We start from the raw sequence: 52,010 nt of genomic DNA, 5'->3' as shown, positions 1-52,010 counted from the left end.
CAATTACAAATGAAGTTCCTGAGGCATTATCAAGTGCACCAGGGTAGATTCTTCCGTCACTATCATATCCAACATGGTCAAGATGTGAGGATATAATAAGTGGAGAAAGTGCGCTATTACGCCCCTTAATCATTCCTATAACATTGTTACCAGTAACTGTTTTGTTATCAGTATTAGTTGTTATTTCAAAGGTAGCTCCTGCCTTGCTAAGGGTTTCAATTTCATTAGAAACATCCTTGTTTACCATAATCTTATTAATGCCACCCTTATAGGTTTTCTGTAGTTTATATGGTGTTCTAAAGTCAAACTGGGATTCGGTGGTGTATATTACAGCCTTAATAGAATGGCCTATTAATACATCATCTAATTTATAAATGTCATCTATTTCAGTTACCATTTCTTCTTTAAACATATAAATAGGTGCCTTGGTTGAGATTTTTGAGGAGATTTGACCTTTTACAGTACCGCTTGTACATTTTCCAAATCCAATTTCCTTATAATCGATTCCATATTTATAGCTTTTAAGTAGGTTGCCCCTAGCATCGTATGCTTTAAATGAGCATGCTCCATTTAGTTGAACGTTATTTAGCTTAAATTTTTGTATGTAGGTTTTGTTATCTCCCATAGGAGTAAGACCAATATTTTTAAATTCACTTTCTATATATTTAGCAGCTTTTTCTGCACCGGTATCCCCTGTAAGTCTTCCCTTATATTCAGGAGATGATAGTGTTTTTATATTATTCATAAATGAAATTGTATTAAAGTATGGATGCAAATAAACTATAGCTAAATATGTAAAAGTTAATACTGTGGGAAGAATTATTTTAAACATAAAATGCTTTTTCATGAAATCACCTCACTTATATATATTAGGAATAAAAGTCATTTATTCACAGAGTTACCCACAGAAAGTGTGGATAAGTCTGTGAATAACCCTGTTGAAGAAAAGTTAATAACTTTTTATGCTTATTATTTTGGGGATAAGAGTAAAAACTCTCATAATATTATTCCTTTTAAATATAATTTAGTATGTAGGGAAAAGAGGTGATAAAATGTCTAACGATAATCATGACTTAGATAATGAAATAAATAAGCTCCTAAATGATATAGCAAAAGCCTCTAAAAAATTAGATAGTGAAGAAGGAGATGTAGGTGACTCCTTTCAGGAGTTTGTTGCAGATGGGTGTAATAATACTATAAAAGGTGGACATTTTGTTAATGACCCATGTGATAGCTGCTCCCGAAAAAAGGTTATAACTAAGACTTGGAACTGGATTAGAAATTTAGATTATACTCCTCCCTATATTGATGTAGATGTAAGGGACTTTCAATTAGCCCTAATACTTGAGAAAATTGAACCTAAAATTGTAGAGAAGGTATTTAAATTTCTAATGTATAGGGTTAGTATATATGAAATTATAGGATGTATTGATGATCCTGAGTGGAAGATGCAGGCAGAGAATATATTAATGGCAAATGGTTATTATAATTTTATAAGGCAGAATTTCGGTGAATTTACTAAGGAAGAGATAAGCCAATTGTTATTTGATATTAATTTTTGCCTATTTGACTTTCAAAATAAAAGAACACTTGATTCATCAGAATGTGTAACTATGATTAAGTATTATATTGTGTATAGTCTTCGTAATATGATGAAGACTAATATTGTTAAAATAGTAGAAAGTATAGAACTTGACCTTGAGTATCATATTGCTGTTATTCAGGGAGAAATCCAATATATTATTAAATGTTTATTAGAACAGCTTCTTATAACACCATTTTCACCTTCAAGTAATTATACAATTACAAGTTTTAATAAGGTAGGAGCTCTTTCAGATTTACTTGAGATATTCAATGGGATTAATCAAGGAAGACATGACCAAAGAGATGATTTTAAACATATTAGGGATACAATTCATAGGTATGAGAAGGTTCTTAGAACCTCATTTGATTTTTTGAATAGAAAGATTAAGGAACTTGAATGCCTAATGAACCAAAGAAGATATATTGTAGGTATTACAGGTCTATGTGGAAGACCAACATTTGAAGAAGAATATCCTGAGGTTGTTGCCCCTGCAAAACCTGTTATTATCCTTAATCCTTATGAAGTTGGAGGAAACCCATCTACCCCATCTAAGTAGCACATTTATAATAAATGTTGTATTATTATATGTTTTAAAGTAAACTAATTGGTGTAGATAAATTATTAGAGAGGTGTTTTTAATGGAAGAAGGGCCTAGTTTAAGGAATATAACTGAATAGGTCTTGTCTTAGGCTAATTCCTAGTCTGAGGTAAGGCTAGGAAGGGAGCGATTAGGTTGTTACAAATTTACAAAACAACAGAAAATGGAACACACGAAATCGATACTATAGAGCATGGAAGCTGGATTAACCTTAAGAACCCAAGTGAGGAAGAATTAGTTCTTGTTTCAGAGAAAACAGGATTATATGTAGAATTTCTTAAGGCTGCCCTTGATGAGGAGGAAACTTCAAGACTTGATTTTGAAGAAGATCAGCATCTTGTTATTGTAGACATTCCTTTTATGGATGTTGAAAATAACTCAGTTCAGTATCACACAATACCACTTGGAATAATTCTTAATGATAGTTATATAGTTACAGTATGCCTTAGAGATAGTAGAATTATAGAGGACTTTATGCATAAGAAGGTTAAGAACTTCTACACATATAAGAAGTCTCGTTTTATACTTCAAATACTTCTAAGAATAGCAACTTACTACTTAAGCTATCTTAGACAAATAGACAAAACAAGTAATGTTATAGAATCAAGACTTCACAAGTCAATGAAGAATAAGGAGCTTATTCAGCTTTTATCACTTGAAAAGTCACTGGTATACTTCTCAACATCACTTCGCCAAAATGAAGTTACACTTGAGAAGATGCTAAAGCTTAGCATTATGCAAAAATACCCTGAGGACCAGGATGTTCTTGAGGATGTTATAGTAGAAAACAAACAGGCCATTGAGATGGCTAGTATATATAGTAATATTCTATCAGGTACTATGGATGCATTTGCATCTATAATATCAAACAACCTTAATATAGTTATGAAGTTCTTAGCTTCAATAACTATTATTATGACTATACCGACTATTATAGCAAGTATATATGGTATGAACTTTACGTGGATGCCACTACTTGATAATCCATATGGATTCTTTATAATAATGGGTTCAATGGCAGTATGTTGTGGTATAGTTTACTGGATATTAGCGAAGAAAGATATGTTTTAATATAATTTTTACAGGTAGCTATGCAGGCTACCTTTAGTTTTGCCCATATAAATACGAAAACTTACTAAAGAAGATTGAATAATTAGACTAATAAGTTTGGAGGGGTTAATTTGTCTATAGCGGCTTTAGTGAGTTTGTTAATTGGAATGGGTTCGCTGATTGTTGGATTCTTACTTGAAGGTGGACATCTAACAGCATTATTTGAATATACAGCGGCTGTTATTGTTGTTGGGGGAACTATAGGGGCAGTTGCACTTTCTTTCCCGTTTAGCATACTAAAAAAGGTACCTGCTATTTTAAAGATTGCATTTGGCAAGGAGCAGACCAAAAACATGTCAGAACTTATACTATATTTTAAGGATATATCTATAAGAACAAGAAAAGATGGATTACTAAGTATAGAAGAAACTATTAGTTCAGATGAAGCTCTTGATCCATTTATAAAAAAGGGACTTCAGCTAGTAGTAGATGGGGTAGAACCACAAACTGTTAAAACAGTACTAGAGTCTGAAGCATATATGATATCAGAAAGACATAAGGCAGGAATTGCAATATTCGAGTCAGCAGGTGGATATGCACCTACGCTTGGAATTATGGGGACAGTTATGGGACTTGTTCACGTACTTGGAAACCTTGAAAATCCAGACACTTTAGGCCCTCAAATTGCAGTTGCATTTATAGCAACACTTTATGGGGTAGCAACAGCTAATATTATATATCTACCAATAGGTGGAAGACTAAAGGCTATTAATAATATTGAAGAACAACAAAATGAAATGATAATAGAGGCTATTATATCTATTCAAGAAGGACTAAACCCTAATACTCTAGTAGAAAAGCTTAAGAGTTTCCTTGATAAGGATGAACTTAACGCAATTAAGGAGAATAAGGAGGATTAATTATGCCTAGAAAGAAAAAGGAAGAGAGTCATGTTAATCATGAACGATGGCTAATTACCTACGCTGACCTTATAACTCTACTAATGGTATTTTTTATTATTATGTATTCTATGGGAAGAATGGATATACAGAAATATCAACAGCTTGCAACTTCTCTAAATGTAGCATTTACAGGGGGAGGGAAGAGTCCTATAGGAACTGAAAAACCTCCAATAAGTGAAGGTGGAATAGTAGTAATACCAGAAGCAAAGCAAATGGAAAATGCGAAGAAAGAGGTTGATGAATACCTTAAAGGTGAAGGATTATCTAATAAGGTTGAAACTAATATAGATGAAAGAGGACTTGTTATAAGTCTTCAGGATACAGTAATATTTGATTCAGGTAGTGCGGCTGTGAGGCCACCTCAGGCTGAAACATTAGTTAAAATAGGTAACATATTAAAAAAGATGCCTAACTATATTAGGGTTGAGGGACATACTGATAACGTTCCGATAAAGAACACTAGATTCTCATCTAACTGGCAGTTATCATCTGTAAGAGCCAGTAATATGGTAGAAATATTAGTAGCCAATTCTTCAATTGCACCAAGTAAAATTTCAGCAATGGGATATGGTGAATATAGGCCGGTTTCAGACAATTCTACTATACAAGGACGAAGCAAAAATAGAAGAGTTGATATAGTAATACTTAACAGTAAGTACAATGAAACAGAAAAGAATTCAGGGCCTAAGGTAGACCCTGTTATAAAGAAATAAAAAGGGAAAACATAGCTTTTTATCGAATTTTAGATATTAGGTTATGTTTTCTTTTTTATGGATTTTAATTTATAGTAAGATTACATAGAACATTAGTTAAAATTAGGACGAGTTGTTCTAACTAGGAGGATATATGAATATTATAGAGATTTTATCTGCAGAACTTAAAGTATCAAAGAATCAGCTTGAAAGCACTATTAAGCTAATTGATGAGGGAAATACTATTCCTTTCATTGCAAGATATAGAAAAGAGGTTACAGGGGGACTTGATGATACAGTTCTAAGACTTCTAAACGATAGACTTTTATACCTTAGAAATCTTAGGGACAAGAAGGAAGAAGTTGAAAGACTTATTTCAGAGGGTGGTAACCTTACAGAGGAAATATCACTTGCACTTTCAAAGGCTAAAACAATAACAGAGGTTGATGATATATATAGACCATTTAGGCCGAAAAAGAGAACTAGAGCAACTATTGCTAAGGAGAAGGGGTTAGAGCCTTTAGCTGATATAATACTTGCTCAGGACTTTAATTACAGCCTAAGTGAGAAGGCAGCAGAATTTATATCAGAGGATAATGGTGTTAACACAGTTGAGGATGCATATAATTATGCTTCAGACATTATAGCAGAGAGAATCTCAGATAATGCTGATTATAGAAAAAGAATTAGAAACCTTACATTCATAAATGGTAAAATACAAACAAAAAACAGTGAAGAGAATCCTGTTTACAAAATGTATTATGATCATATGGAAGACATAAGTAGAATACCAGGTCATAGGGTTCTTGCTATAAATAGAGGAGAAAAGGAAGGGGTACTTTCAGTTAAAATACTAGCACCTGAAGATAAGATAATATCTGTAATTGAAAGGGACCTTATAAAAAGAGATGGTGAGGAAACAGCTATACTTAAGAATGTAGTTAAGGATAGTTATAATAGATTAATTTCACCTTCTATAGAGCGTGAAATTAGGGGAGAGCTTAAGGAAATGGCTGAGGAGGGTGCTATTAAGGTATTCGCTAAAAACCTTAAGTCACTACTTATGCAATCACCTGTTAAGGGAAAGGTTGTACTTGGGTTTGACCCTGGGTTTAGAACAGGATGTAAGCTTGCAGTTGTTGATGAAACAGGTAAGGTTATAGACAGTGGCGTTGCATATGTTAATGATGGAGCATCACAGGGAAAAAGAGCAGATAGTAAAAATGTTCTTAAGAAGATGATACTTGAGAATAGCGTTGAAATAATATCACTTGGAAATGGAACAGCTTCACGTGAGTCAGAAATGGTTATATGTGAACTTATTAAGGAAATTGAAAAAGAAGAGGGATTAAAACTATGTTATGTTGTAGTATCAGAGGCAGGTGCTTCTATTTACTCAGCATCTGAACTTGCAGCTAAGGAATTCCCTAACTTTGATGTTTCTATTAGAGGAGCAATATCGATAGGTAGAAGACTTCAAGACCCCCTTGCAGAGCTTGTTAAGATTGACCCTAAATCAATAGGGGTTGGTCAATACCAACATGATGTTACTCAAAAAAGACTTGACGAGGCATTATCAGGGGTTGTAGAGGACTGTGTTAATAGTGTAGGAATAGACCTAAATACAGCATCAGCTGAGCTATTAACACATATAGCAGGAGTTAACGCTTCAATTGCTAAGAACATAGTTGAATATAGAGAAGAAAACGGTAAATTTAAAACAAGAAAAGAAATTCTTAAGGTTAAAAGACTTGGAGATAAGGCATTTAAGCAGTGTGCAGGTTTCTTAAGAATAAGTGAAGGCAAAGAATTCCTTGATAATACAGCTGTTCACCCAGAGTCATATGAGGCTTCAAAAAATATGATTAGTATCTTAGGATATAGTAAGGAGGATACTAAAAATTGTAATTTTTCAGATATTGAAGAAAGAGCAAATGAATACGGACTTAATAAATTATCAGAGGAAATAGAAATTGGATTAATTACGCTTCAGGATATAATTAAAGAAATTCAAAAGCCAGGAAGAGATATTAGAGAGTCACTTGAGGGACCTGTATTTATGTCAGATGTCCTTGAAATGAAGGACTTAAAGCCAGGTATGGTACTTAAGGGTACGGTTAGAAATGTTGCGGATTTTGGAGCATTTGTAGATATCGGAGTTCACCAGGATGGGTTAGTTCATATAAGTCAAATGTCAACTAAGAAGGTTAATCACCCACTTGATATTGTTAAGGTTTCAGACGTTATTGAGGTTAAGGTACTTGAAGTTGACCTTGAAAGACAAAGAATATCTCTAACTATGAAAGGGATATAATGGGAGGAATTTAAGTGAAAGATAGTAGTCTTCTAATAAAAAACGGAAATATATACACCATAACAGGAGGCATTCTAAAGGAACATGACATGCTAATTGAAAAGGGTAAAATAGTTGATATTAGAAATAATATATTAGGAGAGTATCCTACTATTGATGCTAGGGGACTAAATGTACTTCCAGGGTTTATAGAAGCACATTGTCATATTGGAATAGAGGAGCCTAGTGGAGTGAATTCAGGTAATCTTAACGAGACATCATCTCCTATAACTCCTTATATTAGAGGAATAGATGGTGTTAATTTTAGTGATCCTAGCTTTAAGAGGGCACTAGAAAATGGAGTAACAACAGTATCAACAGGACCAGGTAGCGGTAATGTTATAGGAGGAACTAGTTGTATACTTAAGACCTATGGGAAGACTCCATATGATATTATAGTTAGGGAGAAACACTCTATGAAGGCTGCACTTGGGGAAAACCCTAAGAGAATACATGGATTAAAGGGAAGATGTCCCATTACTAAAATGGGTATAGCACATCTACTACGTGATTCTCTTAGAAAAACTAAAATATATTCCCTAAAAAAAGCAGTCAATTCTAAGGGAAAAGAATATAATGAAATTGACATAACACTTGAGGAGTTAGTTCCTGTTGTTGAAGGAGATATGCCATTATCTATTCATGTTCACAGAGTAGATGATATATTTACTGCTCTTAGAATAGGTGAGGAATTTAATCTAAGGGTTAATCTTTTACATGTTACAGAGGGAATAGAACTTAGTGACAAGATTAAGCAGCAGGGATATAGTGCTGTTATAGGTCCTATTATGAGTTTTTCTAAAAAACAAGAAACCCATAATAAATCTAATTATACAGTTAAGGAATTTATAGATAAGGGAATATTAACGTCTATTACAACAGACCATCCAGTTACCCCTATTGAATATTTAGGGATTTCTGCAGGGCTTTGTGTACGTTACGGGCTTTCATATATTGATGCTTTAAAGTCTATAACAATTAATCCAGCGAAGATACTTGGAATAGATAAAAAAGTAGGAAGTCTTGAAATAGGAAAGGATGCTGACATTCAAATTATAGATGGTACTCCACTTGAAGTTATGAGTAGGGTTTTATATGTAGTAGGTAACGGAAAAATAGTTTATGAAGCATTAAGTTAAAAAGGGAGTAATTAAAGTGGAAAGTAGAAAACTTCTTATTAAAGGCGGGAAAATAATTACTGTTACAGGTAAGATATACGAAAAGGGAGATATCCTTATTAAAAATGGAAAGATAGCAGATATTGCAGAATGTATTGTAACTACAAATGTAGATGAAATTATTGATGCTACGGGATATACTATAACCCCAGGGCTTATAGATTGCCACTGTCATGTAGGGATATTTGAAGATTCAATAGGTGAATCTGGAAGTGACGGTAATGAAACAACAGACCCATTAACACCACATCTGAGGGCACTGGATGGGATTAACCCTATGGATAGGGGATTTAGAGATGCTCTAGAGGGTGGTGTTACAGCTGTTTGTACAGGACCTGGAAGTAGCAATGTACTTGCAGGAAGCTTTACAACAATGAAAACATATGGCTATAGAATAGATAATATGGCACTTAAGAAGGTAGCTGCTATTAAGGCTTCATTTGGTGAAAATCCAAAGACCAACTATGGTAGTAATGGAACAGCACCTAAAACAAGAATGTCTATAGCTGCAATGCTACGTGAAATATTAACTGAGGCTAAGATGTATAGCGAAAGAAAAGAATTTGCAAAGGATATATATGACATGGAATTTAATATGAAGCTTGAGAGCCTTCTTCCTCTAATCAATAGGGAAATACCTCTTAAGATTCATGTTCATAGAGCAGATGATATATTTACTGCAATTAGAATAGTTAGGGAGTTTAACCTAAGGGCAACACTAGACCATTGTACTGATGGACACCTAATTGCAAATGACCTTAAGGAAGAGGGCTTTGATGTTATAGTAGGCCCGGCACTTACAGATAGGTCTAAGGATGAGGTTAAAAACCTTACATTTGCCACTGCTAAAGCACTTAATGATGTAGGACTCACTGTTGGGGTTATAACAGATCACCCTGAGGTTCCTATTAATAGATTAAGTGTATGTGCAGCACTTTGCGTAAAGGAAGGGGTATCTAATGAGGATGCCCTAAAGATGATAACTATTAACCCAGCTAAGATACTTGGTATAGACAAAAGGGTTGGTAGCATTGAAATAGGTAAAGATGGAGATATTGTTATTTTCGATGGAGACCCATTAGATGCTAGAACAAACGTAAAGTATACAATTGTTGATGGAAAAATAGCTTATACATCTTGTAATGTATAGAATAATTTGATATTATATACATGTAATCTTCAGGGCAGGGTGTAATTCCCTACCGGCGGTAAAGCCCGCGAGCCGTAAGGCATGATTCGGTTAGATTCCGAAGCCGACAGTATAGTCTGGATGAAAGAAGAACAGCATAGGTATTTTTGTGCTCCTGATTATTTCGGGAGCATTTTTTTATGCTATCCCTTGGCCCTGTATAACTAGGAGGGGTATTATGAACACAGAAAAAGAGCCAAGCTACTCAAAGGAGTGTTGCTCTTCATCTAAGATGAAGGCAGACACACTTATCAAAATCTCAATTTTATCAGCTATAGCATTTATTATTATGATGCTAGATTTTCCGCTGCCAATTTTCCCAGCTTTCCTTCAAATTGACCTAAGTGATATACCAGCTATTATTGGTGGATTTGCTATAGGACCACTTGCAGGAGTTGCTATAGAACTTATCAAAAATTTAATTCACTTACTAACTTCAAGTACAGCAGGTATTGGAGAGATGGCGAACTTTATAGTTGGTGCTGTTTTTGTATATGTTGCATCAGTTATTTACAGAAAGTCAAAGAGCATAAAGTCAGCTACAATAGGGGTAGCGGCAGGAACAATAGTAATGAGCTTAGTTGCTTGTATATTTAATTACTATGTGTTAATTCCGTTATATGAATCAGCACTTGGTATTCCAATAAGTGGAGTAATAGAGATGGCATCACAGGTTACATCACTTGTAACAAATCTTGAAACAGTAATCTTATATAGCATACTACCATTTAACCTATTAAAGGGGATAGTAGTATCAGCTGTAGTATTATTAATATACAAGAAGGTAGAGCCTATAGTTGCTCCAAAATGCAGATAATAAATAGGTTTACTGATAATTTAAGCCTTGATAAAGGTTAATAAAGATCCGAATTTTACTTAAGAATATTGATTAGATCATAATTTAAACATAAAAAAGTGGCTATCTTGCATGCAAGATAGCCTAATTTAATGTGGGGAAAACTTGACTAGTAACTTAAGTCAAGATTCTGTCTATTTTTAAGTTAGTTTTCTTAATAAGATTTACAGTAATAGGAAGAATCTCTATACCTTTACTGTCCTTAGTTATTCTTAAAACTGGTCTATCAGGGAAACCTTGATTTTGGGAAATTACAGTTCCACTTTGACCATTAGTTAGAGTAACCTTTGTATTATTTGGGTACATAACAAAATGTTTTCTAAATATATCTACAATATCTGGATCAAAATACTTACCTGAACTTGCTAATATAAATTCATATGTTTCAGGATAGGAATATCCACTATGATAGCTTGTCTTAGTGGTTAGTGAACAGAAAATGTCTGCAATAGCAATAATTCTTGAGTATAATGGGATGTTTTTTCCTTTAAGTCTAAAAGGATATCCTGTTCCATCAAATTTTTCATGATGGTGAAGTATTGCCTTCTTTATTGAGTCTGTTAAAGTTTTTGCAGATTCAGCTGTTTCATATCCATAAATAGTATGTTTTTTTACGATAGCCACATCTTCATCGGTTAGGCTTCCTTCCCTTTCAAGTACATCAGCTGGAAGTTTATACATTCCAACATCATGTAATAGGGCAGAAGATGCTAGTTCTGATAATTGGGTATCTGATAAGTCTAGTTTTATACCTAGAAATATTGATAATGCGGCTGTGTTAAGTGCATGTGTATAGTGACAGAAATACGGATTAACAGTATATAGAATATCAAGTGTTTCATCTTCAATTTTTGAAAGCACTGCTGATATTATACTAGTAGTTGATTCGAATAACTTTTCTGTATCAAGGGTATTTTCCTTGGCTACCTCTGAAAATATTTGACGATAATTTTGAAGGGTTATTTCCCGTGCCTTAGGCATGTCTACCTTAGGACGACTACCTTCCTTATAATCAAGTTCATCCTCAACATATACTTCTTTTATTCCAAAGGAATGAAGTTTTTTTATATAATCCTTACTTAATACTGTTCCTTTTGAAAGTACAACACAACCATCATTAGTAGAAATATCTAAAGCTAAAACATCTTTGTCGGTTAAGTTACTGATTTTTGTAGCTTTCATATTAACACCTCTCCACTTATTATCCAATATAGTGAAAAATTTAGTGGACACTATAAAAAATATTAAAAAATAATCACTATTTTATATATCGTGGAATATATTCAAAAGAATAGGGTCTTTTCTAAAAAAGATAAAATAAGGAATAAGTTTTTATAATAGTTTGTTGACTTGGTTAACAGACTGGGAACAAAGTTTTGTTCCCAGTTTAATCATCAAAACACTCCTTAAAAATAGATAGGGCTTTTTTACAAACCTTGCCCTCATTAGCCATTTTATCGATTATTGCAAAGGTATCCTGCTTAGTAAAGTTTTTCTTATATGGCCGAGTACTTGTTAGTGCATCGTATATATCACAAATTGCCATCATACGTGAATCAAATGATAGATCCTTAGCTGTTAGTCCAAGTGGATAACCTGTGCCATCAAGCTTTTCATGATGGTTAGAGGAAATATCAACTATGTCTTCAAGTCCATTAATTTTTGAAAGTATTACTCTTGTATAATATGCATGGGACTTAACAATTGAGAATTCTAAATCATTAAGTGTAGCATTTTTTGTAAGTATAGTCTCAGGAACTGCAAGCTTTCCTATATCATGTAGTAGTGCTGCAATCTCAAGACGGGTTTTCTTTTCGTAATCATAATTTAAAAAGTCACAAAGCTTAATCACAAGATCTGCAAGATTATATGAATGCTGATAGGTAAAGCTACTTTTATTATCTATAATATCAGCAAATACATATGCAATATCACGAAGTTCGTCTATTGTTATTGGAAGGCTCTTAACCTTTAAGTGAACATCGAAGTTAGCAGAGGTAAATCCTAGCATTTCATAATCCCACCAAAAACAATCATTTGACTGAACATCTAGAAAAGCCTTAACTATTTTACTAGAAAAAATAATATTCTCATTGGATATAACCCACTTAGTTATTTTATCCCTTTGAAGATAATTAGCTTCATCTGAGTTGTATAATATTTCAAATACATCTGCTAGTCTTATAATCTGTGCTTTAATGGGAAGTGAAGCACCAGAAATTCCATATGGACCTGTTCCGTTATAGTTTTCATGGTGGTATTTAACTGCTTCACTAACTTCACTATTAAATGGAAGTTTAGATACTAGCATATAACCTTTTTCTGTATGGGTTTTTATAAAGTCAGGAGTTGTGTGTGATTCTACTAGATTACAGCAAACACCTATGTCATGTAGCATAGAGGAGATGTAAACATCTTCTAAAAACCTATCATTATATGAAATTTTTTCTGCAATCTTAAGTGCTACAAAGCATGTACGCTTTGAATGGTTAAAAAATTTGTGGTTAGCAAGGCTTGGTGAACTATAGAAGTTCTCCCTGTGAAATTCTTTTTCCTTCGATATAGTAGATTCTGCTATGTCAATTGACATAGAAATAGCATCTATTAGCTCGAAAAGGTTAAACTTTTGCATAAGATTCTCCTAACTGTAAATATTTATACTATATACTATTATCGGAAATAAATAATTATATGAACAATAAAAGTGATAAGTTTATAAAAATTTAAAAAAACTTTTATGAAAGTCATAAGTATTTTGTATAAAAGTGACGATAATTTATTAAAGATTATTGATAATATGGAATAATTTATTTATCATAATATATATTAGTATGAAATAACAAAAAAGGTGGGGATTAAATGAAAGCACTAGTTGTTGGAACTTGGCTTAAAACTATCCAGAGAATGTATGATAGTGAAATAGTAGCCAAATCGCTAGAAAGTGCAGGTATGCCTAGAGATAAAGTGTTTACACCATTTGAAGATATAGATGATGCTAAGGTGCAAACTATTATGAAAACTGTATCTTCATCTAAGGGAATAGATATTAAGTCATTATGGAATAAGATTGGGGAGGAAAATGTTGAATCGTTTTTAAGAGACTATCCAGCTTTTTTCAAGCATGATAATTTATATAACTTCTTAAGATCTATGTATGATGTACATGTGGTTGTTGTTAAGAAAATTCCAGGGGCTAGACCTCCTATACTTAACATAGAGCCTATATCAGATTATGAAGCTGAGTTTACATATTCATCCAATAGGGGGATGTTTGACTATTTTCAAGGCTTACTTAGTGGTGCATCTAAACACTTTAATGAGAATCTTAAGGTTGAAGAGGTTGAAAGAAGAAGTGATTATCTAAAGCTTAGACTTACATTTACTAATAAGATTTACTACAAGAAGACATTTAAGGTTAATAAGATAATGTCACTTGGATTTATAAAAAGCATTGGCATTAAGGTTTCACTACTATCAACACTTATATTCCTAGCTCTTTATGGATTAAGTGCACTTGTCTTAAGTGGATGGGCTATGGGAGTAGCTTCAGTTGTTAGTGCATTTATTGCACCTGCAGTATCATTTAGTTTACTTGCAAAATCACCTTTAAAGTTTATTGGTGAGCAATTAGAAGAACTTGAGGGAAACTGTTACTCAGAAGATATAGATATGAGGACAAATGATGATTTTGAGGAGCTTTATGGAGTACTTAGAGAGTATAAGGCTAAGGTTCGTGCTGATTTTGTTGGATTTAAGGGCATGACTGATGAGATGAATACATTTAGCAAGGGTCTTAGTGATATAGCTTCAAGAATGGACATGGCATCAAATGAAATATCAGGTGTAGTAGAACAGCTTGCAGATGCTTCTATGCTTCAAGCAGAAGAGACTGAGGGTTCCGTTGCACTACTTAATACAAGTATTGAGGAAATTAAACATATTGTAGATATTGAAAGACAAAATAAAAACGACCTTGAGGATGGAGCGAAAACTATTGAAGCTAGCTTTAATAGTGTTATGGATACGGCAAATAAACTTCAAAATATTCTAAGTAGCTTTGAGGGAGTTAAGAATAATAGTGTAGAACTTAAGAATAAGGCAGAGGGTATTACAAGTATAGTTGCCCTTGTTGATAGTATAGCATCACAAACTAATCTATTAGCACTTAATGCTTCAATAGAGGCAGCAAGAGCAGGAGAACAGGGCAGAGGGTTTGCAGTAGTTGCAGATGAGGTTAGAAAGCTTGCAGAACAGTCAAGTGATGCTGTAAGTAGAATAAACTCAAACCTAAATCAGTTTGTAGGAGATATTGAATCACTTGTTGAAGATGTTGAAAAGCAGTTTGTAATACTTAGTGAGGAAAATAGAATACTTTCATCTGCAGTAGATGAAAGTAGTACAGCTAATAGTAATATTCAAAGGGTTACTGAGAATATAGTTGAAACAGCTGAAAGATTAAGTTTACAAATAGATGCAACTTCAAATATATACGATAAGATAGAATCACTTGCTGCAATTGCAGAGGAGAACTCAGCTTCTTCAGAGGAAGTAAGTGCAAGTGTTACAACATATACACATGAAATTAAGAACCTAACTGAAAGTGTTAACCACTTCCAAAAGTTAACTGAGGAGTTCTCAGGAGAAATAGATATCTATAAGATATAATAGTGTCTTAATTAGATTATAAAAAAGGTTTTTAAATAGGGATTTAGTTTACTAAGTCCCTATTATTATAGGTAAAGTGGGGTGAATAAGTGGGGGTATTCATAGTAGGAATAGTTGTTTTCTTAGTAGGGGTTTTGCTTTTTATAAGACTTGGAGGAGTAGGAGTTAAACCCTTTAGTCCAGTGGAGAACACATTTATACATAAGGAAGATAGGGTAGATGAAAGAATAGTTATACTTGATAATATTCATAATATGAGGGATATTGGTAAGATACAATCAAGATGTGGTAAGAAGGTTTCAAGTGGACTTATTTATAGAACCGATAGACTTTCCTTTGCAGGTGAAGATGATTTAGAGAAAATAAAAAAACTAGGAATTAAAACTTCAGTAGACCTTAGGGAAAATAGAGCATTTGAAACCAGACCTAATAAGCTACCTAGTAATGTTAAATATATTCATATACCTATATTTGAAAAGGTTTCAAATAAGGTTAAGTGGGCAATGCTATTTAGTAGGAACTCATTAGATAGAATATTTTCAGATGACTATATATATCAGGTAGAACATTGTGCAAAGTCCTATGGAAGGGCATTAGAGGTTATTTCAGATTATAATAACCTGCCTCTTATGTATAACTGCACTTCGGGTAAGGATAGGACAGGAATACTTACAGCATTAATACTTATGATAATTGGAATAGACGAGGATGCTATTGTTAGAGATTATTCCCTATCCAATTATAATTATGATAATATATATAAAGCATTCGAAAAAAACTACGGAAAAAGAATAAATAAGCTTTGTAATAGCGTAGGGGAATTAGGTCTTGTTGTAGGGGTGAACCCAAAGTGGATGATAAGAACAATAGATTATATTAAGGATAACTATGGTACTATTGACTACTATTTATTAAGTAAAGCTAAACTTTCAAGTGAATCAATTGATAAAATAAGGTATAATCTACTTGAAAGAGATGAAAGTTTTTAGAATTTATGATACAATTCATAGAGATTTTAAGTAAAGAAAAGGATGAGTGAATTTGATAACTGTAACTAATGTAAGTTTAAGATACGGCGGAAGAAAGCTGTTTGAAGACGTTAACCTAAAGTTTACTCCTGGTAACTGCTACGGCGTTATCGGAGCTAACGGAGCTGGAAAGAGTACTTTCCTAAAAATATTATCAGGTGAAATTGAAGCCAATACTGGTGAAGTTTCAATACCTAAGGATGTTCGTGTATCTGTTCTTAAGCAGGACCACCATGCATACGATGAGTATAGCGTTATGGATACTGTTATTATGGGTAACAAGCGTCTATACCAAATCATGAAGGAAAAGGATGAGTTATACGCAAAGCCTGACTTTAATGATGAAGATGGAATTAAGGCATCAGAACTTGAGTGTGAGTTTGCTGATATGAATGGATGGGAAGCAGAATCAGAGGCTTCAATGCTTCTACAAGGACTTGGTATCCCAGTAGATATGCATGATAAGATAATGGGAGACTTAACAGGATCTGAGAAGATTAAGGTTCTTCTTGCACAAACTCTATTTGGTAACCCAGGAGTTCTTATTCTTGACGAGCCTACTAACAACCTTGACATTAAGTCAATTGCTTGGCTTGAGAACTTCCTAGTAGACTTTGAGGGAACTGTTATTGTTGTATCACACGATAGACACTTCCTAAACAAGGTTTGTACGCAAATTGCTGACGTTGACTTTGGTAAGATTAAGATCTACGTAGGTAACTACGATTTCTGGTACCAATCAAGCCAATTAGCTCTTCAAATGATGAAGGACGAGAACAAGAAGAAGGAAGATAAGGTTAAGGAACTTCAAGACTTTATCGCACGTTTCAGTGCTAATGCTTCTAAGTCAAAGCAGGCAACATCAAGAAAGAAACTTCTTGAGAAGATAACTATTGATGACATTCAGCCATCAAGCAGAAAGTATCCATACATTGGACTAAAGCCTGAGAGAGAAGTTGGTAACGACATTCTTGTTGTTGAAAACCTTTCAAAGACAATAGACGGTGTTAAGATTCTTAACGATGTAAGTTTTAGAGTTTCAAAGGGAGATAAGATTGCCTTTGAAGGAAGTAATGAAATTGCTAATACAACTCTTTTCAAAATACTAGCTGGTGAAATGGAGCCAGATTCAGGAAGCTTTAAGTGGGGAATTACGATTACTTCTTCATACTTCCCAAATGACAACTCAGCATTCTTTAATGATAGTGACCTAAGCCTAGTTGATTGGCTACGTCAATACTCAGAAGAAAAGGCTGAGAGCTATATAAGAGGATTCCTTGGAAGAATGTTATTCTCAGGGGAAGAAGCTCTTAAGCAAGCTAAGGTTCTATCAGGAGGAGAAAAGGTTCGTTGTATGTTATCAAGAATGATGCTAAGTGGAGCTAACGTTCTTATGCTAGACCAACCTACTAACCACCTTGACCTTGAAACTATTACAGCACTTAACGATGGACTTAAGGCATACAACAGTGTAATACTATTTACATCACATGACCATGAGTTTGTTGAAACAATTGCAAATAGAATTATTGAGTTTACAGCTGATGGACTAATTGACAAGGAAATGACTTACAACGAGTACCTAGAGCTTAAATTTAATAGCTAATTAGTATATTAGGCCATATCAAATTTATTTGATATGGCTTTTTTGTCTGCAGGCTTTTTAGGTGTATAATTATTATAGGGATTAGTAGTAGTTAGTTTTTTATTAGGGGGAGATAATTATGGAATTAAACAATGTACACTGCGTTTATTTTAGTCCAACAGGTAATACTAAAAAATCGGTTATATCAGTTACTTCAGCTATTAGTAATAGATATGTAGAGAAGGATTTAACTAAAAGCGAGAATAGAGGTAAGACTCTAGAATTTAATAGTAATGATATTGTGGTTGTAGGGGTACCTGTTTATGGAGGAAGAATTCCACTTATTAAGGGTGGGCTACTTAGCTTAAAAGGTAATAACACGCCTGTAATTGCTGTGGTTAATTATGGAAATAGGGAGTATGAGGATTCATTACTTGAGTTATCAACTTACTTACATGAAAATGGGTTTAAGGTTATAGCAGCAGCTGCATTTTTAGGAGAGCATTCTTACACTAGGAAGGTAGGGGAAAATAGACCAGATAGTAATGATATTAAAGATATGAACGAATTTGGAGAACGTATTAAAAAGCGTATTTTAGATAATAATTTAACTGAGGTTAAGGTTGATGGGAATTTTCCATTTAAGGAGAGAAAAGAATCACCTAAGTATTCTCCTTGTACAAGGGATAATTGTATTGACTGTATGATGTGTAGAGAATTATGTCCTGTAGATGCTATTGATGAGATGAATCCTAGATTAACAGATAAGGATAAGTGTATTAAGTGCTGTGCATGTATAAAGGGATGCCCGGCTAATGCTAAATACATGGATAATGAAACATATACATACTTTGTAAATTTCTTAGAAGAGAAATGCATTAAAAGAAAACAACCAAGTTTATTTATATAAGGGCTGCATATGCAGCCTTTTTACTGTTTTAGGGTATAATAAATATAACGATAGGAGGTAGCTATGGATATAATAATTAGACAAGAAGAAGAAAAAGATTATAAGGATGTTGAATCTTTAATTGAAGAAGCATTTAAAAATGAAGAATATAGTGACCATAGGGAACATTTATTAGTTAATAGATTAAGAAAAGGTGATGCTTTTATTAAGGAGTTATCACTTGTAGCAGAATGTGAAGGGGTTATTCTTGGTCATATTATGCTAACTAAGATTAATATTAAAGGTGAATCAGGAAGTGTAGAGGCACTAGCACTAGCACCTGTTTCAGTTATTCCATCCCATCAAAGAAAGGGAATTGGAAGTAGACTTATTAAGGAGTCTATAAGGATTGCTAAGAATCTTAATTACGATTCAATAATATTATTAGGTCACCCTGAATATTATCCACGATTTGGATTTAATAAGGCGAGTGACTATGAAATATATCCTCCTTTTGAGGTTCCAGATGAGTGCTTTATGGCACTTGAACTTAATGAGAATTCTTTAGATAGAGTAAATGGGACTGTAGTATATTCTAAGGAATTTATGGAGTAGAATATGGTATAATATATAAAAATTCTAAAGGTGGTAAAATGAGGGGAATTGTATATAACTATTTATTTTTAATTAATGTTTTAGGGTTTTTAACTATGTATATAGACAAAAGACGTGCCATTAAGAAGAAGTGGAGAATTAGTGAGAAGACGCTTCTTTTAATTGCACTTATTGGTGGAAGTCTTGGATCATTTCTAGGTATGAGGCTTTATAGACATAAGGTTAATGACCTTAAATTTTCAATTGGTCTTCCAGTTATGATGTTTATTCAGCTATGCATAGCAGCGACCATAATAGGAAAGTAATCATTACTGCACACTTAGGCTGTTGACAAAGTCAGCAGCCTGTCATAAAAAATTTGTTTTTATGAGTTTTGCCAAGGGGTGCTAAAGCTACTGTTCGACGCTGTAGCGTCACTTGATCCCTTGAAAGGTATGGTCAGGGTTGGTACAGGTCCCCCCTTGACCATGGATTTAAATTTCTTTATAAGACAAATAAATATTTTAAAGAATATTTATTTCTGAACAATCTGAGTGGACAAGAGTATTGTCCACTTTTTATATTTCATGCTTAGTTTTAGATTATGTTATTTTAATCTACTTTTTGATGATAGGACTAAAAATATTATAAGCATAATAAGAGCTAAAGCAGAATAAAGCTTCCATGCAAAGCTATAGCTACCAAAGTAGTCGTAGATTATACCAGATAAGCTTGTACCTATTGCACCTCCAAGTGCTACAGCCATATTAGATACTCCATATATTGAGGAGTAGTCCTTTTCTCCAAAGAAGGATGATGTCATAAGTGGTGGTGCTACAACAACAAATCCTTCTCCAAGACCAAATGCTATTATATAAATAATAAGCATAATAGGATTATTAATAAATAAAAGTCCAAATGCAGTATATGAAAAGAATACCCAGCCATATATAAGGGAAATTTTCATAGAAAACTTATCAAAAACTTGTCCCTGAATAATCTTACCTATAACAAGTAAAAGTAAACCAATAGATAGACAGTTTGCTGCAAATGTTTCACTATATCCTAGGTCTGTAAGGGCTGCAGAAAAGTGAATTAAGACACCGTTTCCAATTATTCCAACTATAACTAAGGAAACTATAAATATATATAATCTATAGTTTTTAAGAGCTTCCTTAAGGGATATCCCCTCTTTATTAGACTTACCTAGGTTAACTGAAGAGTCATATCCAAGAGGCTTAAGATTAATACATTCAGGTGATGGCTTAACAATAATAGCTACTGGAATAATAAGAAGAAGTAATATTATTGAAAGAGTTAAATATGCATATTTATAGCCATGATTTTGAATAATAGAATTTATAACAGGACTAAAAATAGCCCCTCCAACACCACTTCCAGTTAGAGCAAGGGCAAGTGCTAACCCTCTTTTTTTATGGAACCAGTTAGTTATAAGTATTGATATAGGAATAATAGTACTTCCACTAACACCAATACCAGCTATAAATGAAAATATGTAAAACATAAATATATTAGTCGAAATAAAATATCCTAAAAAGCTAAGTGAAGTTAGTAAAATAGAAATAATTATAATTCCTTTAATATTTCTAGGTTTAGATATTTTGCCTACTATAACAGAGAAAATCATATAACTAATCATTAGAATAGTAGTTGAGAAAGAAAACTCACCACGTGAGAAGTTAAGCGACTGAGAAACAGGTTTTATAAATAGACTTGAACAGCTAATACAAAGTACATAAACAGTAAGCATTAATAGGAATCCTGAAAGTACTATATACCATCCATAAAATATTTTCTTAAACATAATGTCCTCCTTAAGTGAGATAAATATAGTTTATCACTTTCCTTAGCTAGTTGAGATATAATAATTATAAATACAGAATTCATATATTATAACAATGACTATATGGAGAAAATCGGTTTATATAGATTAAAACCTCATTATTATTTAGGGGGAGTTATGGTAAGAATATGGGCTTTATTTAAGTTTTATATAAAGGATATATACAAAAAAGCTATATATCTATGGATAGGATTTGCATTAGTTACTGTAAACCTATATGGATATTATTTAGACGAGAGTAGGGTTAATACATTTAGAGCTTATCTTGATATAAGTTATAAGTATTTACTTCCTATAATGTGTTTCATGGTTTATTTAATATTTATTAATAGGACAGAAGAAGATAAGGATTCTTATAAAGCATCTGTATATGAGAAGGTTATATTAAAGATAGTTGTTGTAAAAATAACTGCACTATCATTGGCCTTAATACAAATAATAATAATGGTAGTACATTATTTTGTTTTTTCAGGGTTTACCTATAGGTATTTAATCCTTATAGGAGTAGAAATACTAATTGAGTATGGTGTATTTTTAACCCTATCAGGGGTAATTAGTTTATTTTTATCCTATTATGTTAATAAGAAGGTTAGTTTTATAATGTCCTTTGTTTATCTAGGAGCTATTTACTGCTTTACAAAATATGAGTCTATATTCTTTTCTAATTATTTCATAAGTAAAATTGACGGGGTTTTTATTTTTAATAAGGTTATAATAATTCTTTTTATAGGGTTACTGCTGTTAACAATAATTTATACAAAACATAAAAGGGATATTAAATATATTTATTTTATTATTGCTATATTAATATTTATGGGATTGTTTATTTTTAGATATATAGACCTTTATCCAAAGTTAAGTGATAGACAAGATTCAGATACTATTAAAAATTACGTTGTAATAGATGCCTATAATATGAACATAAAGCTATGTGAAAACTTTGAGAATAGCTGTTATATAAAGATAAAGAATAAATCAAAAACCCCAATGTCTACAGTAGATCTAATGCTTAGCAATACATTTAAGGTAGGTAGTATAGTTTCTTATAATGAGAGGTTAGAGTTTACCCATAAAAACAATTTAGTAAGAATAAAGCTTAATAAACCTATAAAACCTATGGAATCAAGGGTTGTAGAAATTGTTTATGGAGGAGATATTAATATATTTAATAGTGAAAAAGGATTAACTGCCTATTCAAGGCTAAATGGAACATATTTAAATTCAAATACTATACATTGGTTCCCATCATCTATGGACAGGGAAAGAAAAACATTTAAGGTTAAGGTAAACAAACCAGTGTTTAATAATAGTTTAAAATTATCTAAGGAGTTTCTACATGAGGGAGGAAATTTATTTATTCTTCAAGGTAATATAGCAGAAAAAAATATTGATTCTGTTAATGTGGTAGCACCTATTGAATATATTACTTCATCTAAAAATAGATATTCATCACATATGGATAATCTAGGAGGAAGGAAAAGCATATTCCTAGTACCATCACTTTTGAATAGGGAAAATATAAAGTTAAATAGCAATAATTATTTTATTAATATTAACTCTATAAACCAGTAGATATAGAATTATAAGTGAAGAAGAAGACTATTTATAAATAAAAATTTGAATGAGTTATGTTTTTGCTATATTATATTTATAAAGATATAAATGGAAGGACATAAATTATATGGGAAAGATTAAAAGCTTTTTAAATGATTATAAATGGATAATAATAGGTTTTATATTACTTCAAATTGCTATAGGATACTTTGTTCCAAGATATATTGTTCCATTTAGGGTTGATGGAGAATCAATGGAAAACACCCTACATCACAATGATCTTATGATTGGTAAAAAGTATAATGGTGAAAATCCTAAACATGGTGAGGTTATTGTTTTTCAGGCTCCAAATGGAAGTCTTTATATAAAGAGAATAATAGGAGTACCTGGGGATACAATAAGTATTAAAGGCATGGATGTAATTCTTAACGGGAAGAAGATTCAAGAGGATTATATTAATCCACCACAGGAAACAATGGAAATAGATGAGATTAAGATTCCAGATAATAAGTATTTTGTTATGGGAGATAATAGGGATAATAGTGTAGACAGTAGATATACTGAGGTGGGGCTAGTTGATATGAGTCAGATCAAATCAGAGATTTACCTAAGACTTAATCCTTCATTTAGGTTAATGAACTAGAATATAATTTTACGAAAGCCTGCTTTCATATGTTTTATTTTAAATTTCATACTCAAAATGTTAATTAAAGGGGCAGTTGCCCCTTTTTATTTTTAAATAATTAAGGTTTATGATAAAATTATTTGTAGACTTATTTTAAGAAGGTGAATTAATTGATATATAATACTTCAAGTGAAAATGAAACAATAGAACTTGGTAAGAAAATAGGACAGAACTTAAAAAGAGGGGATATTTTAACCCTAAACGGAGACCTTGGTGCTGGGAAAACCCATTTTACTAAGGGAATAGCCATGGGACTTAATGTTGATGATTATGTTACAAGTCCTACATTTACAATTGTAAACGAGTATAGAGGTGATATTAATTTATATCACTTTGATGTATATAGAATTGAGTATATAGAGCAGATGTATGACATCGGATTTGATGAATATCTATTTGGTGATGGGATATGCATTATTGAGTGGTCAGACATTGTAAAGGAGCTTTTACCTGAGAATACTATAGATATAGTAATTAAAAAACTTGATGATAATAATAGAGAGATTGAAATTACTGGGGCGAGTTTTGCCCTTTAGATGGAGGATATATGAGAGTTATTGCAATAGAAACATCAACTTCAGTAGCATCAGTTGCTATAGTTAATGATAATAAGGTTGAGGTAGAATTATTTTTAAATTATAAGCTTCAACATTCAACAGTATTATTTCCAATGGTGCAAAACGCACTTTCAATGCTTTCAATAGATATGAAGTCTATTGATTCTGTTGTAGTATCAGGAGGACCTGGTTCCTTTACAGGTCTTAGAATAGGAGCATCAACTGCTAAGGGACTTGTTCAGGGAACAGATAAGGGCTTCCTTGGAATCTCATGTCTTGATACACTTGCTTATCAGAATATAGGCTTCTGTGGACTTGTGTGTCCAGTTTTAGATGCATTAAGGGACAATGTATATACAGGACTTTATAAAGGTGATGAATCTGAGATTAGCATGGTTCTTGATTATGATGCACTTCATATAGATGAATTACTAGAAAAGCTAAAGTCAGTTAATGGAGATATATTATTTTGTGGAGATGGAGTTCATCTTCATAGAGATAAGATTAGTGAATATTTAGGGCAAAGGGCTAAGTTTGCACTTTCAATGAATAACGACCCTAGGGCATCAAGTCTTGGACTTCTTGGAATTAAGAGGCTAGAAATGGGACATTCAGACGATATATTTACATATGGACCATTATACTTAAGAGCCTCACAGGCAGAAAGAGAGTATGAGAAAAAACACGGTAAGGAGTAGATTGCCTTGGAAGATTATATTGTAGATACTATGAGGGTAGAAGATATTGAGGATGTTGTTGAAATAGAAACACTAAGCTTTAAGACACCTTGGAGTGTTAATGCATTTACATTAGAGCTTACTAACAACAAAAATGCACTGTATAGGGTTATAAGATGCGATAATCGTGTTATAGCATATGGTGGCATGTGGCTGCTATTTGATGAGGTACATATAACTAATATTGCAGTACACCCTGATTACAGAGGACGTGGATATGGAAACATTATAGTTGAAGATATGATGAAAATAGCTAAAGAATCTAATATGTCGGCTATGACACTTGAAGTTAGGGTTAGTAATACCCCGGCTGTTAATTTATATAAGAAATATGGATTCGTAGGAGTTGCTACAAGAAAGGGGTATTATCAGGATACTGGTGAGGATGCTCTTATTATGTGGAATTACGAAATTCAAAATTAAAATGGGGAAGGACATGAATTGATGGGGGATCAATCCATGTCCTTTGGGGATAAAACTATGGGAAGCTGTTTCATTAATAAGTTTACCCATATAGAAAGTTTTTATACACATTAATTTAATTTTAAAATTTAAGCATTAGAATACATTCTAGTGCTATTTTTTATATTTTGAGATATTAATAAATTCCCTTAATTATATATGGTTTTTGTAATAGTATGGTAAAATTATATTATATGAAATTTACAATTTAGGAGGCTTATAATGGGTCTGAAATTTATATTTGGAAGAAGTGGTAGGGGAAAAACAACCTACTGCCTTAATAACATAAAAAAAGACCTAGAGGAAAACCGTGGCAGTAAATACATTCTTCTAGTTCCAGAGCAGTTAACATTTAGCAGTGAAAGTAAAATGCTAAGTATTGTTAATAATGATAGAGACTTTAAGGCAGAGGTTCTAAGTTTTAGAACCCTTGGTAATAGAGTGTTTACTGAGGTTGGAGGTCTTTCACATAGACATATTAATTCAAGTGGTAGGTCTATGCTTATTTATAACGTTCTATCCTCACTAAAGGGAAAGCTTCAAATATTCACAAAGTCATCTATTAAAACAGGAATAATACCTTCAATATCATCAATAATTAAGGAATTTAAAAGATTCGATGTTGAAAGTGATGTTGTTGAAGAGGTAAGTAGTAAGATTGATTCGGATACATTAAAGGGTAAACTTCAGGATATATCAAAGATACTAGAACTTTTTAATGAAAGGCTTCATGATTCCTATATAGATGAAGAGGATGAAATGGAGATACTATCAAGGAAGATTGAGGAGTGTACATATTTAGATGATGCAATAGTGTATGTAGATGGATTTGAGGGAATGAACCCTATTCAGCTAAATGTACTTGAGAAGATTCTAATTAAGGCTAAGGAAGTTAATATTACTATTACAGGTGATATTAAGGGAAGTAAAGGAAGCTTTGATATATTTGCAAGTAGTAGGGAGTTTGAAGAAAGACTTCTTAAAATATGTGAGAAAATCAATATATCATACAATAAACCTGTGGACTTAAATTTACTAGAAGCAGAAACTCGTCATAGTGGAAGCACAGAATTAACCCATCTTGAAAGGTATGCATTTAGATTTCCATTTGTTCCATATAAGGATGAAACAAATGATATAGAGATTTTTACAGGATCTAATCTATATTCAGAAGTTACATCAGCAGCTAGTAAAATAGTATCCCTTGTACGTGACAATGGATATAGATATAAGGACATTGGGGTTGTAGCTAGAAATATGGATACATATGAACCCTTAGTTCGTAGCATATTTGAGGAAAACAATATTCCTATATATGTTGATAAGAAAAAGGAAGCCTTAAAGAATCCAATAGTTGTTTTATTAATTTCAGCACTTGAGGTTCAAAAAAGGCGTTGGAGTTATGAAGGTGTATTTACATATCTTAAGTCAGGTCTTCTAGATGTAAGTAGTGAGGATATTAATATTCTAGAGAACTATGTTATTGAAAACGGAATTAGGGGAAATAGGTGGAAAGAGCCCTTTACAGTATATTCTAACCGTAGAATTGAAGGTGAGGATTCTGAGGAGGAGAAGGCTCTACTTATTAGAATTAATGATGTTAGAAATAGGGTTATAACTCCACTAGATAATCTTCACACTATATTAAAAGGTGCAGAGTCTGCACGTGATATGTGCCGTGGACTTTATGAATTCCTACTTTCAATTGGTGTAGACAAAAAGGTTACGGAGATTATAGATGAATTTAACGCTAAGGGAGAAATCCTACTAGCTAGAGAATACTCACAGGTTTTTGATATATTAGTTGAGGTACTTGATCAGACAGTTGAGATTCTAGGAGAAGAGAAGGTAACAGTTAGCGACTTTATAGATCTTATAAGTGTAGGATTCTCAGAATGTACAATAGGTTCAGTTCCATCTGTTATAGATAGTGTATTAATAGCAGGAGTAGACAGAATGAGAACCCAAAGCTCTAAGGTGCTTATTATACTTGGGGTAAATGATGGAGTATTCCCAGCTCCTATAGTTGATGAGGGTATAATATCTGACCTAGAAAGAGCAGAAATTAGGTTAGCAGGTATAAAGATAGATATAGATACTAGGGAAAAGTCATTTAATGAGCAGTATCTAATCTATTCAACCCTAACATCAGCAAGTGAAAAGCTTATATTATCCCATCCAATTGCGGATCATGATGGAAAGACCCTTAGACAGTCTATAATTTTACATAGACTTAAAAAGGTTTTTCCTAAAATAAAAATATCTAGTGACTTAGTAGATAAAGAGGATTCTGATATTGAAAATATTGTAACGAAGGCACCTACTTTCAATGCTATGATACTAAAGCTTAGAAGGTATTATGAAGGGGGAGGTATAGATCCCCTGTGGCTAGATACATACAGATGGTTTATTAATAATGGAGAAAAGGAAAGAATAGACAATTTGCTTTCAGGGCTTCACTATACAACACAGGTTAAGAAGGTTCCAAAGGAGAAGATTAAGGAGATTTATAACAGTAGTAGACTAAGTGTTTCTCAAATAGAAACCTATTCAAAGTGTCCATTTTCATATTTCGTTAAGTATGGTCTAAAGGGCCGAGAGAGACGTGAGTTTGGGTTTAAGTCACTTGAGATAGGAAGCTTTATGCATAAGGTTCTTGAGGACTTTTCAGATGTTATAAAGAAGGAAGGAGAAGATATTCGTGATGTATCTAAGGAGTGGATTGAGGAGGTTGTAGCATTTATAGTAGATGAGATGCTAGAGAAGATTCCTGATTATGTTCTTAATACATCAGCAAGATATAAATACCTTTCTAAAAGGCTAAAAAGATTAATTGTTAATGCAATAGATATAATTTCCTACCACATTAAGTCAGGAGACTTTGATGCTGTTGGATATGAGGAAGGATTTGGCCCGAATGATAAGTTCCCACCAATTGTTATAGAACTTGAGGATGGGGAGAAGGTAGAACTTGTAGGTAAAATAGATAGACTTGATGAGGCAGATTTAGATGGCGAGAAATATATAAGAATAGTTGACTATAAGTCATCTAAGAGAAAAATAAGTCTATCAGATGTATACTACGGACTTCAGGTTCAGCTACTTGTATATCTAGATGCTATACTTGAAAGCTATGAGAAAACAAGTACACCATCAGCGCCAGGAGGAATGTTCTACTTTAAATTAGATGAGCCTATACTTACATGTGAGTCTAGGGTTTCAGAGGATGAGGCTAGGGACATGATGATGAAGGAATTTAGAATGGAGGGTATTCTACTTAAGGATATGAACCTTGCCCTTGCAATGGACCATGGACTAACTTCTAAGTCTAATATTATTCCTGTTGCAGTTAAGAAGGATGGAGAATTTACAGCTACAACTAATGCTGTAACAATAGATGAATTTAAGACGTTAAGAACCTACGTTAAAAATCTTATATCAGGTCTTTGCACTAAAATGCTAAGTGGAGATATTAGTGTTATGCCATATAAGGATGGGGAGGAAACCCCTTGTCAGTGGTGTGAGTATTCTTCAATTTGTCAGTTTGACACTAGCTTTAAGGACAATGTATATAAGATTACAAAGACACTTAATAAGGACGTAGCAATGGATAAAATAAAAGGGGAGGTAGAGGTAAATGAGTAGTACTAAGTGGACAAAAGAGCAGTTAGATGCTATTGAAACTAAGGGATGTAACCTTCTTGTAGCAGCAGCTGCTGGTAGTGGTAAAACAACTGTACTTGTTGAGAGAATTATCCGTAAAATTCTTGATAAGGATGACCCATGTGATATAGACTCACTACTTGTTGTTACCTTTACCAATGCTGCAGCATCGGAGATGAAGGAAAGAATAGGAGATGCTATTGGAGATAGAATAGAAAAGGAACCTGAGAATCACTTCCTTCAAAGGCAGCTAATACTTCTTAACAAGGCAAGTATTACAACTATACATTCATTTTGTCTTAATGTAATTAAGAATAACTTCCACTTAATAGACCTTGACCCATCTTTTAGAGTTGGTGATACTACTGAGGTTGAGATACTTAAGAAGGAAGCTATAGAAGAAACTATGGATAGTTTTTATAATGAACCAGAGGTAGATTTCCTAGAGTTTGTTGAGAGCTATTCAACAGGTAAGTCAGACTCTAAAATAGAAGAACTTATTCAAAGAGTTTATTCATTTTCTATTAGTTCACCATTTCCAGATATGTGGCTAGATGAAAAAATAGAAATGCTTAATATAGACGATGATTTTAATTTTTCAGATTCTGTTTGGGGACAAATTATTCTTAGTGATATTAAGAGAAGTTTCGCATCCTATAAAGAGGAAGGTGAAAGGCTTCTAATGCTTATGGAGGGAGAACAGTTCCCAAAGAAGTATATTGATGTATTTAAGGATATAATAAGCATAACAAATATGGCTCTTTCATCGGAGAATATTGATAGCTTGGCACTTTCATTAAGTGATGTTAAGCTTCCTGCACTTTCAGGTAAGTGCGAGAATGAGTTCCTTAAAACAAAGGCATCAAAGTTTAAAAAAGATTTTAGTGATCATTGTAAAAGTGCTAAGGGACTATGTGATAGGGACAAGGATGATATAAATCAAGAAATAAAAACCTCCCATAGACTTATGGGTGTACTTGTTAAAATGGTTAAAAAATTCTCAAGTATTTTTGCTCAGAAGAAAAGAGAGAGGCTTATTATAGACTTTAATGATATTGAACACTTTGCACTGAATATTTTAACTGAAAATATAGAGGGTAATATTACCCCTAGTAAAACAGCACTAGAGTATAGGGAAAGATATAGGGAGATACTTGTTGATGAGTATCAGGATAGTAACTATGTTCAGGAGTATATTCTAGACACTATTTCTAATAAGGAAGCTGGAAATAGATTTATGGTTGGTGACGTTAAGCAAAGCATATATAGGTTCCGTCAAGCAAAGCCTGAGATTTTCCTAAATAAATATAGTAACTTTATTGGAGTAGATGAGGAGGCTGAAAGCTTCTCTGGACGTAAAATACTTCTATATAAGAATTTTAGAAGCCGTGAAACTGTTTTAGATGGGGTTAACTTTATATTTGAGAGAATTATGAGTGAAGAGGTTGGAGAGCTTTCTTATACAGAGGTTGAAAGACTTAATAAGGGAGCAGACTTTAATGATGATTTAATAGATGGGTTTGTAGCTGGAGGAAGCATTGAACTTGATCTTATTGAGGATGTTAAGGACGAAGGGGATGAGGATGATATTGATAAAATTACCCTTGAGGCTAGATATGTAGCATCTAAGATTAAGTCTATGATAAATTCAGATAAACCACTTTACGTATATAAAAAGAACCCGTCAACAGGGGAGAGGGAGTATGTACCTGCAAAGTATAAGGATATAGTTATTCTTCTTCGTAGCACTAGAAATATAGCAGATGTATTTGAGGAGGAATTAGCACTTGAGGGTATACCTTGCTTTTCTGATTCTGGTGGAGGATATTTTGATACTATAGAAATTAAAACAATAATATCCCTACTTAAGATAATAGATAACCCTCTGCAGGATATACCACTACTTGCAGTGCTAAGGTCCCCTATATTCGCCTTTACACCTGAGGATTTAATAGACCTTAGAATGATAGGCAAGGGTTATTTTTATGACATGCTAAAGACAGCATCTATTAAAGAGTGTAGTATTAAAAACAAGGCTATACATGTATTAAACAAAATAGATAAGTGGCAGCAGATGGCTAAGAATACCCCAGTTGATGAGCTTTTATGGTATTTATACACAGATACAGGGTATTACGCATATCTTGGGGTTCTACCAAAGGCAGAGGTTCGTCAAGCTAATCTTAGGGTTTTATTTGAAAGGGCTAGAGACTTTTTATCAACAAGTTTTAAGGGGATATTTAGTTTTATTAACTTTATAGATAAGCTTCAGGTAAGTAGTCAAGACATGGCAGGGGCTAAGGCGCTTAGTGAAAACGAAGATGTTGTTAGAATTATGAGTATCCACAAAAGTAAGGGTCTTGAGTTCCCGGTATGTATTTGTTCAGGATTCGGTAGAAACTTTAATAAGCAGGATTTTAGAGAAAGTATATTACTACATAGTGAACTTGGATTTGGTCCTGATATAGTAGAACTTGATAAGAGAATTAAGTACAAAAGTGCTATTAAAGAGGCAATTAAAACAAAGCTTCAAATAGAGAATATCTCTGAGGAGATGAGGGTTTTATATGTTGCATTTACAAGGGCTAAGGAGAAGCTTATTATAACTGGAACAGTTAAGAAGATAGAAGATAAGATTCATTACTATGCAAGCTTCCCTAAAAATGCACCACTTAGTGGGGCTAAGGTTTTATCATCATCTTCTTATATAGATATGTTAGCACCACTTATAATTTCTAATATAGATAGATATGACTTTCCATACACCTATAATGTTATTCGTAAGGAAGAGATTAAGTCTTCACATAAGGAAAACATTGAAAAGGGTGAGGATGCATTAGAGGCTATTAGAGAGTTAAATATGGAATATGAAACGGATAAGGTAGATGAAATAGACAGAAGGCTTTCATATAAGTATGAGGATGCTGCATTAGCTAAAGTGCCATCTAAGCTTTCTGTTACAGAGGCTAAGAGGATTATTAACTCTACCCAGGAAGAGTCTATGAACCTACTTCATTCATATGTATTAAAGACTCCTTCATTCCTAAAGGAGGAGAAGAAAATTACAGGAGCAGAGCGGGGAACACTAATGCACTTTATGATGCAAAAGATTCCTCTTAAAAAGGATATTACTAAGGGAGAGCTAGAAGAGGTTCTAAAGGACCTTGTAGATAGGGAATTTATAACTAAGGAAGAGTCTGAGGTTATTAATATACTATCTATTTTAAGATTCCTAAAAAGTGAACTAGGAATTAGAATGATGAATTCAAATAATATTATGAGGGAAGCACCATTCCATGTAAAAATTCCAGTAAGTGATATATATAGTGAATATAGTAATGTTAATGAAACAATAGATATTCAGGGTATAATAGATTGCTTCTTTGAGGAAGAGGATGGACTTGTACTAGTTGACTATAAAACAGATTATGTAACAGATGATAATATTTCAAGTATTAAGGAAAAGTATAGGGTTCAGATAGACCTATATGCTAGGGCACTTGAAATGCAAACAGGAAAAAGGGTTAAGGAAAAATATTTATATCTACTTTCTAAAGGAATAGAAGTTAGATGTTAATGCAGGAGGGTACAATGATTAGAGTAAGCAGGGAAGAAATGATTAACACTGCAAGTGTTGCAGTTGGAGAGATTTATGACAACATAATATCAAAGGAGTCACTTAAATTAAGTGATATAGATTACACATCTACTGCACTTATAATAGTTGATATGATTAACGGATTTATCCGTGAGGGAATGCTAATGAGCAGTAGAGTTGAGGATATAGTATCACCTATTGTTAAAATTCAAGAAGCGTTTGTTAAGAATAAGGGAGAGATTATAGCCTTTGTTGATACACATAATGAGGAGGCTATGGAATTTAAAAGCTATCCACCTCACTGCATTAAGGGAAGTAGTGAAAGTGAAATAATAACCGAAATTAAAGAGGTTTCAGGATATAGACTAATTGAGAAAAACTCTACTAATGGATTCCTTGAGGAGAAGTTTATAGAGTTTCTTAATAATAACCCATCAATTAATAATTTTATTGTTGTTGGATGTTGTACGGATATCTGCGTTATGCAGCTATGTTTAGGACTTAAAACATACCTTAATAACAAGAATATGGACAAAAATATAACTGTGCCTGTTAACTGCACGGAAACATTTGATTTATTTAGCCACAAGGGAGACTTTGTAGACTTAATGGGTATTCAGTTAATGGAATGGGCAGGAATTAATATAGTAAAATCTATTGATTAGGAGTTGATTTTTATGAAGTTTGTACATCTTGGGGATCTTCATATAGGGAAAATTATCCACGAGTTTTCAATGCTACAGGATCAACAGCATGCATTAAATAGTATATTAGATTTACTTAAAGAGGAAGAAGTTGACGGACTTATTATAGCAGGGGACCTGTATGATAGGTCCGTTCCTCCATCAGATGCTGTTGAGGTTTTAAGTGTTTTTTTAACAAGTGTACTTGAAATGGGAATTAAAATATTTGCTATTTCAGGGAATCATGATAGTAGTGAAAGAATAAGCTTTTTAAGTTCAGTACTTGAAAAGCAGGGACTTTACATAGAGGGAACATTTAACGGTGAGGTTAAGGCTACTACATTTGAAAAGGATGGGGAAGAGGTTAACATATATCTACTTCCATATCTTGACCCAGCACTTATTAGAAAGTTATATAAGGACTCATCTATTAAAACACATGAGGATGCATTAAGGGCAGTTGTATCTACTATTAATATTAAGTCACCTAGTATATTAGTTGCCCATGCCTTTGTAGGAGGAAGTAGTACTGTACTTAGTGACTCGGAAAGACCACTAAGTATAGGAAATGCTGAAATTGTATCACCTGAAATATTTAAGGATTTTGATTACGTAGCACTAGGACATTTGCATAGAAGTCAAAGAGTATTAAGTGAAAATATAAGATATAGTGGTTCACTTCTTAAGTATTCAACCTCAGAGGCTAATAACAATAAGGACATAACTATTGTAGACATTAATAAGTCAGGTGCATCAGTATATACGAAAAAGATTAGTATATTAAGGGATCTTAGAATAAAAAGAGGGTATATTAAGGATTTAATAAGCCCTGAAAATTATGAGGGTGAGAATCTAGAGGATTATGTATTCTTTGAACTACTTGATGCGGGGGATATTATTGACCCAATAGGAACATTAAGGGGAGTATACAAAAACGTACTAGGTCTTAGAAGAGTTAATAATAATCAGGATGATAATATTGAAGGGGCAATTGTTAGCTATAGGGAAAAGAGTATAAACGAGCTATTCGATGATTTTTATTTAAGTATTAATGGAGAGTATTCTGAGGATAGGGTAGAAATGCTCCATAAATATATTAACGAAACTGTAGAGGAGGTAATAAGATGAAGCCTCTAAAACTTAAACTTAATGCATTTGGTCCATATAAGGGAGAGGAAGAAATCGACTTTACTAAACTAGATAGTATTTATTTAGTAACAGGACCAACAGGTGCAGGAAAAACCAGTATATTCGATGCTATATGTTTTGCCCTTTACGGGGAAACATCAGGAAAAAGTCGTGAGCAAAAGGATCTTAAAAGTGACTTTGCAGACCTTGAAAAGGTATGTTATGTTGATCTAGAATTTTCATTAAACGGCGAGATATATAGAATTATAAGGGAGCCGCAGCAGGTTATGAAGGGACGTAAAAACCCTAGGGGACATTCAGTAGAACTTCATATGCCAGGGGATAAGATTATAACAGGTATAAAGGACGTTAAGGATAAAATAGAAGAGATGCTTGGACTTAACGTGGAGCAGTTTAGACAAATAGTTATGCTTCCACAGGGAGAGTTTAGAAAACTTATAGAGTCTTCAACTGATGAGAAGGAGAGAATATTTAGAAGAATATTCTCATCTAAAATTTATAAAGACTTTCAGGATAGGCTTAAGGACAAGGCTATTAGAATTAAGAAAATAATAGAGAAAAGCAAAGAGTCTAGGAAAGCATTAATAGGTAAAATAAACCCGGGAGATAGTGAAAAACTGCTACAGCTTATTAATAGTGATAACCATAATATTAGTGAAATAATAATTGAGTGTGATTCTTTACTAAGTAGGGATAAGAAGACCCTTAAGGAAGAAGAGAAGAATCTATCTATTACTGAAAAGGAAATAGAAAAGATTAATACTGAAATTCAGTTAGCTATTGATAAAAACTCTAAAATAGAAGGTTATAATACCCTAAAAGAAAGACTTATTAACCTAAAGGATGAAGAGGAGAATATGTCCTCAATAGAAAAGGTAATTGATTTAGGGGTTAAGGCAAATGGACTTAAGGTTTATGAGCAGGAGTATATAAAGGCTAAAAGTATTTTAACATTAAAGGAAAAAGAATTGCTTAAGGCTGAAAATGACTTAGAATCTTCAGAGAGGGAAGCTAAGGAAATAAAGAATATGCTTTTAACTCTTGATGGCTTAAAAAATCAGGTTGAAGAAGATACTAAATCCCTTCATAAATTAGAGGGAGAACTTAAGGAATATAGTAGATATGAAGAGTATAAGAAAAAGTATACTCAAAAAAAGAAAGAGCTAGAAAGTATTGAGAAGAAGCTACAGCAAGGGGAAGAAGAGATTAAATCACTTAATAAATCAATAGATGATATTAACAATATAATTGATAAAAATAGTGATGTAGAGGGTAAAATCCTAACTAAAGAGCAAAGTCTTAAGATTTTAGAAGAAACAATAATAGATGTTAGGGACTTATATACTAAGGCTAATAGATTTAAGGAAGATATAGAAAGTCATATAAATCTTTCAAGGGACTATGAAAAGGAGTATAAGATATATAAAGCTCTTAAGGAAAATAAGGAAGCCTTAGAAGAAACATTTAAAAGGCAGCAGGCAGGTATACTTGCCCTAGGACTAAGGGAAGGGCAAATGTGTCCTGTATGTGGGTCAACTGAACATCCAAATAAGGCAAGTCTTAGTGAAGATGCAGTTAATGAAAATGATATTAAGGAACTTAACAGAACCTTAGAAGAGAAGAAGGTTAAAATAGATAGTGCTATGGCAAATCTTGCAGCACTTAATGCTAGTATAGAGAAAAGTGAAGAGGATGTTATTATTCCTTTAATTAAGAAGTATCTTTCAGATTATGAGTATAAAAGAAGTAATATTCAGGATATATTAATTAGCCTTAAGTCTAAGGGGGTAGCCCTTAAGACTAATATTGAAGAGATTAAGGCAGAAATAGAAAGTTTTAAGAATCTTAAGGATGAAATAGAGGCTAAAAAAATTCTTAGAAAGAATATTGAAAAGGACATAGCAGAGAAAACCACATCACTTAAAATTCTTGATGGAAATAGACTTAGCTTATTTGGTGAAGTTGAAGCAGCGCTAAGTATGACTAGACAGTTTGAATCAACATATAAGAATAAGTTAGTTACCCGTGAAGAAATTGAAAAGGGTATTTTAGATATAAGTAGTAGAATTAAGGTTATTAGTAATAAGATTGATTTTATAAATGAAAAAGATAAGACTTCTAGTATGAATCTTTCCTCAAGTAAAAAGAACCTAGAAAATAAGGAAGCAGAATTAAGTGATGCTAAGAAGACCTTAGCTTCTAGGGAAGAGGAATTTATAGAGAATCTTAATCTATTATTTGAAAGTGACGAGGATTATAGAAATAGCCTTATTGAAGAGGATAAAATTAGTAAACTAAGAAATAAGGTTAAACTATACAGGGAAGAGTTTATTTCGGTAACTGCTAAAATAGAGGAACTTGAAAAGGTACTTAATAATTATGAACTCATTAATATATCTACATTAGAAGAGTGTAAGGATAAGCTTTCAGTTAAGAAGAGTCATATTAATGATATTATAAAAAGTATATACTCCAGGGTTGAATCAAATAGTAGTATATTAACTACTATTAAGAATATAACAGGTGAGATATATGAAGTTGATAAGGAATATAGCATAATATCTGAGCTTTCTAATATTGCTAATGGAACCAATTCAAAGTGTATTACATTTGAAAGATATGTTCTTGTATATCATTTTAACGAAATACTAGAAGCTGCTAATATTAGGTTTAAGATTATGACAAATGATAGATATTACCTTAAGCATAAAACATCAATTGGTGATCGAAGAACAAGTCAGGGACTTGATTTTGATGTATATGATAATTACACAGGTAAGATTCGTAGCATAGGAAGCTTATCAGGTGGAGAAAGCTTTAAGGCTTCACTTGCACTTGCACTTGGGCTATCTGATGTTATTCAATCCCATGCAGGTGGAGTTAGAATTGACACTATGTTTATAGATGAGGGCTTTGGAACACTTGATAGTGAGTCACTTGAAAAGGCAATAGAGACACTGCTTGAGCTTGGTCAAAATGGTAGGATTGTAGGTATTATATCCCATGTTAATGAACTTAAGGAGAGAATACCATCTAAAATAGAAGTTACTAGGGACACACAGGGAAGCTACATTAAAGAAGTAGTGTCTTAGTACTATAACCTTAGTAGATGAATACTCTATTAGTAGTAATAAGTATAATAGAGTCAATACAAAACATATCTAGTTAGTAAATAATTAAATCATAACAGGTAAGCTTGACAAAAAACTAACAAGGTAATATATTTCTCTATGAGATTATCTGAATTAATGTCTTAGTAATTAGTTTAATTGGAGGAGAAGGTTATGAATAAATCAGGAGTAAGGCAAGCAGGTGAAATTACACTTCTTGTTGGAGCAATACTAGATACTATTTCACAGGCGGCTATAATATTATTTAGCTTTCTTATATGGGCACCTATAGGAGGGGCGTTAATTGCACTTTTATGGGTTGCTAGAGATAAGGCTTTAAAAGGAAGTAAGGGCTGGATGATTTATGGTATAGTTCAAGGTGCCTTAACAGGATGGGTAACTATGGCAGGCCATATATTAATGCTAGTAGATTATAACCAGACTGAAAACAAAGTTAATCATAGAGTTGATTTTAAGGTTGAAGATAAAAAAGACGACGAGTATTATCAATAATAAAAAAAGCTGCTTTAGAGAAAACTAATTCTATAAAGCAGCTTTTTTACATAATTATAATATTAAGTTTAATATTATAATTGGTTTTAATGTAAAAATATACTAAAAATTGAATTATTATAATATTACACACTGTACTTGTTATGTGTTATACTTTTTCAATTTAAATTAATTAAATATGTGTTAATTCAATTGACCTTTATATATTAATCATGTTAAAATCTAATTTGATAAGGAAAGTAAACGTTTTAGTAAATATATATTAAACTTTATAGTAGGAATAATATTCGCAGGAGGGTGTTAGTTTGAAGGTTTGTATTTTAGGTAGCATTAATATGGATGAAGTAGTAGGATGTCAAGAAATGCCAAAGGTTGGAGAGACTATCCTTGCAGATACATTTAAAAAAGTTCCTGGTGGAAAGGGAGCTAACCAAGCAGTTGCAGCAAAAAGAATGGGCTGTGATGTTTATATGATAGGAAAAATCGGTAATGACTCAAACGGAGAGGTTCTTCTTAATGCTCTTAAGAAGGATGAAATCAATACAGACTACGTATTTGTAGACAAGGAAAGGTCTACAGGTGTTGCTGTTATATTTGTTGATTCACATGGTAGTAACTCTATAGCAGTTGTTGCAGGGTCTAATATGGGAATTACATATGAGGATCTTGAAAAGACAAAGAGTGCCATAAAGGATAGTAAGATGTTAATATCTCAATTTGAAACACCAATTGAGATTACTATAGAAGCATTTAAGTATGCAAAAAGTGTAGGGGTTACAACCCTACTTAACCCAGCTCCAGCTAGAGATATTCCTGATGAGCTTTTACAGTATACTGATATTATTGTACCTAACGAATCAGAGGCTGAATCACTTACAGGTATTAAGGTTGTTGATATTCAAACAGCTAAAAACGCTGCGAACAATTTCCTAAATAAAGGGGCAAAATATGTTATAATAACTTTAGGTGATAAGGGTGCTGCTATTGTTACTAATGACTGTTTAATTCAGGTACCTGCTAATAAGGTTAATGCTGTTGATACTACAGCAGCAGGAGACTCATTTATAGGAGGACTTACAAGGGTTCTTTCACGTGAAGAGTCACTTGATATGGACATACTAACTAAGGCTGTTAGATTCGCTAATAAGGTATCAGCTATAGTTGTAACAAGAGAAGGAGCACAAACGTCTATCCCAAGCTTTGATGAAGTTATTAACACATATGGGGAGGAATAGTTTTGAAAAAAACAGGTATACTTAATACGCATATATGCTCATTAATTGCTGAACTTGGGCATCAAGATATGATTGCAATTGTTGATGCATCAGTATCAATTCCAGAGGAAGTTAAGAAGATTGACTTAGTTCTAACTCTTGGAATACCTTCACTAGAAGATACTATGAAGGCTGTTCTAGAGGATATGGAATCAAATGAGATAATTATTGCTATGGAAACAGAGGATGAGAATCAGGGGGCATTTAACACGATCTCAACACTTGCAGGGGACAGAAAGCTTACTCGTGTATCTAACGAACAGCTTAAACTTATGCTTAAAAAGTGTAGAGGGGTTATTAGATGTGGAGAGGGAAGCCCTTACTCAAGTCTTTTAATTAAATCAGCTAGTATATTTTAATTATAAAGCTGTCCATTGATTGGGCAGCTTTTTTATTTTTTGTATAAATTAAGTTTTTAAGTGGAGAATAAAATCATAACTTAAATAAATGATTATTAAAATTAAAATTTGTTCATTAATTATACATAATATTTTAGTAATTTTTTATGTTTACCTTCATATACATAGAATTAGATAGTAAGAAGGAGGAATACAATATGAAAAAACCACTTAAAAAGCTTGTAACATTAGGACTTATTATAGTTATTATAACAGGTGCATTTATTTCAATTAATAATTTAAATAGAGCATCTTCAGCTAAGGCAATGGAGGCGGTTCAAGGAGGAGATTTGTTAGGATTCCTTCAGGATGCATATAATGTTTACTGGAATATTGAAGATAGTATCGATTATAGTGATATTAAGATATATAAGGGCAAAGAATATGTTAAGGTAGAAGAAAATTTTCACTCAATAGGTGATATAGATAGATATTTAGATAAGTTTTATACAAAAGCTGCTAAGGATAAGTTTATGTCAGAGCTGAGTCCTAGGATGATTAATGGACAGCTTTATGTAATTATAGGGGAGGCAGGGGATCAGCCTTCTATGACAAGTGGGGAAATAGTAGATATGAATTTAAATAAAGGGTATGCGACTATGATGGTTAAGGATAGAGGGGGACAAAATATATATATTAAGGCTATGGTTAAAATAGAAAATGAAAAATTAAAGGTTGATTCATGGCAAATTATTTAAAAATAGTCTAATATTTTGGTTTTTATGATAAATTTTCACATTAGTAATTTACAAAAATTTTAAATTTTTATATAATTTATGTAGAAACTAATAGAAAAGGGGATATCTGATGAAAGAGAAAATCTTAATTGCAGAAGATGAGAAAAGATTATGTAAGGTTTATGACCTATATTTTAAGGGTGAGGGATACGATGTTGTTTTTGCCCATGACGGTAATAGTGCTGAGAAGCTTATAGATAATGGCAAGTTTGATATTATAATACTTGATGTTATGATGCCTGGTAAAGATGGTTGGTCCCTACTAAGAAAGATTAAGTCTAAATCAGATACACCTGTTATTATGACAACCTCTAGGGGAGAAGAAGAGGATAGAATATTCGGATTTGAACTTGGTGCAGATGATTATATGGTTAAGCCTATAAGTATGAGGGAACTTATGCTTAGAATTTCACTTAGAATCAAAAAAAGTGAAAAGGCTGACACAAGTTCAGATATTATAGAAGCAGGTAATTTAACCATTAGTGAAGATAGACGTGAGGTTATTGAAGGTGGACAAGTTGCTGTTTTAACACCTAAAGAATTTGAGTTATTAGTATACCTTATTAAGAACCCTAATGTTGTAATGAAAAGAGGAACATTACTTGATTATGTCTGGGGATATACATATTCAGGAGACACAAGAACAGTTGATACCCATATTAAGAATCTACGTGAAAAGGTTGGATTTTGTAATGAAAACCTTAAGACAGTTTGGGGCGTTGGATATAAATTAGAACTTCAAGAAGGGGCAAAACTTGGACACGCTGAAAATGAGTAAACTAACCAAAAGGTTTGTTTACATGATAATAATATTTGGTTTGTTATTAACAGCATTAGGCTTTATAGTACTTGAGCCTATTGTAGCGAAAACATATGTGGCAAGGGAGATAAACACATTAGAACTTAGGGCAATTGAGATTGAGGGTAAGTTGATTGAAAATAAGCCTATAAGTAAATACGAGTGTTATGTTACATATATAGATGGAAATTACGAGTATTATGGTGGACACTCTGATGCTGTAAAAGAGTTTTTAAAAATCACATCTATTGATAATGTGCCTCCAGGTATGAGAGTTAGTATGAAGGGGTCACATGATTTGTTATTTCATGTGAAAAAAATAGATAGAGGATATTTGCTAACCTATGAGGCTGTATTTGAAACAAGTAATTTCGTTAATTCTTTAAGACTTGTTTCAACTCTAATATTAATATCTATGATTGTTTTATCAATTCCATTTGCATATATACTAGGTAAAATAATAGGAGATCCTATTATTAAAATAAGTAATATTACAAAATCTATATCTAAGGGGAATTATAAAATAATTGATAGTATTAAAACAGGAGATGAGCTTGAGGATCTTTATTTAGATATTAAGAATATGTCGAAGAAATTAGAGCAGAAGTACTCATTTCAGCAAAGATTTATAGCAAATTTATCACATGACTTTAGAACACCACTTGCGGTTATAAGAAGCTATGCAGAGGCTCTAAATGATGGTCTTATTGATAAGGATGATATAGGAGAATACTCCCAGGATATAATATCAGAAATAGATAGACTTAACTGTATGGTAGATGATTTAATTGAGGTATCTAAGCTTAATAATGGTCAGTATCAAATGAAGAATGAATACAATAATATTTATGATATGGTAACCTCGGTTACAGGTAAGCTTTCAAATCTATATAATAAGGAAATTGAGGTTAATATACATAATAAATCATGTGTAATACTATGTGATAATATATATATAACTAGGGTTATATATAATCTTATAGATAATGCATTAAAGTTTACTCTTTCAAATGTTATAGTTAGAACCTATGTAAGGGGAGATGAACTGTATTTTGAGGTAGAGGACTTTGGACATGGTATTAATGAGGATGAGATTAAGCATATCTGGGATAGTTACTACAAAAGTGCTGAAAGTGGTGGAGTAGGACTTGGACTTAGAATCTGTTCTGAAATACTTAAAATACATGGATTTAAATATTCGGTTAATACTGAAATTAATAGGGGAACTATATTTTATTTTATTGTTCCAAGAAATAAATTTAATTAAACAATTCAGGCTGTTGACAAAGTCAACAGCCTGTCATGAAAAACATGTTTTTCATGAGGTTTGCCAAGGGGTGCTAAAGCTACTGCGTGCCGCTAAAGCGTCACTTGACCCCTTGAGAGGTATGGTCGGCGGCGGCACAGGTCCCCCTTGACCATGAATTTAAATTTCTTTATAAAACAAACCAATATTTTTTCAAATATTGGTTTGTTAACAATTTGAGATGCTAAGGTTTTAGCATCTTTTTTGCATAAAAAAAACTCATATCAGTAGAATATGAGTCTAAGCTAATAAAAAGATAAGTTACAATGTAATTCGTATTAGGAGACTCTCCGTTAGTCCCTAATAACAAATTAGTGGTAGTCTACATCCCCCATGTAGACAATACCTAATAAGATTTTACATTTTAAGAGTTATAAAAGATTGATAAAAATGTAAAATTAATGTGAAATATTAAAGTCTTATATTTTTTTCTGTTTCTATATCAAAAATATGAAGCTTTCTAGTATCTAAGTTAATACTTATGTTTTGGTTTGGTAATAACATTACGCTAGGGTCTACTAATAATGCTACTCTATTATCATTATATATAGTGTATACAAATGTTTCGTGTCCAAGCATCTCGACAAATTCAACCTTAGTGCTGATTTTGTTTTTAGATGATTCATCTTCATAGATAACATGTTCAGGACGTATTCCTATTTTAACTGATTTATTAACATAGCCCTTGCTGCTAAGAAGTGAGGCTGTTTCATCTGGTATTTCAAGGTGCTGATTATTTAGAAGAAGCTTAATATTAGAGTTTTCTTCAACAACTTTGCACTCAAAAAAGTTCATTTGGGGACTTCCTATAAATGCAGCAACAAATAAATTAGCAGGATTATTATATATATTATGTGGAGTATCAACCTGCTGAATAACTCCATTATTCATAACAACTATTCTACTACCCATAGTCATAGCTTCTGTTTGGTCATGAGTTACATATACAACAGAGGCATTTGCTTCATTGTAAAGCTTGATTATCTCAGCTCTCATTTGTACACGAAGTTTAGCGTCAAGGTTTGAAAGTGGCTCATCCATAAGATATAGCTTTGGCTGCCTTATTATTGCACGACCAAGTGCTACTCTTTGACGTTGACCACCTGATAATTGACCAGGTTTTCTTTTAAGATATTCTGTAAGTTGAAGTTTAGCTGCTGTTTGTTCAACCTTAGAATTTATTTCGCTTTTTGAAAGTTTTTTAACCTTTAGAGAGAAGGCTAGATTATCAAATACGCTCATATGAGGATAAAGTGCATAGTTTTGGAATACCATTGCAATATCCCTATCCTTAGGCTCAATATTTGTAACATCCCTATTATCTATATGTATAGTCCCCTCAGTTGGCTCCTCAAGTCCTGCAATCATTCTAAGTGTAGTAGATTTACCACATCCTGATGGACCAACAAGAACAAGAAATTCCTTATTCTCAATGTTTATATTAACATTATCAACAGCTTTTGAGCTGTTTTTATATTCTTTACTTATGTTTTGCAAAGTAAGTGTAGACATTAGTATCCTCCTAAAATTTAAAATATACATTAATATTAATTATAATGTTATATGTAGAAAAATGTATGTATATAGTGAAATATAGAAAAAAATCATACTAAGTGTTTTAGTATAGAAAAAAACTATAATATAATTATAATACTATAAAATCTTTTAAAATGGGTAATAACCTATATTTTGTGAAGGGAGATAATTATGGCAGTAGTTAATATTATAAACAGAAATATAAAATTTGATGTAAAGGAAAATGTATTACTTTCAGATGCAATTAGGGAAGGAACTAATATTGAGACACCATGTGAAGGTAAGGGAGTATGCGGTAAATGTAAAGTTAAAGTTAAAGGTGAATTATCTCCTGTTTTAGAAAGTGAGAAAATATTTATAAAAGAGGGGGAAAGGTTAGCCTGTATGGCGAGAATTGCTGGAGACGTGGATGTTGAAGTTACATATAGTTTAAAGGATATAAAATCAATAGATAGTGGATATAGACGTAAGTATAGTGTAGGGGATAATATAGGGAAAAGGTATGGGATTGCAATAGATCTTGGAACTACAGGGGTTAGTGGATACCTTGTTGATTACTCAATAGGTGATGTTATAGAAAAATACTCAACAGTTAATAGGCAAGTTGAATATGGAGCTGATGTTTTATCTAGGGCAGAATTTCAAATATCAAGGGAAGATGGAGGGAAACTTCTTCAGAAAAAAGTAGTAGAAACCATTAATTTTGTATTAGATAAGCTATCAAATAGTGATCCCTATATACTTAATAATATTAATGGTATTTATATAGCAGGAAACACAATTATGCTTCATTTATTAGCAGGTAAAAGTGTTGAAAGTCTTGTTAAAGCACCATATGAAAGTGTGTTTTTAGATACCTATAAAATCAATTCAAATACTATTTCTATTAAAGTAAATTCGGATGTAATACTTCTCCCTTCAATTTCATCATATGTAGGGGCGGATATTACAGCGGGGATGTTTGCCTGTAACTTTGAAAATAGGAATAATTCTATATACATAGATATAGGTACTAATGGTGAGATTGGAATTAATAGCAGTGGAGAGATATATACAACAGCAACAGCAGCTGGTCCAGCATTAGAGGGAAGTAATATAGAATGTGGAATGAGGGCTGAGGATGGTGCTATTGATGGATTTAAAATAGAGGGGGACAATATAGTTATTTCAACTATTAACAATAGTCCTGCCTGTGGTATATGTGGAAGTGGAATAATAGATATTATAGCAGAGTTTATTAAACATAAAATTATATTAAAGACAGGTAAAATAAATAAGGATAATGCTGAAAAATATTTTAAGGTAGAGGATAAGAAAATATATTTAACTGATAGTATATACATATCCCAGGAGGATATAAGGTCATTTCAATTAGCAAAGGGAGCTATAATATCAGGGATTAACATTCTTTGTAGAAGGGTTAAGTTAGAAGAAGTTAAGGAGTTTTTAGTAGGAGGGTCATTTGGATACCATTTAAATGAAGAGTCATTAAGAAGAACTGGCATAGTGCCAGGTAAGTTTAATGGAAGTGTTAAGTTTGTAGGTAATTCTTCACTTGAAGGAGCGTTTATTAGTAGTATAAATGAGGAATATATTCAGGAAATGAGAAATTTAAGTAAGAAAGTTAAGTCTATAAATTTATCACTAGATAGCGAATTCCAAAATGAGTTTATTAATAGCTTAAGCTTTTAGGAGGGTATTATGTTTTTGTGTGGAGGAAAATCATGTTTAGAAGGAAGTTCAGAAATATTTAAAACAATATCCTTTGATAGTTTTGTAGAGTGTAGAAGTATTTTATATAATTTAGGGATTAAGGATTATGAAGTAGGTAAGTATTATTTTTCATCGGTTAAGGAACTTTTAGAGTTAATGGAGAAGAATACGTTAACTCCCCTATGTGGGGTAACTGGGGATCTTTCATATTCACTAGGTGTTATAGAATATACTAAAAAAAGTAATGAGGTATTATGCCTTAACATTGAAGGGCCATTTACTATATTATCAAGTCTTATTAATCCTATTGTTATCTTTAAGGAATGTAAAAGAAATAGGGAAGATGTAATGCTTGCAATTAAATACATTGAAAAATTTCAGTTTGATTATATTAATCAGGTTAGTGGAATAAAGATGATTTCCCTTGCAGAGCCAAGTGGTGATATTAATATAATTGGCCCCAAAACCTTTAAGGAATTTGTAGCACCTTCAAATATTAATCTAATTAAGCATATTCAAAAAAGTGATGTAGATGTTATTCATTTATGTGGAAGGCTCTCAACATCACTTGAAAAGGTAGAAGAGTTATATGCAAAGAAGATGACACTAGAGTTAGATACATATGAAAACCATATTTTATCATTATCTAATGGGGAAATAGTTTGTCATAGCTGTACAAAAATGCTACCACTTAAAAGACGTATAGTACATATAGGTAAATTAAAAAGCCATATATCGAAGTAATGATATATGGCTCAGGCTGTTGATAAATGGAACAGCCTATCATGAAAAATAGGTTTCTCATGTTTTACCAAGGGGTGATAAAGCTACTTGGGATGATAAAGCGTCAATTGACCCCTTAAAGTGATATGCTTTAAAGAATAATAAATATTAATATTACAGCTGCGACTGTTTGAACTAGACCTATTAACCCGGCATAAATTGAGAATTTAGAACCTTGATTAATAAGATCGCGAATCTTAACCCTCATACCAATAGCTGCAAGTGCAATAACCTCAAATGTTGAGCTTATTCCCTTAAAGGTAGCTGATAGTGAGTTTGGTATAATGCCAAGTGTATATACTCCACATAGCACAAAGAATCCTATAACATACCATGGAATCTTAAGTTTGAATTTAGGTTTTGATGATTTCTTGTCAAAATCTTCTATTAGTAAATCATTATCCTCTGAGTCAACAATATCAAGTTCAGCCTCTGCACCTTTTGATTTATTCTTAAGGTAAGAAAGATATATAACAACGAATACTAGGAATATAATTCTAACAATCTTAAAAATAGTAGCAAGTTCTGTTACCTCAGGGCTAATCATTTTAGCACTACCAACAACCTGACCAACAGACTGAAGTGTACCTCCAAGTAGTGCAGAGGTTTCAAGTAGGTCCTGGTTAAAGAATACCAGTGCTATAAATGGAAGTATTAGCATTAATACTGTACCAGTAACATTAACTAGGGTAATTGATATTGCCTTATCCTTGTCACTAGCATTAATAGCAGGTGCAACAGAGGCTATAGCAGAGGAACCACATACACCATTACCACTTGCCATAAGGTAGGTAAAGTCATCTTCAAATCCCATTTTACGACCAATATAAATAACTGCAGCTATTGTTATGATCATTTGGATAGCAATAAATAATACACCACTAAATCCAAGTGTCATTATGGTTTGTATACTTAAAGTTCCTCCAAGTAAAACAACAGATATTGAAAGTAGTGTTCCTTCAGAGAATTTAGTTCCCTTGTTTAGTTTATCTGAAGTTAAAATAGTATTTCCAAGTATTATTCCAAGAAATATTGCAATAGTAGCTGCACCTAGTGTTGGTGCAAATTTAGCTAGAAATTTACTAATTAATGATATTATGAAACATACAATAAATCCAGGAAGTATAGATATTATTTCATTTTTCATTTTGGATAAATTCATGGATTTTCCTCCTTAGCATTTTGTATTAGTATTTTCAGTTACAGATAAATTATAATAGGAATATAACTATAAAAAAAATAAATAATAATTATAATAACCATAACTAAAAGTTATAATGAGGTGGATCAATGCTTGAGGAGTTAAAAACATTTATTGCAGTAGTTGAGTGTCTTAGTTTTACCAAGGCATCTGAAAGAATTAATATATCCCAGCCAGCTGTTAGTAAGCATATAAAGAATCTTGAGAAGCTTTATGGGATTAAGTTAATAGAGCGTTCTATTAAGGATAAAAAAATATCTATTACCCTAGCTGGTGAACATCTTTATAGAAGGGGAAAACAAATTATAAGAAATATTAATGAGCTTTATATAGAAATAGATGACTTTAAAAATCAAGTTAGTGGTGAGGTTAAAATAGGGGCTAGTTATACAATTGGAGAATATTATATTCCAGGGTTTTTAAGTATTATTTCTAAGAAATACCCGAAAATAGAATTTGAAATTATAATAGATAACACTAAAAATATATGTAGACAGTTACATGAAAGAAAAATAGATATAGGGCTTGTTGAGGGAAGTTTTAATAATAGTGAATTTTATTATGGAAAATTTAAAGAGGATGAACTATATGTAGTTTCACCATATGACCCAACTATTAATAATAAGGAGTTTCGCATAAATGACTTTGAAAACAGTGTATGGATTAGTCGTGAAGAGGGTTCAGGAACACGTGAACAGTTAGATAAGTTATTTAGACTTTATAGCATAAGACCTAAGAAAATAATGTATCTTGGAAGTAACTGTGCTATTAAGGAGGGGGTTAAACATAATTTAGGGGTAAGTCTTCTTTCGAAAAGTATAGTTAAGGATTCGGTTGAAATGAGAGAGTTATCTATTATGAAGGTTGATTCATCCTTAAAAAGAAAGTTCCATTATATAACTAGGAAGGAAGAAAGGGTATCTAAAGCTATATCCGTTATAATAGATACATTATTGGAATTCAATTAGTTTATAATTTATTTAATAAATATCTTTATTATGATTCCTTATTTGTGGTAAAATAGAAATTGTATAAGTATGTTATTATTTTGCTAAGGAGGGAAAAAGTTATGTCAGTTAATAAGGCACTTGGTATGATAGAAACTAGAGGATTAACTCCTGCAGTTGAAGCAGCAGATGCTATGGTTAAGGCTGCTAGTGTAACACTATGCGGATATAAGTCAATAGGGTCAGGACTTGTTGCTGTTATTGTAAGAGGTGACGTTGGAGCTGTTAAGGCTGCAGTTGACGCTGGTGTAGAAGTTGCAAGATCAGTTGGAGAAATTAACGCTGTACACGTAATTCCAGCACCACACGCTGAAATTGAAGAGGCAATATTAAAGAATATTGGCTAATAACACTTTGATTCGTCTAACATATTGTGGCTATAATAGTCATAATAATAAATATTTAATAAAATGTGCTTTATAATTATAATAAATCTATAAGTATTTAATGGAAAAGGGTGTGTATTTTCTCTAAATAATGTTTTTTAGCAGTATTTTAGAGAAAAAGGATAAATGCCTAGTTTTCTTTTAATACATATGGTGTTATAATTAAAAGTAACAACACATAATTAATTATGGGGGGTATTCATTATGTCACTAAAAGATGTAAAGATAACTGTTATAGAAGTAGTTAACCAAGAAACAGCTACTGCTAAAGAAAATGCTAACGTAAACTCAAAAGTAGGAGATACATACGTTTCAACAAACGGTGAGTCACCAGAAGGACTTTCAGCTAGCGCTTGGCTAGGTGTTAAGAGAAGAGTTGTTGAATTAGCTTCAGGAGATAGCGATCCGCTACTAGCTGATGGAAACACAACTGTTTGCTGTAACGACGGTGCTCGTCCAGTATACTACAAGCTTGAAGTAGTAAAATAGTTTAAAGTTATCAAAACTGTCCTTGTATAAGGGCAGTTTTTTTCATTTTTACTATTTTTAAATATCACAAATTTAAAATAGTATCTTCTAATTTTGTAAAAAAATATATATAATATAAGAAATAGATTGTTGTGAAATATTAACAAAGTATGTACAAAAAGTTAAAAAATTTCACTTAAATATACAGAATCTTATGTCAATATGAAGTTCTAATACATAAAATTAATAAAGGGGAAGATTTTAAAAAAGGGGTGGTAGCTATGGATATATTGGTAGGTATAATACTAGTTTCAGTTGTGGTAATTGGTATTTATGTAGGTGTGAAAAATCATAGAAATGAGCCTAAGAATAAGCCAAATGAGTGGATAAGTAACATAGAGGATGTTACTTACATTGCTGGGCTTTCTGATATTACTTCAGGAAGTAAATGTAGAGTTGAAGTACTCACAGATAAGCTACTATTTGAATATGATGGTATAAGACATCTTGTAAAGCTTCATGAAATACCATCCTATAAGATTGTAAGTAGTTCATACATTTTAGAAAAAGTAAATGTAGGTAAACTAAAGATTAAAGGTGATCTTGTAAGTCTTAGTAATAATAAAAAATTAAAGTTTAATAACTTTATAGAGGTAAGTTACAAATCAAGTGACGTAGAGTACAGAGTTGTGTTAAATATGTATAATAATGAGGACCTTGTTAGAATTACTAACCAAATAGATAGGTTTCTTATAAAATAAAATAATGCTAGGTAGAAAGTCTTCTAAAAACAGGAGGCTTTTTATATTTTATACTAATAAGTATTTTTGAGAGGTGGAATATGAAAAGGATTAATATTATGATTTGTTTTGTATCATTTATATCTCTATTTATGTTTGCATCATGCTCATCGGAGAATAAACCAAGTAAGACTATTGAGGTATCTGTTAATAATGTACCTGTAAAATCATATGAGTTTAGTGGTGAGCCTACAGTGCCACTTGAAATGGTATGTAATATACTAGAATATCATAATAGAAAATATGTACAAGAAGGCAATGAGAAGATATTTGTTGCTAGTAAAAATAACTATATGTACTTTTATAAGGGGAAGGATTACTTTAGTAGTAGACCTAAAAAGTTAAATGAAATTCATAAGGCGGAAAATGATAAGCTAATTGAAGAGAGTTATAATAAGATTAATTATGAAGGTGGATTTAAGGCAGTAAACTATGGTGGAACCCTATATATTCCTGTTAATATGGTTGAAAGTGATGAATGCCTTGAAATAAGTGTTAGATATATAGATGAGGGATACAGGCTAGGTAAATATACTCAGGTAAAATAAAAAAAGGTAAGCATTAAATGCTTACCTTTTGGCAGGGGCACCAGGACTCGAACCCGGAACCAATGGTTTTGGAGACCACTACTCTACCAATTGAGCCATACCCCTAAGACAATACTTATTATATACCCTTATTTCATATATTGCAATAGGTTTTATAAAAATTATTAAAAAATATTTTATATTTATTAAAATGGTTAATAAATACATATGCAAAGTCGATAATAATACGAAAAGAAAAAAGAAATATCTAGGTAGGTATAGCGTATGGTAAAAATAATTAAATTCTTTTTATTTGATGATTTGAATTATAGAATCAATTACACGTCAGACGGAGTAGATAAGAAAATATCTAGTATTATTGTAAGTTTATTTCTAAGTTATTTTGTTAAGGGTATAAAATCAGGAATATTATATAAAAAAATAGAAGATAAGCATCTAATATTAAGGGTTGATTATGAGGAGGAAGAGAAACAATATGTTGTTCAATTTGTTTATGTAGACTCCTTAGATGATTACCCAATTAAGATTATGTACGAAAGTGGGTTTATTGATAGTGACTTTAAACATCAAGACTATCAAGACCTTGAATTTGAAACACTATCAAGATACATGAAGAGTATAGATGGGCAAGGATTTAGACAAATGGTTAGCGGACTATTTAGATCTAAATATTATAATTCTTCTATTAGAATAAGGGGACATGCTAAGGAATTATTACTGTGGATAGGTATAGTCCAAACAGTATTTCCAATAGAGCTTGCTCAAAGTGTTAGTTTTAAGGTTGAAAACTATTCAAATGGTATGGGAATGGCAAGTATTTCAATTAGTGATAATATAGTTGATGTAAGATATAGGTTCTCATTAGAAGGTGATAATTCAAATGTTGAACAGTATAAGTTTACATCTATGCTAGAGAGGCATTATCTTGTACCATCAACTAATTTAGAGGCGTTTTTCCTATTTGCCACCCACTTTGATTATAAGGTTTTAGATGAAAGAATTGAGGATATTTATAATATTTATATGATATCAAGACTTGGACTTGGGGATTATGAGTATTCTGATGTTAAGGTTGCATTTGATACCCTTGAAGAAATAGGATCAAAGGAAGCTAAGAGAATAGTTATACTTAATATGCTAAAGGTAATAGATAAACTAACAACAGAAATTGATATTAAGTTTTTTAAGCTTATAATAGGGTTTTCATTTAGAGCAGCTAAGGAAATGGAAAGTTTATTTATAAATGAAATGTGTA

At 32.3% G+C, this 52,010-nt stretch carries 44 protein-coding genes, 1 tRNA gene and 1 riboswitch; of the genes, 38 read left to right on the top strand and 7 right to left on the bottom strand.

Going from position 1 to position 52,010, the window contains the following annotated elements:
- A partial coding sequence (locus RR539_RS03240) for a M28 family peptidase (protein ID WP_332500211.1) occupies positions 1 to 847 on the bottom strand: 847 nt, incomplete at its 3' end.
- A 205-nt stretch (positions 848 to 1,052) separates the two neighbouring features.
- Here RR539_RS03240 and RR539_RS03235 point away from each other — a divergent pair.
- The 8 genes from RR539_RS03235 (at position 1,053) to RR539_RS03200 (ending at position 10,424) form a co-directional block, all read left to right on the top strand.
- The gene (locus RR539_RS03235) at positions 1,053 to 2,141 is read left to right on the top strand and encodes a hypothetical protein (RefSeq protein WP_332472891.1); all 1,089 of its coding nucleotides are present in this window, start codon (positions 1,053 to 1,055) and stop codon (positions 2,139 to 2,141) included.
- A 177-nt stretch (positions 2,142 to 2,318) separates the two neighbouring features.
- Positions 2,319 to 3,254 (top strand): magnesium transporter CorA family protein, encoded by a 936-nt coding sequence (locus RR539_RS03230; protein WP_332500210.1) that lies wholly within the window; start codon positions 2,319 to 2,321, stop codon positions 3,252 to 3,254.
- Positions 3,255 to 3,364: 110 nt separating this feature from the next.
- Positions 3,365 to 4,153: a flagellar motor protein gene (locus RR539_RS03225; RefSeq protein ID WP_332472889.1), complete on the top strand. Its 789-nt coding sequence runs from the start codon at positions 3,365 to 3,367 to the stop codon at positions 4,151 to 4,153.
- 2 nt (positions 4,154 to 4,155) lie between these two features.
- Positions 4,156 to 4,908 (top strand): flagellar motor protein MotB, encoded by a 753-nt coding sequence (locus RR539_RS03220; protein WP_332483710.1) that lies wholly within the window; start codon positions 4,156 to 4,158, stop codon positions 4,906 to 4,908.
- A gap of 133 nt (positions 4,909 to 5,041) precedes the next feature.
- Positions 5,042 to 7,201, top strand: coding sequence for a Tex family protein (locus RR539_RS03215; RefSeq protein WP_332500208.1), 2,160 nt, complete (start codon positions 5,042 to 5,044; stop codon positions 7,199 to 7,201).
- A 14-nt stretch (positions 7,202 to 7,215) separates the two neighbouring features.
- Positions 7,216 to 8,379, top strand: a complete 1,164-nt coding sequence (locus tag RR539_RS03210; RefSeq protein ID WP_332472886.1) for an amidohydrolase — start codon at positions 7,216 to 7,218, stop codon at positions 8,377 to 8,379.
- Between the two features lie 16 nt (positions 8,380 to 8,395).
- The gene (locus tag RR539_RS03205) at positions 8,396 to 9,568 is read left to right on the top strand and encodes an amidohydrolase (protein ID WP_332500207.1); all 1,173 of its coding nucleotides are present in this window, start codon (positions 8,396 to 8,398) and stop codon (positions 9,566 to 9,568) included.
- Between the two features lie 21 nt (positions 9,569 to 9,589).
- Positions 9,590 to 9,704, top strand: a riboswitch (FMN riboswitch).
- A gap of 81 nt (positions 9,705 to 9,785) precedes the next feature.
- Positions 9,786 to 10,424: an ECF transporter S component gene (locus RR539_RS03200; RefSeq protein ID WP_332500206.1), complete on the top strand. Its 639-nt coding sequence runs from the start codon at positions 9,786 to 9,788 to the stop codon at positions 10,422 to 10,424.
- Between the two features lie 156 nt (positions 10,425 to 10,580).
- Here RR539_RS03200 and RR539_RS03195 read toward each other — a convergent pair whose 3' ends face one another.
- Both RR539_RS03195 and RR539_RS03190 read right to left on the bottom strand, forming a co-directional pair.
- Positions 10,581 to 11,645: an HD-GYP domain-containing protein gene (locus RR539_RS03195; RefSeq protein WP_332472883.1), complete on the bottom strand. Its 1,065-nt coding sequence runs from the start codon at positions 11,643 to 11,645 to the stop codon at positions 10,581 to 10,583.
- Between the two features lie 205 nt (positions 11,646 to 11,850).
- Complete coding sequence (locus tag RR539_RS03190) at positions 11,851 to 13,095, bottom strand: HD-GYP domain-containing protein (RefSeq protein WP_332500205.1); 1,245 nt, start codon at positions 13,093 to 13,095, stop codon at positions 11,851 to 11,853.
- A gap of 227 nt (positions 13,096 to 13,322) precedes the next feature.
- Here RR539_RS03190 and RR539_RS03185 point away from each other — a divergent pair, with 227 nt between their 5' ends.
- From RR539_RS03185 to RR539_RS03160, 6 genes are all read left to right on the top strand, one after another.
- Complete coding sequence (locus tag RR539_RS03185) at positions 13,323 to 15,128, top strand: heme NO-binding domain-containing protein (RefSeq protein ID WP_332472881.1); 1,806 nt, start codon at positions 13,323 to 13,325, stop codon at positions 15,126 to 15,128.
- Between the two features lie 89 nt (positions 15,129 to 15,217).
- Positions 15,218 to 16,117 (top strand): tyrosine-protein phosphatase, encoded by a 900-nt coding sequence (locus RR539_RS03180; RefSeq protein WP_332500204.1) that lies wholly within the window; start codon positions 15,218 to 15,220, stop codon positions 16,115 to 16,117.
- Positions 16,118 to 16,169: 52 nt separating this feature from the next.
- A complete protein-coding gene (locus RR539_RS03175; protein WP_332500203.1) occupies positions 16,170 to 17,762 on the top strand; it encodes an ABC-F family ATP-binding cassette domain-containing protein in 1,593 nt (530 codons plus the stop codon).
- Positions 17,763 to 17,880: 118 nt separating this feature from the next.
- Entirely contained in the window at positions 17,881 to 18,651 is a 771-nt protein-coding gene (locus RR539_RS03170) for a DUF362 domain-containing protein (RefSeq protein WP_332500201.1), read from the top strand.
- Positions 18,652 to 18,714: 63 nt separating this feature from the next.
- A complete protein-coding gene (locus tag RR539_RS03165; RefSeq protein WP_332500200.1) occupies positions 18,715 to 19,245 on the top strand; it encodes a GNAT family N-acetyltransferase in 531 nt (176 codons plus the stop codon).
- 38 nt (positions 19,246 to 19,283) lie between these two features.
- On the top strand, positions 19,284 to 19,550 hold the full coding sequence (locus tag RR539_RS03160) for a DUF1294 domain-containing protein (protein WP_332472875.1): 267 nt from the start codon (positions 19,284 to 19,286) through the stop codon (positions 19,548 to 19,550).
- Positions 19,551 to 19,831: 281 nt separating this feature from the next.
- On the opposite strand, the gene RR539_RS03155 is transcribed toward RR539_RS03160, so the two are convergent.
- Entirely contained in the window at positions 19,832 to 21,049 is a 1,218-nt protein-coding gene (locus RR539_RS03155; protein WP_332500199.1) for an MFS transporter, read from the bottom strand.
- A gap of 156 nt (positions 21,050 to 21,205) precedes the next feature.
- Between RR539_RS03155 and RR539_RS03150 the strand changes: the two genes are divergently transcribed.
- From RR539_RS03150 to RR539_RS03075, 16 genes are all read left to right on the top strand, one after another.
- Positions 21,206 to 22,660 carry a hypothetical protein gene (locus RR539_RS03150; protein ID WP_332500198.1) on the top strand — a complete coding sequence of 485 codons (1,455 nt, stop codon included), beginning with the start codon at positions 21,206 to 21,208 and terminating at the stop codon, positions 22,658 to 22,660.
- A gap of 109 nt (positions 22,661 to 22,769) precedes the next feature.
- The gene (gene lepB, locus RR539_RS03145) at positions 22,770 to 23,285 is read left to right on the top strand and encodes a signal peptidase I (RefSeq protein WP_332500197.1); all 516 of its coding nucleotides are present in this window, start codon (positions 22,770 to 22,772) and stop codon (positions 23,283 to 23,285) included.
- 152 nt (positions 23,286 to 23,437) lie between these two features.
- Positions 23,438 to 23,863 (top strand): tRNA (adenosine(37)-N6)-threonylcarbamoyltransferase complex ATPase subunit type 1 TsaE, encoded by a 426-nt coding sequence (gene tsaE / locus RR539_RS03140; RefSeq protein WP_332500196.1) that lies wholly within the window; start codon positions 23,438 to 23,440, stop codon positions 23,861 to 23,863.
- 11 nt (positions 23,864 to 23,874) lie between these two features.
- The gene (gene tsaB, locus RR539_RS03135; RefSeq protein WP_332500195.1) at positions 23,875 to 24,582 is read left to right on the top strand and encodes a tRNA (adenosine(37)-N6)-threonylcarbamoyltransferase complex dimerization subunit type 1 TsaB; all 708 of its coding nucleotides are present in this window, start codon (positions 23,875 to 23,877) and stop codon (positions 24,580 to 24,582) included.
- Positions 24,583 to 25,044: a ribosomal protein S18-alanine N-acetyltransferase gene (gene rimI / locus RR539_RS03130; RefSeq protein WP_442878385.1), complete on the top strand. Its 462-nt coding sequence runs from the start codon at positions 24,583 to 24,585 to the stop codon at positions 25,042 to 25,044.
- Between the two features lie 261 nt (positions 25,045 to 25,305).
- Entirely contained in the window at positions 25,306 to 28,728 is a 3,423-nt protein-coding gene (gene addB / locus RR539_RS03125; protein WP_332500193.1) for a helicase-exonuclease AddAB subunit AddB, read from the top strand.
- Positions 28,721 to 32,323, top strand: a complete 3,603-nt coding sequence (addA, locus tag RR539_RS03120) for a helicase-exonuclease AddAB subunit AddA (RefSeq protein WP_332500192.1) — start codon at positions 28,721 to 28,723, stop codon at positions 32,321 to 32,323. Before addB ends, addA begins: the two co-directional genes overlap by 8 nt.
- 14 nt (positions 32,324 to 32,337) lie before the next feature.
- Positions 32,338 to 33,009, top strand: coding sequence for an isochorismatase family cysteine hydrolase (locus tag RR539_RS03115; RefSeq protein ID WP_332500191.1), 672 nt, complete (start codon positions 32,338 to 32,340; stop codon positions 33,007 to 33,009).
- A 12-nt stretch (positions 33,010 to 33,021) separates the two neighbouring features.
- Positions 33,022 to 34,155 carry an exonuclease SbcCD subunit D gene (locus RR539_RS03110; protein WP_332500190.1) on the top strand — a complete coding sequence of 378 codons (1,134 nt, stop codon included), beginning with the start codon at positions 33,022 to 33,024 and terminating at the stop codon, positions 34,153 to 34,155.
- Positions 34,152 to 37,268 carry an AAA family ATPase gene (locus RR539_RS03105; protein WP_332500189.1) on the top strand — a complete coding sequence of 1,039 codons (3,117 nt, stop codon included), beginning with the start codon at positions 34,152 to 34,154 and terminating at the stop codon, positions 37,266 to 37,268. The genes RR539_RS03110 and RR539_RS03105 overlap by 4 nt, the downstream gene beginning before the upstream one ends.
- Before the next feature lie 192 nt (positions 37,269 to 37,460).
- Complete coding sequence (locus tag RR539_RS03100) at positions 37,461 to 37,799, top strand: hypothetical protein (protein WP_332472863.1); 339 nt, start codon at positions 37,461 to 37,463, stop codon at positions 37,797 to 37,799.
- 305 nt (positions 37,800 to 38,104) lie between these two features.
- Positions 38,105 to 39,034 carry a ribokinase gene (rbsK, locus tag RR539_RS03095; protein WP_332472862.1) on the top strand — a complete coding sequence of 310 codons (930 nt, stop codon included), beginning with the start codon at positions 38,105 to 38,107 and terminating at the stop codon, positions 39,032 to 39,034.
- Positions 39,035 to 39,036: 2 nt separating this feature from the next.
- The gene (gene rbsD, locus RR539_RS03090; RefSeq protein WP_332472861.1) at positions 39,037 to 39,432 is read left to right on the top strand and encodes a D-ribose pyranase; all 396 of its coding nucleotides are present in this window, start codon (positions 39,037 to 39,039) and stop codon (positions 39,430 to 39,432) included.
- A gap of 197 nt (positions 39,433 to 39,629) precedes the next feature.
- Positions 39,630 to 40,169 (top strand): DL-endopeptidase inhibitor IseA family protein, encoded by a 540-nt coding sequence (locus RR539_RS03085; protein WP_332472860.1) that lies wholly within the window; start codon positions 39,630 to 39,632, stop codon positions 40,167 to 40,169.
- 109 nt (positions 40,170 to 40,278) lie between these two features.
- Entirely contained in the window at positions 40,279 to 40,986 is a 708-nt protein-coding gene (locus RR539_RS03080) for a response regulator transcription factor (protein ID WP_332472859.1), read from the top strand.
- Positions 40,979 to 42,274: a sensor histidine kinase gene (locus RR539_RS03075; RefSeq protein WP_332500188.1), complete on the top strand. Its 1,296-nt coding sequence runs from the start codon at positions 40,979 to 40,981 to the stop codon at positions 42,272 to 42,274. Before RR539_RS03080 ends, RR539_RS03075 begins: the two co-directional genes overlap by 8 nt.
- 450 nt (positions 42,275 to 42,724) lie before the next feature.
- On the opposite strand, the gene RR539_RS03070 is transcribed toward RR539_RS03075, so the two are convergent.
- Complete coding sequence (locus tag RR539_RS03070; RefSeq protein WP_332472857.1) at positions 42,725 to 43,825, bottom strand: ABC transporter ATP-binding protein; 1,101 nt, start codon at positions 43,823 to 43,825, stop codon at positions 42,725 to 42,727.
- Positions 43,826 to 44,020: 195 nt separating this feature from the next.
- Here RR539_RS03070 and RR539_RS03065 point away from each other — a divergent pair, with 195 nt between their 5' ends.
- Positions 44,021 to 45,541 (top strand): ASKHA domain-containing protein, encoded by a 1,521-nt coding sequence (locus RR539_RS03065; RefSeq protein ID WP_332500187.1) that lies wholly within the window; start codon positions 44,021 to 44,023, stop codon positions 45,539 to 45,541.
- Positions 45,542 to 45,550: 9 nt separating this feature from the next.
- Positions 45,551 to 46,306: a uroporphyrinogen decarboxylase family protein gene (locus tag RR539_RS03060; protein ID WP_332500185.1), complete on the top strand. Its 756-nt coding sequence runs from the start codon at positions 45,551 to 45,553 to the stop codon at positions 46,304 to 46,306.
- 130 nt (positions 46,307 to 46,436) lie between these two features.
- On the opposite strand, the gene RR539_RS03055 is transcribed toward RR539_RS03060, so the two are convergent.
- On the bottom strand, positions 46,437 to 47,492 hold the full coding sequence (locus tag RR539_RS03055; protein WP_332500212.1) for a YeiH family protein: 1,056 nt from the start codon (positions 47,490 to 47,492) through the stop codon (positions 46,437 to 46,439).
- 143 nt (positions 47,493 to 47,635) lie between these two features.
- Here RR539_RS03055 and RR539_RS03050 point away from each other — a divergent pair, with 143 nt between their 5' ends.
- The 5 genes from RR539_RS03050 (at position 47,636) to RR539_RS03030 (ending at position 50,755) form a co-directional block, all read left to right on the top strand.
- The gene (locus RR539_RS03050) at positions 47,636 to 48,514 is read left to right on the top strand and encodes a LysR family transcriptional regulator (protein WP_332472854.1); all 879 of its coding nucleotides are present in this window, start codon (positions 47,636 to 47,638) and stop codon (positions 48,512 to 48,514) included.
- A 101-nt stretch (positions 48,515 to 48,615) separates the two neighbouring features.
- Entirely contained in the window at positions 48,616 to 48,900 is a 285-nt protein-coding gene (locus RR539_RS03045; protein ID WP_332472853.1) for a BMC domain-containing protein, read from the top strand.
- Positions 48,901 to 49,143: 243 nt separating this feature from the next.
- A complete protein-coding gene (locus RR539_RS03040) occupies positions 49,144 to 49,428 on the top strand; it encodes a TIGR04076 family protein (protein WP_332472852.1) in 285 nt (94 codons plus the stop codon).
- A gap of 260 nt (positions 49,429 to 49,688) precedes the next feature.
- Entirely contained in the window at positions 49,689 to 50,168 is a 480-nt protein-coding gene (locus tag RR539_RS03035) for a hypothetical protein (protein WP_332500184.1), read from the top strand.
- Positions 50,169 to 50,248: 80 nt separating this feature from the next.
- Positions 50,249 to 50,755 carry a hypothetical protein gene (locus RR539_RS03030; RefSeq protein ID WP_332500183.1) on the top strand — a complete coding sequence of 169 codons (507 nt, stop codon included), beginning with the start codon at positions 50,249 to 50,251 and terminating at the stop codon, positions 50,753 to 50,755.
- A gap of 29 nt (positions 50,756 to 50,784) precedes the next feature.
- Here RR539_RS03030 and RR539_RS03025 read toward each other — a convergent pair.
- Positions 50,785 to 50,860, bottom strand: a tRNA-Trp gene (locus RR539_RS03025).
- A gap of 159 nt (positions 50,861 to 51,019) precedes the next feature.
- On the opposite strand from RR539_RS03025, the gene RR539_RS03020 reads away from it, so the two are divergent.
- Positions 51,020 to 52,010: hypothetical protein (locus RR539_RS03020; protein ID WP_332500182.1), on the top strand; the 991-nt coding region annotated here is incomplete at its 3' end.

Source organism: Clostridium sp. (assembly GCF_036639235.1).
Lineage (GTDB): Bacteria > Bacillota > Clostridia > Clostridiales > Caloramatoraceae > Clostridium_AB.
Note: the sequence above shows the minus strand (reverse complement) of the source record. Positions and strands in the feature narration are given on the sequence as shown.

Excerpts from the sequence above, each read along its gene's own strand:
- RR539_RS03235 (WP_332472891.1), top strand. The coding sequence starts at position 1,053 with ATGTCTAACGATAATCATGACTTAGATAATGAAATAAATAAGCTCCTA.
- RR539_RS03220 (WP_332483710.1), top strand. The coding sequence starts at position 4,156 with ATGCCTAGAAAGAAAAAGGAAGAGAGTCATGTTAATCATGAACGATGG.
- RR539_RS03215 (WP_332500208.1), top strand. The coding sequence starts at position 5,042 with ATGAATATTATAGAGATTTTATCTGCAGAACTTAAAGTATCAAAGAAT.
- RR539_RS03200 (WP_332500206.1), top strand. The coding sequence starts at position 9,786 with ATGAACACAGAAAAAGAGCCAAGCTACTCAAAGGAGTGTTGCTCTTCA.
- RR539_RS03195 (WP_332472883.1), bottom strand. The coding sequence starts at position 11,645 with ATGAAAGCTACAAAAATCAGTAACTTAACCGACAAAGATGTTTTAGCT.
- RR539_RS03190 (WP_332500205.1), bottom strand. The coding sequence starts at position 13,095 with ATGCAAAAGTTTAACCTTTTCGAGCTAATAGATGCTATTTCTATGTCA.
- RR539_RS03185 (WP_332472881.1), top strand. The coding sequence starts at position 13,323 with ATGAAAGCACTAGTTGTTGGAACTTGGCTTAAAACTATCCAGAGAATG.
- RR539_RS03170 (WP_332500201.1), top strand. The coding sequence starts at position 17,881 with ATGGAATTAAACAATGTACACTGCGTTTATTTTAGTCCAACAGGTAAT.
- RR539_RS03165 (WP_332500200.1), top strand. The coding sequence starts at position 18,715 with ATGGATATAATAATTAGACAAGAAGAAGAAAAAGATTATAAGGATGTT.
- RR539_RS03160 (WP_332472875.1), top strand. The coding sequence starts at position 19,284 with ATGAGGGGAATTGTATATAACTATTTATTTTTAATTAATGTTTTAGGG.
- RR539_RS03155 (WP_332500199.1), bottom strand. The coding sequence starts at position 21,049 with ATGTTTAAGAAAATATTTTATGGATGGTATATAGTACTTTCAGGATTC.
- RR539_RS03150 (WP_332500198.1), top strand. The coding sequence starts at position 21,206 with ATGGTAAGAATATGGGCTTTATTTAAGTTTTATATAAAGGATATATAC.
- lepB (WP_332500197.1), top strand. The coding sequence starts at position 22,770 with ATGGGAAAGATTAAAAGCTTTTTAAATGATTATAAATGGATAATAATA.
- tsaB (WP_332500195.1), top strand. The coding sequence starts at position 23,875 with ATGAGAGTTATTGCAATAGAAACATCAACTTCAGTAGCATCAGTTGCT.
- addB (WP_332500193.1), top strand. The coding sequence starts at position 25,306 with ATGGGTCTGAAATTTATATTTGGAAGAAGTGGTAGGGGAAAAACAACC.
- addA (WP_332500192.1), top strand. The coding sequence starts at position 28,721 with ATGAGTAGTACTAAGTGGACAAAAGAGCAGTTAGATGCTATTGAAACT.
- RR539_RS03115 (WP_332500191.1), top strand. The coding sequence starts at position 32,338 with ATGATTAGAGTAAGCAGGGAAGAAATGATTAACACTGCAAGTGTTGCA.
- RR539_RS03110 (WP_332500190.1), top strand. The coding sequence starts at position 33,022 with ATGAAGTTTGTACATCTTGGGGATCTTCATATAGGGAAAATTATCCAC.
- RR539_RS03105 (WP_332500189.1), top strand. The coding sequence starts at position 34,152 with ATGAAGCCTCTAAAACTTAAACTTAATGCATTTGGTCCATATAAGGGA.
- RR539_RS03100 (WP_332472863.1), top strand. The coding sequence starts at position 37,461 with ATGAATAAATCAGGAGTAAGGCAAGCAGGTGAAATTACACTTCTTGTT.
- RR539_RS03085 (WP_332472860.1), top strand. The coding sequence starts at position 39,630 with ATGAAAAAACCACTTAAAAAGCTTGTAACATTAGGACTTATTATAGTT.
- RR539_RS03080 (WP_332472859.1), top strand. The coding sequence starts at position 40,279 with ATGAAAGAGAAAATCTTAATTGCAGAAGATGAGAAAAGATTATGTAAG.
- RR539_RS03075 (WP_332500188.1), top strand. The coding sequence starts at position 40,979 with ATGAGTAAACTAACCAAAAGGTTTGTTTACATGATAATAATATTTGGT.
- RR539_RS03070 (WP_332472857.1), bottom strand. The coding sequence starts at position 43,825 with ATGTCTACACTTACTTTGCAAAACATAAGTAAAGAATATAAAAACAGC.
- RR539_RS03065 (WP_332500187.1), top strand. The coding sequence starts at position 44,021 with ATGGCAGTAGTTAATATTATAAACAGAAATATAAAATTTGATGTAAAG.
- RR539_RS03060 (WP_332500185.1), top strand. The coding sequence starts at position 45,551 with ATGTTTTTGTGTGGAGGAAAATCATGTTTAGAAGGAAGTTCAGAAATA.
- RR539_RS03055 (WP_332500212.1), bottom strand. The coding sequence starts at position 47,492 with ATGAAAAATGAAATAATATCTATACTTCCTGGATTTATTGTATGTTTC.
- RR539_RS03050 (WP_332472854.1), top strand. The coding sequence starts at position 47,636 with ATGCTTGAGGAGTTAAAAACATTTATTGCAGTAGTTGAGTGTCTTAGT.
- RR539_RS03045 (WP_332472853.1), top strand. The coding sequence starts at position 48,616 with ATGTCAGTTAATAAGGCACTTGGTATGATAGAAACTAGAGGATTAACT.
- RR539_RS03040 (WP_332472852.1), top strand. The coding sequence starts at position 49,144 with ATGTCACTAAAAGATGTAAAGATAACTGTTATAGAAGTAGTTAACCAA.
- RR539_RS03035 (WP_332500184.1), top strand. The coding sequence starts at position 49,689 with ATGGATATATTGGTAGGTATAATACTAGTTTCAGTTGTGGTAATTGGT.
- RR539_RS03030 (WP_332500183.1), top strand. The coding sequence starts at position 50,249 with ATGAAAAGGATTAATATTATGATTTGTTTTGTATCATTTATATCTCTA.